Annotated in this window: 64 protein-coding genes and 1 tRNA gene (2 of these 65 cut by a window edge); 46 read left to right on the top strand and 19 right to left on the bottom strand. The window is 37.9% G+C overall.

Annotation, left to right across the window (positions count from 1 at the left end; translation table 11 throughout):
• Window positions 1-29, bottom strand: the beginning of a protein-coding gene (locus tag FW778_RS01815; protein WP_150412891.1) for a response regulator. The gene continues 328 nt to the left of window position 1, outside the view; only the first 29 of its 357 coding nucleotides appear in the window; its start codon is at window positions 27-29; its stop codon lies beyond the left edge, outside the window.
• 461 nt (window positions 30-490) lie between these two features.
• Between FW778_RS01815 and FW778_RS01810 the strand changes: the two genes are divergently transcribed.
• The 6 genes from FW778_RS01810 (at window position 491) to FW778_RS01785 (ending at window position 5551) form a co-directional block, all read left to right on the top strand.
• Window positions 491-868, top strand: coding sequence for a hypothetical protein (locus FW778_RS01810; RefSeq protein WP_150412890.1), 378 nt, complete (start codon window positions 491-493; stop codon window positions 866-868).
• 65 nt (window positions 869-933) lie between these two features.
• Window positions 934-1257 (top strand): VOC family protein, encoded by a 324-nt coding sequence (locus tag FW778_RS01805; RefSeq protein ID WP_150412889.1) that lies wholly within the window; start codon window positions 934-936, stop codon window positions 1255-1257.
• 79 nt (window positions 1258-1336) lie between these two features.
• On the top strand, window positions 1337-2389 hold the full coding sequence (locus FW778_RS01800; RefSeq protein WP_150412888.1) for a transposase: 1053 nt from the start codon (window positions 1337-1339) through the stop codon (window positions 2387-2389).
• The gene (locus FW778_RS23665; protein WP_202552025.1) at window positions 2386-2757 is read left to right on the top strand and encodes a transposase; all 372 of its coding nucleotides are present in this window, start codon (window positions 2386-2388) and stop codon (window positions 2755-2757) included. Before FW778_RS01800 ends, FW778_RS23665 begins: the two co-directional genes overlap by 4 nt.
• Before the next feature lie 710 nt (window positions 2758-3467).
• Window positions 3468-4655: a C1 family peptidase gene (locus FW778_RS01790; protein ID WP_150412887.1), complete on the top strand. Its 1188-nt coding sequence runs from the start codon at window positions 3468-3470 to the stop codon at window positions 4653-4655.
• Window positions 4656-5035: 380 nt separating this feature from the next.
• Window positions 5036-5551, top strand: a complete 516-nt coding sequence (locus tag FW778_RS01785; RefSeq protein ID WP_150412886.1) for a hemerythrin domain-containing protein — start codon at window positions 5036-5038, stop codon at window positions 5549-5551.
• A gap of 342 nt (window positions 5552-5893) precedes the next feature.
• On the opposite strand, the gene FW778_RS01780 is transcribed toward FW778_RS01785, so the two are convergent.
• Together FW778_RS01780 and FW778_RS01775 are read right to left on the bottom strand one after the other, a co-directional pair.
• Window positions 5894-6643: an HD domain-containing protein gene (locus FW778_RS01780; protein ID WP_150412885.1), complete on the bottom strand. Its 750-nt coding sequence runs from the start codon at window positions 6641-6643 to the stop codon at window positions 5894-5896.
• Between the two features lie 528 nt (window positions 6644-7171).
• The gene (locus tag FW778_RS01775) at window positions 7172-7492 is read right to left on the bottom strand and encodes a hypothetical protein (protein ID WP_150412884.1); all 321 of its coding nucleotides are present in this window, start codon (window positions 7490-7492) and stop codon (window positions 7172-7174) included.
• A 142-nt stretch (window positions 7493-7634) separates the two neighbouring features.
• On the opposite strand from FW778_RS01775, the gene FW778_RS01770 reads away from it, so the two are divergent.
• Entirely contained in the window at window positions 7635-8015 is a 381-nt protein-coding gene (locus tag FW778_RS01770; RefSeq protein ID WP_150412883.1) for a hypothetical protein, read from the top strand.
• Between the two features lie 53 nt (window positions 8016-8068).
• Here the strand turns inward: FW778_RS01770 and FW778_RS01765 are convergent, their stop codons facing one another.
• A complete protein-coding gene (locus FW778_RS01765) occupies window positions 8069-8572 on the bottom strand; it encodes a low affinity iron permease family protein (RefSeq protein ID WP_150412882.1) in 504 nt (167 codons plus the stop codon).
• Window positions 8573-9016: 444 nt separating this feature from the next.
• Here FW778_RS01765 and FW778_RS01760 point away from each other — a divergent pair, with 444 nt between their 5' ends.
• Complete coding sequence (locus FW778_RS01760; protein ID WP_150412881.1) at window positions 9017-9241, top strand: hypothetical protein; 225 nt, start codon at window positions 9017-9019, stop codon at window positions 9239-9241.
• A gap of 301 nt (window positions 9242-9542) precedes the next feature.
• The gene (locus FW778_RS01755) at window positions 9543-10145 is read left to right on the top strand and encodes a peroxiredoxin (protein WP_150412880.1); all 603 of its coding nucleotides are present in this window, start codon (window positions 9543-9545) and stop codon (window positions 10143-10145) included.
• 78 nt (window positions 10146-10223) lie between these two features.
• Here FW778_RS01755 and FW778_RS01750 read toward each other — a convergent pair whose 3' ends face one another.
• On the bottom strand, window positions 10224-10739 hold the full coding sequence (locus FW778_RS01750) for a hypothetical protein (protein WP_150412879.1): 516 nt from the start codon (window positions 10737-10739) through the stop codon (window positions 10224-10226).
• A 259-nt stretch (window positions 10740-10998) separates the two neighbouring features.
• On the opposite strand from FW778_RS01750, the gene rpsJ reads away from it, so the two are divergent.
• The 24 genes from rpsJ (at window position 10999) to FW778_RS01630 (ending at window position 24907) form a co-directional block, all read left to right on the top strand.
• The gene (gene rpsJ, locus FW778_RS01745) at window positions 10999-11304 is read left to right on the top strand and encodes a 30S ribosomal protein S10 (protein ID WP_123122649.1); all 306 of its coding nucleotides are present in this window, start codon (window positions 10999-11001) and stop codon (window positions 11302-11304) included.
• 126 nt (window positions 11305-11430) lie between these two features.
• Window positions 11431-12048 carry a 50S ribosomal protein L3 gene (gene rplC, locus FW778_RS01740; protein WP_150412877.1) on the top strand — a complete coding sequence of 206 codons (618 nt, stop codon included), beginning with the start codon at window positions 11431-11433 and terminating at the stop codon, window positions 12046-12048.
• A 1-nt stretch (window position 12049) separates the two neighbouring features.
• Entirely contained in the window at window positions 12050-12709 is a 660-nt protein-coding gene (rplD, locus tag FW778_RS01735) for a 50S ribosomal protein L4 (protein ID WP_150412874.1), read from the top strand.
• A 37-nt stretch (window positions 12710-12746) separates the two neighbouring features.
• Window positions 12747-13046 (top strand): 50S ribosomal protein L23, encoded by a 300-nt coding sequence (gene rplW / locus FW778_RS01730; RefSeq protein WP_150412873.1) that lies wholly within the window; start codon window positions 12747-12749, stop codon window positions 13044-13046.
• 49 nt (window positions 13047-13095) lie between these two features.
• Complete coding sequence (rplB, locus tag FW778_RS01725) at window positions 13096-13938, top strand: 50S ribosomal protein L2 (protein ID WP_150412870.1); 843 nt, start codon at window positions 13096-13098, stop codon at window positions 13936-13938.
• 59 nt (window positions 13939-13997) lie between these two features.
• Complete coding sequence (gene rpsS, locus FW778_RS01720) at window positions 13998-14270, top strand: 30S ribosomal protein S19 (protein ID WP_150412868.1); 273 nt, start codon at window positions 13998-14000, stop codon at window positions 14268-14270.
• 36 nt (window positions 14271-14306) lie between these two features.
• Window positions 14307-14870: a 50S ribosomal protein L22 gene (gene rplV, locus FW778_RS01715; RefSeq protein ID WP_150412865.1), complete on the top strand. Its 564-nt coding sequence runs from the start codon at window positions 14307-14309 to the stop codon at window positions 14868-14870.
• Between the two features lie 9 nt (window positions 14871-14879).
• On the top strand, window positions 14880-15707 hold the full coding sequence (rpsC, locus tag FW778_RS01710; RefSeq protein WP_150412863.1) for a 30S ribosomal protein S3: 828 nt from the start codon (window positions 14880-14882) through the stop codon (window positions 15705-15707).
• A gap of 70 nt (window positions 15708-15777) precedes the next feature.
• Window positions 15778-16197 (top strand): 50S ribosomal protein L16, encoded by a 420-nt coding sequence (rplP, locus tag FW778_RS01705; RefSeq protein WP_150412861.1) that lies wholly within the window; start codon window positions 15778-15780, stop codon window positions 16195-16197.
• Window positions 16198-16236: 39 nt separating this feature from the next.
• The gene (gene rpmC / locus FW778_RS01700) at window positions 16237-16452 is read left to right on the top strand and encodes a 50S ribosomal protein L29 (RefSeq protein ID WP_150412859.1); all 216 of its coding nucleotides are present in this window, start codon (window positions 16237-16239) and stop codon (window positions 16450-16452) included.
• Between the two features lie 11 nt (window positions 16453-16463).
• The gene (gene rpsQ / locus FW778_RS01695; protein ID WP_150412857.1) at window positions 16464-16721 is read left to right on the top strand and encodes a 30S ribosomal protein S17; all 258 of its coding nucleotides are present in this window, start codon (window positions 16464-16466) and stop codon (window positions 16719-16721) included.
• Window positions 16722-16811: 90 nt separating this feature from the next.
• Window positions 16812-17180 carry a 50S ribosomal protein L14 gene (gene rplN, locus FW778_RS01690; protein WP_150412854.1) on the top strand — a complete coding sequence of 123 codons (369 nt, stop codon included), beginning with the start codon at window positions 16812-16814 and terminating at the stop codon, window positions 17178-17180.
• A gap of 81 nt (window positions 17181-17261) precedes the next feature.
• Complete coding sequence (rplX, locus tag FW778_RS01685; RefSeq protein WP_150412850.1) at window positions 17262-17603, top strand: 50S ribosomal protein L24; 342 nt, start codon at window positions 17262-17264, stop codon at window positions 17601-17603.
• Entirely contained in the window at window positions 17603-18169 is a 567-nt protein-coding gene (rplE, locus tag FW778_RS01680; protein WP_150412847.1) for a 50S ribosomal protein L5, read from the top strand. Before rplX ends, rplE begins: the two co-directional genes overlap by 1 nt.
• Window positions 18170-18209: 40 nt before the next feature.
• Window positions 18210-18479 (top strand): 30S ribosomal protein S14, encoded by a 270-nt coding sequence (rpsN, locus tag FW778_RS01675; RefSeq protein WP_150412845.1) that lies wholly within the window; start codon window positions 18210-18212, stop codon window positions 18477-18479.
• Window positions 18480-18543: 64 nt separating this feature from the next.
• Window positions 18544-18942 carry a 30S ribosomal protein S8 gene (gene rpsH / locus FW778_RS01670; protein WP_150412842.1) on the top strand — a complete coding sequence of 133 codons (399 nt, stop codon included), beginning with the start codon at window positions 18544-18546 and terminating at the stop codon, window positions 18940-18942.
• Window positions 18943-19017: 75 nt separating this feature from the next.
• A complete protein-coding gene (rplF, locus tag FW778_RS01665; protein WP_150412839.1) occupies window positions 19018-19572 on the top strand; it encodes a 50S ribosomal protein L6 in 555 nt (184 codons plus the stop codon).
• A 50-nt stretch (window positions 19573-19622) separates the two neighbouring features.
• Window positions 19623-19976, top strand: a complete 354-nt coding sequence (gene rplR / locus FW778_RS01660) for a 50S ribosomal protein L18 (RefSeq protein WP_150412836.1) — start codon at window positions 19623-19625, stop codon at window positions 19974-19976.
• 24 nt (window positions 19977-20000) lie between these two features.
• Entirely contained in the window at window positions 20001-20516 is a 516-nt protein-coding gene (gene rpsE, locus FW778_RS01655; RefSeq protein ID WP_202552024.1) for a 30S ribosomal protein S5, read from the top strand.
• A 33-nt stretch (window positions 20517-20549) separates the two neighbouring features.
• Window positions 20550-20732 (top strand): 50S ribosomal protein L30, encoded by a 183-nt coding sequence (rpmD, locus tag FW778_RS01650; protein ID WP_150412831.1) that lies wholly within the window; start codon window positions 20550-20552, stop codon window positions 20730-20732.
• Window positions 20733-20811: 79 nt separating this feature from the next.
• Complete coding sequence (gene rplO, locus FW778_RS01645) at window positions 20812-21261, top strand: 50S ribosomal protein L15 (RefSeq protein ID WP_150412829.1); 450 nt, start codon at window positions 20812-20814, stop codon at window positions 21259-21261.
• Window positions 21262-21317: 56 nt separating this feature from the next.
• On the top strand, window positions 21318-22664 hold the full coding sequence (gene secY, locus FW778_RS01640) for a preprotein translocase subunit SecY (RefSeq protein ID WP_150412828.1): 1347 nt from the start codon (window positions 21318-21320) through the stop codon (window positions 22662-22664).
• A 61-nt stretch (window positions 22665-22725) separates the two neighbouring features.
• Window positions 22726-23529 (top strand): type I methionyl aminopeptidase, encoded by an 804-nt coding sequence (gene map, locus FW778_RS01635; RefSeq protein WP_150412827.1) that lies wholly within the window; start codon window positions 22726-22728, stop codon window positions 23527-23529.
• Window positions 23530-23632: 103 nt separating this feature from the next.
• Complete coding sequence (locus tag FW778_RS01630; protein WP_150412826.1) at window positions 23633-24907, top strand: BaiN/RdsA family NAD(P)/FAD-dependent oxidoreductase; 1275 nt, start codon at window positions 23633-23635, stop codon at window positions 24905-24907.
• Between the two features lie 302 nt (window positions 24908-25209).
• Here the strand turns inward: FW778_RS01630 and rpsA are convergent, their stop codons facing one another.
• Complete coding sequence (gene rpsA / locus FW778_RS01625) at window positions 25210-27315, bottom strand: 30S ribosomal protein S1 (RefSeq protein ID WP_235906001.1); 2106 nt, start codon at window positions 27313-27315, stop codon at window positions 25210-25212.
• A 313-nt stretch (window positions 27316-27628) separates the two neighbouring features.
• Between rpsA and FW778_RS01620 the strand changes: the two genes are divergently transcribed.
• Window positions 27629-28399: a lysophospholipid acyltransferase family protein gene (locus tag FW778_RS01620; protein WP_150412825.1), complete on the top strand. Its 771-nt coding sequence runs from the start codon at window positions 27629-27631 to the stop codon at window positions 28397-28399.
• Between the two features lie 13 nt (window positions 28400-28412).
• On the opposite strand, the gene FW778_RS01615 is transcribed toward FW778_RS01620, so the two are convergent.
• A complete protein-coding gene (locus tag FW778_RS01615) occupies window positions 28413-28928 on the bottom strand; it encodes an acyl-CoA thioesterase (protein ID WP_150412824.1) in 516 nt (171 codons plus the stop codon).
• 112 nt (window positions 28929-29040) lie between these two features.
• On the opposite strand from FW778_RS01615, the gene FW778_RS01610 reads away from it, so the two are divergent.
• Window positions 29041-29841, top strand: coding sequence for a DUF5995 family protein (locus FW778_RS01610; RefSeq protein ID WP_150412823.1), 801 nt, complete (start codon window positions 29041-29043; stop codon window positions 29839-29841).
• 80 nt (window positions 29842-29921) lie between these two features.
• The gene (locus FW778_RS01605; RefSeq protein ID WP_150412822.1) at window positions 29922-31133 is read left to right on the top strand and encodes a proline dehydrogenase family protein; all 1212 of its coding nucleotides are present in this window, start codon (window positions 29922-29924) and stop codon (window positions 31131-31133) included.
• A gap of 3 nt (window positions 31134-31136) precedes the next feature.
• On the opposite strand, the gene pdeM is transcribed toward FW778_RS01605, so the two are convergent.
• From pdeM to FW778_RS01575, 6 genes are all read right to left on the bottom strand, one after another.
• The gene (gene pdeM, locus FW778_RS01600) at window positions 31137-31799 is read right to left on the bottom strand and encodes a ligase-associated DNA damage response endonuclease PdeM (protein WP_150412821.1); all 663 of its coding nucleotides are present in this window, start codon (window positions 31797-31799) and stop codon (window positions 31137-31139) included.
• Between the two features lie 113 nt (window positions 31800-31912).
• A complete protein-coding gene (locus FW778_RS01595; protein WP_150412820.1) occupies window positions 31913-34411 on the bottom strand; it encodes a ligase-associated DNA damage response DEXH box helicase in 2499 nt (832 codons plus the stop codon).
• 6 nt (window positions 34412-34417) lie between these two features.
• Window positions 34418-35794: a c-type cytochrome gene (locus FW778_RS01590; protein WP_150412819.1), complete on the bottom strand. Its 1377-nt coding sequence runs from the start codon at window positions 35792-35794 to the stop codon at window positions 34418-34420.
• A gap of 82 nt (window positions 35795-35876) precedes the next feature.
• Window positions 35877-37544 carry an ATP-dependent DNA ligase gene (locus FW778_RS01585; RefSeq protein WP_150412818.1) on the bottom strand — a complete coding sequence of 556 codons (1668 nt, stop codon included), beginning with the start codon at window positions 37542-37544 and terminating at the stop codon, window positions 35877-35879.
• 13 nt (window positions 37545-37557) lie between these two features.
• A complete protein-coding gene (locus FW778_RS01580) occupies window positions 37558-38589 on the bottom strand; it encodes a ligase-associated DNA damage response exonuclease (protein WP_150412817.1) in 1032 nt (343 codons plus the stop codon).
• Between the two features lie 164 nt (window positions 38590-38753).
• Complete coding sequence (locus FW778_RS01575; protein WP_150412816.1) at window positions 38754-39155, bottom strand: c-type cytochrome; 402 nt, start codon at window positions 39153-39155, stop codon at window positions 38754-38756.
• Window positions 39156-39390: 235 nt separating this feature from the next.
• Here FW778_RS01575 and FW778_RS01570 point away from each other — a divergent pair, with 235 nt between their 5' ends.
• Window positions 39391-41373: a sensor histidine kinase gene (locus FW778_RS01570; RefSeq protein ID WP_150412815.1), complete on the top strand. Its 1983-nt coding sequence runs from the start codon at window positions 39391-39393 to the stop codon at window positions 41371-41373.
• A 55-nt stretch (window positions 41374-41428) separates the two neighbouring features.
• Here FW778_RS01570 and FW778_RS01565 read toward each other — a convergent pair whose 3' ends face one another.
• Window positions 41429-44560 (bottom strand): WD40/YVTN/BNR-like repeat-containing protein, encoded by a 3132-nt coding sequence (locus FW778_RS01565; RefSeq protein ID WP_202552023.1) that lies wholly within the window; start codon window positions 44558-44560, stop codon window positions 41429-41431.
• Window positions 44561-44959: 399 nt separating this feature from the next.
• Here FW778_RS01565 and FW778_RS01560 point away from each other — a divergent pair, with 399 nt between their 5' ends.
• From FW778_RS01560 to FW778_RS01540, 5 genes are all read left to right on the top strand, one after another.
• Window positions 44960-48190, top strand: a complete 3231-nt coding sequence (locus FW778_RS01560) for a SusC/RagA family TonB-linked outer membrane protein (protein WP_150412814.1) — start codon at window positions 44960-44962, stop codon at window positions 48188-48190.
• A gap of 12 nt (window positions 48191-48202) precedes the next feature.
• Window positions 48203-49693, top strand: a complete 1491-nt coding sequence (locus FW778_RS01555) for a SusD/RagB family nutrient-binding outer membrane lipoprotein (RefSeq protein WP_150412813.1) — start codon at window positions 48203-48205, stop codon at window positions 49691-49693.
• A gap of 23 nt (window positions 49694-49716) precedes the next feature.
• Complete coding sequence (locus FW778_RS01550; RefSeq protein WP_150412812.1) at window positions 49717-50370, top strand: DUF5011 domain-containing protein; 654 nt, start codon at window positions 49717-49719, stop codon at window positions 50368-50370.
• Between the two features lie 28 nt (window positions 50371-50398).
• The gene (locus tag FW778_RS01545) at window positions 50399-50881 is read left to right on the top strand and encodes a lipid-binding protein (RefSeq protein WP_150412811.1); all 483 of its coding nucleotides are present in this window, start codon (window positions 50399-50401) and stop codon (window positions 50879-50881) included.
• Window positions 50882-51059: 178 nt separating this feature from the next.
• The gene (locus tag FW778_RS01540; protein ID WP_150412810.1) at window positions 51060-51977 is read left to right on the top strand and encodes a tetratricopeptide repeat protein; all 918 of its coding nucleotides are present in this window, start codon (window positions 51060-51062) and stop codon (window positions 51975-51977) included.
• 1 nt (window position 51978) lies between these two features.
• Here FW778_RS01540 and FW778_RS01535 read toward each other — a convergent pair whose 3' ends face one another.
• On the bottom strand, window positions 51979-52842 hold the full coding sequence (locus tag FW778_RS01535; RefSeq protein WP_150412809.1) for an alpha/beta hydrolase: 864 nt from the start codon (window positions 52840-52842) through the stop codon (window positions 51979-51981).
• A gap of 59 nt (window positions 52843-52901) precedes the next feature.
• Here FW778_RS01535 and FW778_RS01530 point away from each other — a divergent pair.
• From FW778_RS01530 to FW778_RS01520, 3 genes are all read left to right on the top strand, one after another.
• Window positions 52902-52973: transfer RNA gene (locus FW778_RS01530), tRNA-Met, on the top strand.
• Between the two features lie 55 nt (window positions 52974-53028).
• Entirely contained in the window at window positions 53029-53895 is an 867-nt protein-coding gene (gene era, locus FW778_RS01525; RefSeq protein WP_150412808.1) for a GTPase Era, read from the top strand.
• A 129-nt stretch (window positions 53896-54024) separates the two neighbouring features.
• A complete protein-coding gene (locus FW778_RS01520; RefSeq protein WP_150412807.1) occupies window positions 54025-55017 on the top strand; it encodes a chorismate synthase in 993 nt (330 codons plus the stop codon).
• A 67-nt stretch (window positions 55018-55084) separates the two neighbouring features.
• Here FW778_RS01520 and FW778_RS01515 read toward each other — a convergent pair whose 3' ends face one another.
• Window positions 55085-55441 carry a YraN family protein gene (locus FW778_RS01515; protein WP_150412806.1) on the bottom strand — a complete coding sequence of 119 codons (357 nt, stop codon included), beginning with the start codon at window positions 55439-55441 and terminating at the stop codon, window positions 55085-55087.
• A gap of 146 nt (window positions 55442-55587) precedes the next feature.
• On the opposite strand from FW778_RS01515, the gene FW778_RS01510 reads away from it, so the two are divergent.
• On the top strand, window positions 55588-56160 hold the full coding sequence (locus FW778_RS01510; RefSeq protein WP_150412805.1) for a DUF6580 family putative transport protein: 573 nt from the start codon (window positions 55588-55590) through the stop codon (window positions 56158-56160).
• Between the two features lie 16 nt (window positions 56161-56176).
• Here the strand turns inward: FW778_RS01510 and rnhA are convergent, their stop codons facing one another.
• The 3 genes from rnhA to FW778_RS01495 all read right to left on the bottom strand — a co-directional run.
• Window positions 56177-56659, bottom strand: coding sequence for a ribonuclease HI (gene rnhA, locus FW778_RS01505; RefSeq protein WP_150412804.1), 483 nt, complete (start codon window positions 56657-56659; stop codon window positions 56177-56179).
• Window positions 56660-56739: 80 nt separating this feature from the next.
• A complete protein-coding gene (locus FW778_RS01500; RefSeq protein ID WP_150412803.1) occupies window positions 56740-57474 on the bottom strand; it encodes a choice-of-anchor J domain-containing protein in 735 nt (244 codons plus the stop codon).
• Window positions 57475-57591: 117 nt separating this feature from the next.
• Window positions 57592-57671: the end of an acyl-CoA carboxylase subunit beta gene (locus FW778_RS01495; protein ID WP_150412802.1), read on the bottom strand. The gene runs 1591 nt beyond the window's last position; 80 of the gene's 1671 nt are visible here — the last part of the coding sequence; its start codon lies off the right edge, out of view; it ends in the stop codon at window positions 57592-57594.

The following is a 57671-nucleotide window of genomic DNA, read 5'->3' as shown; positions in this document are numbered from 1 at the left end:
TCGTCATCCACCAGCAGGATATTTTTCATACTTATAAGCGCCAACAATTGCGCCAGAACATTTTGAAGCACTTGGTCACAAACGGGAATTTTACAACACGTGCATGAGAGGCAAGATGTATTGGCTTCATGTAAACTGCCTGCTTAAACGGTACAGAGGCATCCTCTCTGCCTTAAGATGATTAGCCTGGTTTCAATTGACCCAGTGCGGCTCGGCACGGGCACTTTGCATCTCTTCAGGGACAGGTAAACAGCTCTTCGTTAATATTGCATTTATCGTCAGAGCCGTTTACAGGCATACTTTCATGGCATGAAATAGTTAACAAAACAGATGAGCCGGTGCCATGTAAGTAATGTACCTTTAAGCACAGGAAACCAATTTGGTTGAATACGGGCGCTTTATTAACATACTCCTTCCCATCATACCCTCAAGCCGTATCTTAATAGTTTGAAATAAGACCAGCGGAATCTTAATTAAAAAAATTACAGATATGAAAAACAATAATGACAATAGTACTATCTATATTTTCAGGGAAAGTGGTACGGGAAATTTAATTTTAGAAACGAAAGATATGTCGGTTTTGTCAGGGATTGTTCCCACACAAACTATTGCGAGAACTGAAAAAGTAATTATTGAAGGTGTCAACTATATAGTGGTAGGATTTGAGATTTATATCGTGACATTTTCGTCAATGCCAGACAGGCCTGCTCCAATGCTAAATGTGAAACACAATAAATGCGGCATTCACACTACTATTTATCTGAAAAAGAGTTTTCATCCACTCAGGAATTTTTTTATAAATAAAGTAACCGGATTATTTTTATTATTCTTTTACTTACTCAACGGTACTCTTCATTTCACGCAGTGAACCCTTTCTTGTAATATAACCCTCAATACTTAACGATAGTGTACAAAGCAAAATACATAAGTCCGATGATCCCTTCTTTTAATATAGAAAAGACGGTTTCATTCTTTATTGACTTGCTTGACTTCAGGATTGCGAGGGATGACAAAACTTATGTCATTTTATATAAGGACAATCTAACGGTACATATTTTAAGGGCAGGCCCGGATATTGGAGAGATGGAATTTTATCTTGAAGTGGATGATATTGAAACGGTATGGAACCATATGAAAGACAAACTTGCCGGAATAAAAGCCAATCAACCCTTCGATCGCGAATACGGAATGCGGGAAGTTCATGTGATAATCCCGGAAACAAAAGCACTGCTGTTTATCGGGCAGGAAATAAGGTGACGCACTGTTGGCAATAACAGGCTGACCGAGAATTGTGATTTTGAAGCAACAAAGATCAGGTGATTGTTGTCTTATAAACATGCAAAAATTTAAACCTCAAAACAATACTCAATATTTTTTATTGCCACCTTCCGTTGAAGATTTTATTAAGGAGGATCATTTGGCAAGACTGATAGATGAAGTAGTTGATAACATTGATACCTCTGCTATTGAAAATAGTTATAGTTATTTAGGACAGAAAAGTTATCATCCTAAACTTTTACTGAAGCTATTATTTTATGGATATGCTATTGGCATTCGGTCTGGGAGAAAGATTGCCGCAGCCTGCGAAAGCGATGTAGCGTTTATGTTTTTGGCTTGCATGTATAAACCCGACTTCAGAACTATTAACGATTTTAGGAAGAATAATACAGATATAGTTCAACACCTTTTTATAGAGGTTTTGAAGTTATGCCAGGCGATGAATATGGTAAATATTGGAACACTTGTTATAGACTCAACAAAGGTAAGAGCCAATGCCAGTAGCAGGCTCTCAAAAACAAAAGAACAATACGAGCAATGGTTACAAAATATCGAACAAAAGGCTAAAGAAGTAATGGAACAGGCAGAAGCTACGGATAAGGAAGAAGATAAAAAGTATGGTGATAGCAGAGGTGATGAACTGCCTAAAGAAATAAACACAAAAGAAAAACTTAAGAATAAAATAAAGGAAGCATTAAATCAGGTAAGGGAGGATAGTGATAGAATTAATCTTACGGATAACGATGCCAAAGTAATACGTGGCGCAGGCAATTTAAGAACTAATTATAATTGCCAGACTTCTACTACTACTAACGGTATAATCGTAAGCGCTTATGTAACTAATGCAGCAAGTGATAAAGAACATTTGCTACCTGTTATACAGCAAGCAGAAAGTAATACTCAACAGAAAACAAATACCATACTTGCAGATAGTGGTTATGCCTCCTATGATAATTATGAACAACTAAATGAATTAGATAAAACTATCCTTGTACCTGATCAGGAGAAAGAAATGGAACCCATTAAAGCTGCCTTAAATCCTTTCCATCATAATCACTTTGTTTATGATGAAAAAATAACCAGTTCATTTGCCCCGAAGGAAAAACATTGACTTATTATTCTGAAATAGTACATAAAGCCAACAAACAAAAAAGTAAAGTATATCGGGGAACGCAATGCAGTAAATGCCCGAGCAAACTTTTATGCACTAAAGGAAATGCACGACAAATACATGTTGAAAACAGAACCCATTTAAGAACACAGATCAGAAAACTGCTTGATAGTCCTGAAGGTAAAAAAATTTACAGGTTAAGACAACAGATTATAGAACCCATCTTCGGCAATATCAAACACAATTTAAAATACACCATGCTTCATTTACGAACATTGGAAAAGGTAAATGCTGAATGGCAACTGATATGTTTGACACATAACATAAAAAAAATATGGAAAGTAAAATATCCATTTAATATGAAATAAAAATTAATCCTACTGGGTTTTTAAACTTTAAACCAAAGTACTGAATTACTTATCTGAAAAAGACAATCCTATTATTGAAAAAGAAAAAATAATTCTCGGTCAGCCTGATAAGACCAAACAGGCTGGTAAACAAAAAGGCCCGCATGGGTAGAAGTTAATGCATTTGTTATTGTGAGGTACCCCTATGAATGTAATATGGCAATTTAGAAAGGGTGTGAAGCAGCGGGGATGAGTTTGTGTTCTTACACATTGGATGGTTTAGGACGATGATGGTAGGTTCAAACTGATGGAAGACCAGCAAAAGCAAAAAATAATAAAACCCACTGTGGCTTTCCGGCGCAGTGGGTTAATATAACCGTTACCGTTATTCGCAATGCATACATCATCTATGTTGAAAGTTATTAAAAGAGATTTGCTCATTTATTTTCGTGAGATGTAAGTATAAATTCCATGATTACCCAATGAAGAACTGCACACCATATCCTTCCACATGAATGCACGAAAGAATACCTAACCTTGCAAGCAGGGATGCTTCGGCTTATGAAGAAACAGGTAATTCAAAAAAAATAAACATGTTTTAACTGTATATCGGCTACTCAAAGAAATATATCCCTCTCCATTAACTATTTCTTAACGAATATGACACAAGCATGACATGGTTAAAATGTCTTATGGCGGAAAAAGAATAATTTGGATAAAACTTATTCAGCATGAAAACACTCCTTCAAAAACTCGCTCTACCCGTTCTTGTGGCATTGGCTATTGTCAGTTGCTCCAAAAGCAACATTAAAGAAAGTGCTACCCCTACGCAAACAGGCATTGTACCTCATGTGTATGGATTACTTCCTGCATCGGACGCCGCGGTGTCCATACTACCGGTTTTCTCCCCTTCGATATTCAATAAAGGTGTTATCCCGGATGGTTTAACTTATCCAGGCACGCTCCCTGCCAGCTACCTCATTACCACGCCGGCAGTCAGGGACCAGGGGCAGATAGGATCCTGTACCGGCTTTTGCGGTACGGAAGCCAACGAGGTTCTAAAATATTATGCGAAGGGCGGAGCTACGCCAGCCCAGCCATCCATAACGAGCACCTCCGGTGCAATGGCTGCAATTGTTTCCAACAAGTTTTCTGCTCCTTCTACTTATTTCGGTACAGATGGGTCGCTCGCGCCGCTTTTTTTATATTATGTAGAAAGAGTAAAAATTGAAAACTATTCCATTACTTCAGACCCCGGTGCGACTATGGTGAATATAGGACAAGCCTTGCAGGGACTAACAAATAATTCCGGAAGCGGCACTGCCATTACGCCTGAAGGGGAAAGCACCGAAGACCTTTACCCTTACCCAATCACCCTTAATTCACAGGGATACAATGTAGCAACGTCATCTTCCACGCAATTTACCACACCTCCCGGCTCAGCTGCCATCAGCAATGCAACCAATTTCGTTATTGGCTCGCAAAGTGGCTCTACCGGAACTTCCGGAACTACCAGTGCCGGATATTACTACATTCCCGGAACAGGAGATGTGGCAGAAGTGAATAATTGTAAATATGCTATTTTAAATAACAAGCCTGTGCTTATGGGTTTTACCGTATACGATAATCATAATTATACGGTCTTTGAAGGTCTTAACACATCCAGCTATATTTATAACCCGCTTACCAAGGGCACTTTAAGCAAAGGACTGCGGGCCCTCGGGGGCCATGCTGTTCCTCTCGTAGGCTATTTTGATGATGGCAGCGGCTCAGGAAGTACAACCGGTGGCGGATACTTTATTGTACAAAATTCTTGGGGCACACCCTGGGGCTATTACGGCCATTTTTTACTACCGTATTCCGTTTTAAAAAACAGCAAGGTTGTGGGTAATAATAATCTTTTTGTTTTGGTGCAATAGATGGTTAATTGTAATTAATGATCTTACAAGTTTTTCAAAACCTTCCGCACAGGGAGGTTTTTTTTATTGGGTATAACTTTGAAACCCTGCTGTCTGCCGGAAATTATTATTATGGCAAGCAACGTAGTCTCATTAAAACTGAATTTTTGTTATAGATTCAATGTTCGTAAGTCCTTAGTTACACTTGTCCGCCGTGGAGGAAACCTAGGAATAGCGCAACTAACTGTTATGAGCACACTAAGTGTAGCCGGGGAAAGAGAACTATTAAGTATTCATTCCGCACAAACCATTCAAATCAAAAAAATACAAATCAGTATAAGTGAGGTTATCGCTTTGCCGGAATATCAGTAAATTTGAAAACATTGCCCTTATAAGAATTTATGAACAAACCCTTGCATCATTTTTTCACAAAAGATCATCACCGGCTTGATGACTTATTGAGTAAGGCGACTGAGCAACCGGGCGAAATTGAAATGAAATATTATCATCAATTTCGAACCGGTTTATTGCGACATATTAAAATGGAGGAGAAAACCCTCTTCCCAGCTGCAAAAAAAGCGAATCATGCCCTGATGCAGGAACTCATTCCAAGGTATCGGCTGGAACACGGAGCGCTGACTGCCTTAATAGTGCCTCCACCTGCATTGTCTCTGATAAAAGTGATGAGGCATGTTTTGGAAAAACACGATTTGGCTGAAGAGAAACCGGGAGGATTGTACGATGTTTGTGAGGCATTGACGCATGGCCAAACGCAGGAACTTTTAGACCAACTGGCACAGACAGAAGAAGTACCCGTACATCCTCCGAATCCCGCGCCCATTGCCATAGAATCAGCTAGGCGGGCGCTGGCAAGAGCAGGTTATGATTTTGATGAGATTATCCGGCTACCTGACTAAAAATCAACTGAAATATCCGCAAGCAGGGATAAAGAAGGGTATTTTTTCCGGAACCTTCATGCCGCGATGAGAATGTTTAAATAAGAAAATACGCTTACTGCGCTTTCCCGTACAACGTTTAAATAATCTGCGAGTAATCTGATATAGTAAAAGCGGTTTGGGGAATTATTATTTCATCCAGTTGTTGGTGTTCCTGAAAACGCACCGGGCCATGCCCAGCCACACAGGAACATCGGCGGCCTCTTACAGTTTTGGTAACTGTTTTTAATTTTGGAAGTAGAAGACCAGCAAAGGCAAAAATGATATATTCACAAGGAATGTAGCGTTATGGTGAGCATGTTATTAGCCTGTGTGTATGATTATATCACCAGTTTTTTCTTTCACACGATAACGTACTAAATCAATATTTTTTTCTCTGCCCTTATTCAATAACGCGTGGCAATACGTAGTAAAATAATTGTGGCTTAGAAGAAACTTCAATGTTTTTTCTTCCCAATTATCGATAGGCATGTTTCTTAGTTCAAATTCCTTTTTTAATAATTCATCAGTTGTAATAAAGGCTTCAGTGCCCAAATTATAAGTATCTGCATCACAAACAATTTCTTCCAATAATGATTTAGGATTTTGCGGTAACCTTGTTGCGTAAATGCAGCCTTCAATTTTATTCATTACTTCTTTTGCGAGGCCTTTTGTTTGAAGAAATTTCTTCATTAATATAACACCTCTATGTTCATGTAAGTCTGCATCACCCATAAGTTGACCCGTATCGTGAAACCATGCTGCGGCCGATAAGATAAATAATTCAGTCTCACTCAAATGGTAATTAGCTGCTATTTCAGAAGTTCTTTTTACAACTGTTTTTGTATGTTCTACGTTGTGATACATTAAAATGTTAACCCGCGGTTCAATAAACAAGCTTATAACCTGGGTACTTATTTCCTCCAGCAACTGCAAATAATTATTCATTTTTGCACGGGTCTCCTTAATATCCCCTAGCGGTTTTAAGGAATATCTTTTTGGCTTAATCTTTTTTTCATCTAAATCTTTACGGGGAATACGAGTGCGAGTGGTAATGAAATCAAATATTATCATTTTAAATGCCTTTGGTCTGAAGATAGGGGTATAAAAGTTCGATATCCCACATACAAGGTATAAATAATTGTTACAGTTGAAATCTCATCATTAAGTAATCATTCATATTGCCGGGGAATGAGAAATATCCGAATAAAATTGAAACAAAAAAATCCGGCGCTATTTAGTCCTCTTCAATCAATCAATCATTTTATAGCAATTAAAATGTACCATTATGGCAATCGCAGGAAGAACCACAAAAGATGCAGCTCTTAACTTAACTAAAGGATGAAAGAACAGTAGCGAATTTCAGCATGTCTCCTGCAAAGCAGCGCAGGTTACTTCTCTCTAAATTATGAGAATGATAATGCATGCGGTTATAAGTGCTGAATGACAGGAGGAAATAGAAGAACCAATGAAAGATCCAATCGTTTGCACATTCAATATAAGGTGTATAATAAAAAAGCCCTGTGTTACCAGGACCTGAAAGATTGATCACCTTCTATAGATTACTTCATCAAATGTTTCTCTATGCGAAGTGTAATTAATTTAGTCTTTATCTTTTTTAGCTTCTTTTTCTTCGTGAACCTGGTGCTTTGCCGATGCTACGGGATGTTTTACGCCGTGATTTTCAAGATGTTCACCTTGTTTATGAATGCTCCTGCGATGGCGTCCAACTTCTCTATTCTTCTGCATTGCAGATTTAATTCTTAGATGTCCGAGATCCTTGCGGGTTTCTTTTTTATCTTCTTTTTTGTCTTTCACTGAATTTTTAAGTTCTTTCTTGTCCTGTTTGACATCTTTTGACTGAGCCATCGCCCCAGCGCAAAGTACCAAACCGGTTATTAAAAGAGATACAATTTTTTTCATCTTCATTTTATTTGAGATTGTAATTGAATTATTACCAATCAAAGGTGAACTTCTTTTCTGTTAAGTATTACACAACATCAAAAACGCGGGGTTCTTTAACATCTTTAATTGAAACAATATCTCAATGGTTGAATTCCTGAGTATGAAAAAGATTATTACACTATTATTCTTTGCAGGGTGTTTAAGCACTTCATTTGCCCAATCAGGCCATCGCCGGCAAACTAATCAACCTAACGGTAACGGATACCAGTCAAACCAAAATTCCGAAAACAATACGGATCAATATTCACAAAACTCCGGATATGGTAATGGAGGTTACAGCAATAACCAACGAAACAACCGGAATACTGAAAATAACTATGGATATAATAATGACAGAGACAGCCAGGACAGGGGAGATATGAGGAGAGATCAACATGGCTATTCACGCGACAATCAAAGAGGATGGGAAGATCGTTCATACAGGTCGTGGAACAGAGAGTCAAGACATCACAGGATGTATCGTGATGATGACAGGGATTAATAATTCACCTTCTTAAGTCAGCCCTGCAATTGCGGGGTTTTTTATTTCATAGCTTAATCCCTGGTATCATCGTTCTTTTGTTCTGTATCTTTTAGTTCCTGCTCCATCTCGTTCTTAATATCATGCAGGTGATGAACTTCATCTATGGAATGCGGCTGCTGCAACGTCTCTTCTTTTTTAGCGAAATCGCTGAGCTTTGTATAATACTTATGAATTACTTTTAGCTCTTCCTCGGTCATGTTTTCTGCATTAAGCAGCCGGTTACTTGCAATTTCATTTGCTGCCACGAGTTCATTGAGCTTCAGTTGTATGGCCAAAGAATGTTTGTTTTGTGTTTTCTGAATTAAGAATACCATCAGGAATGTTATGATAGTTGCGCCGGTACTTATAAAAGTTTGCCAGGTTTCTGAATAGTGAAACAAGGGCCCGGCAACAACCCATATAATTATTATTAAAAATGCCACCATAAATGCAGCGGTGGTGCCTGTTGCTTTCGTTACAGACGATGCGAATCTTTCAAAGCTATAGTTTGAGCGTAGCTCACTTTTCTTTTTCATATTATTGTTTGATTGTTAGTAATAAAATTTAAAAAAAATTGCATTAACCGGACTTTTATCAATTGATAATTCTATTGGATAAGGAGATTTTTCATTTCCGTAACTTGTTTATATTCCATTAATGTTTGTTATATCAATATTAAGCAAATAAGGTTCAAGCGTTATATATTTTAACTATAAATAAAATTACAGGCACGCTGTAAGCATTACAAAATATTTATTGTTTTTTATCTTTCGCGCCTCTTCGGCCAAGAAAGTGGTTGTGATGATCATGCTTGCGATCGTTGGTGTATGAGACGTAACCCAAACAGTAATAAGCGTGAGGCGGTTGACTTCAAATTTAGCTATAGTGTTGAATAACAGGAATCAGCTTAAAAATTAGCAAAAGTAACAAGAAGAAATCCCTGGCATGATTATTAATAACAATTCTTAAAACTTATAAGCATGAATAATTTTCTTAGAACAATAATAGCCGGCTATGGTGCCAAAAAGCTTGGAGGCGGATGTTTTGGAACTATCATTGTTTTTATAATTATTTACTACGCTTTGGGAACTTGTAATTCACACCCGGTTCAAACCGTCCCGCAACATCATTCAAGTTTACAAAAGGTGCATCGGACAGATTTAACATCCGGGCCAAAGATTAGTGTCGCAGCATTGAAACACTGAAGTGAAGAGTTAGGAATTTATATAGATTCGATTGTATCTATCTCCGTGGTTTTTATCTCACAAACCACAGAATGCGGGATTCCCCACAAGCGCTACTAACCCTGGGAGACAAACTAACGAAAGCGGAGGTGATCCTGCCTAAGCAAGTTCTTTGAAAGGCATTCGTCCGTGGTCAACCTAAACTGTGGATGAGTTTATATCCTTGTTATCCGCTTAAGGATTTCCTCTATCACACCTTTTATCCCCCAATTCTATGTATGTTTGTGAGAGATTTCTAGTTGTATAAAAAAAGCAATTCGCCATGTCAAAGAAAAATTATCTCCCGCTCCTTTTAATTTTTGGGCTGGTGCTCTTCATTAGTCCGCATAGCTTTGCACAATCAAAGGTATTGTCAAATGGTTCCAAAGCACCCCTGTTCACCAGCAAGGCTAGCCTGGCAGGCAATGAATTCGATTTTTCATTAAAAAAAGCCCTTGCGAAAGGACCTGTGGTATTATACTTTTATCCTGCAGCATACACAGGTGGCTGTGATTTGGAAGCTCATACTTTCGCCGAATTTAAGGATAAATTTACGGCAGCAGGAACCACCATTATTGGGGTATCAGCGGATGATATTCAGCGTTTGAATTCATTCTCATCTAATCCCGATTACTGTGCAGGTAAATTTCCTGTGGCTTCGGACCCCGGAGGTAACATTGCAGCAATGTATGGCCTGGAGTTGAAGCCTCCGCAACCGGGTGCTAAAGATGTAACGGGCCAGCAGGTTACGCACGGCTTCATCCCGCGGACAACATTCATTATTAATAAAGATGGAAAAATCGTAGCCGTGTTTTCATCAGCAACAGACCATATATCGCCTGATGAACATGTAAAAAAGTCATTGGCAATTGTATCGAAACTGTAGTTTGAAGCGGGGAGTTGGTTGGGCATCATCTAAAATAATTATTTATCGGCTCCAGCCTGCGCACGGAAAGCAATCCATTTATAATTTTGTGCCGGTGGTATCTTTTTTTGTAAGGTTGGCAGGCATTGTGTGTAAGCCGTCCGCCGGTGCAGTCGACATTTGTTGTTTCTGCTGAGAAGCATATCGCTTATAAGCTCTTAATTCGCTTGCATACTCATCCACTGGCCAGTTTTCATCAATATCCTGGATGGCTATTAAATCACTGTCTTTCTTTGGCACAGTAAGCGGTTGATTGTTTTTATATTGAGTGTTATATTGGGTTAGCCGGTTTTGCAGTGCTATAATATGGGCTTTAGCTTTACTTTTTATATCTGATTCTTTTACGCGCAGCACGCTTACATTTAAACCGCTTATCTTTTCCTGTGTAGTGGATTTATCAATAAGTCTTTCCTGTTTTTTTTCACGGTTACCACCTATAAGTGCCAACACTCCATGAGCTGCAAGATTCGCACCCGCCAGTTGACCGAATACGCTGCCGTTTTGAAGAACAACCAGTATTAGCACAACAAAAAAAAGCCTGCTTGTTGGTTTCATTAAAAAGTTTTTTAACCTTTGATTAATCAATATTCCATAAATCTAAGATCATTTTTTCTTTTGGAAAAATCATAAGCCAGGTAATACTACTTCCCCCCAAGGCCCCTCTTCTTGGCGGGCGTCCTCAACCCGCATTCCTGAGCTTGACTATCAAAGAATGGTTATTTTTTAAATCTTACAATTTATTCTTTGTTGTTTAATTCATTATCCATACTTTTGCACTCCCAAAATAAATTGGTCTGATAAAAGTTCTTTAAATATGTCTCAGAGAATCAGAATTAAACTTCAGTCTTACGATCATAATCTTGTTGATAAATCAGCAGAAAAAATTGTTAAGACCGTTCGCAGCACAGGAGCAGTAGTTACAGGTCCTATTCCTTTACCTACTCATAAAAAAATATTTACTGTTTTGCGTTCACCTCACGTTAATAAAAAGGCACGTGAGCAGTTTCAATTGTGTACGCACAAGCGTTTGCTGGATATTTATACCAGCAGTTCAAGAACAGTAGATGCGCTATCAAAGCTTGATTTGCCATCTGGTGTGGACGTAGAAATAAAAGCATAAAAGTTATCTTCCCCTTCTCCATGACGAGAAGAACGGGATGAGGCTTAAAAAGTTCTTATATAAAATTGTAACATCCATCTATACTAAGCTTGTCGAAGTAGAGCGCTGGATATAATTAAAATAGAAATGAAAAGTATTATTGGAAAGAAAGTTGGCATGACCAGCATTTTCGATACTAACGGCAGGCAGACTGCTGTGACCATTATTGAAGCTGGCCCATGTGTTGTAACTCAGAAGAAAACTGTAGATACTGACGGATATAATGCAGTCCAGATTGCTTTTGGAGATAAAAAAGAAAAGCATACCCTCCTCTCAGAAAAAAACCATTTTGCCAAGGCAAATACACCGGCAAAGAAATTCGTAAAAGAAATACGCGATAGCGAAACAGATAAAAATATTGGCGACACCATTAGTGTTGACATATTTAATGAAGGCGATAAAGTGATTGTTGAAGGCACCACTAAGGGAAAGGGGTTCCAGGGTGTTGTAAAACGTCATGGCTTTCATGGAGTGGGCGAGCAGTCTCACGGCCAGCATGACAGATCCAGGGCGCCCGGCTCTGTTGGCGGATCTTCTTATCCTTCAAGAGTATTTAAAGGTATGCGTATGGCTGGCCGTATGGGCAGCGATAAAGTACAGGTAAAAGGCCTGAAGGTGGTGAAGATCTTTCCTGAAAAAAATTATTTATTAATAAGTGGCTCGGTTCCCGGCCATAATGGTTCCATCCTTTTAATTAAGAAGTAATATGAAATTAGATATAATAAATATAGAAGGAAAAAAGACCGGCCGAAATATCGAGTTACCTGATGAAATATTTGGTGCAGATCCTAATAGTCATGTTATCTGGCTGGCTGTAAAGCAACATTTAGCCGCCCGCCGCCAGGGTACTCATAAAGTAAAAACGAGGGCCGAGGTAGAAGGTTCTTCAAAGAAACTTCATAAGCAAAAAGGTACCGGTGGAAGCCGTAAAGGAAATCTTCGTAACCCGTTATATAAAGGTGGTGGTACGGTTTTCGGACCAAAGCCTCATGGTTATGATATTAAACTGAACCGCAAGGTAAAAGACCTTGCTAAAATTGGTGCACTAAGTTCTAAAGCGAAAGAAAATAAAATTTTTATTGTTGAAGATATCACCATGGAAGCGCCTGCCACTAAAAAATTCGCTCAAATATTTAATACAATAGTTCCGGAAAGCAGGAAGGCTTTATTTATAATGCCGGAGCATAATGACAATGTGTATAAGAGTTTCAGGAATGCACCTTCCATCTGTGGAACATTACTGAGCGATGTCAATACTTATGATATCATGAATTCCGATACGGTAGTATTTACTGAAAGCGCGGCGAAGATATTTGTTGAAGAAAACGAAGACCAAAATAAAGAAGCAGCAGAAGCGACGAAATAGAAGAAAGTAATTTAAGAAACAAAAAAATTAAAAAGACATGAAACTGTCTGAAGTTTTAATAAAGCCGGTATTGTCAGAGAAAGTGAACCGTCTAACGGAAAAGCATAATCGCTATACCTTTATTGTTAACAGGAAGGCCAACAAACTGGAGATTAAGAAAGCGGTAGAAGAGTTTTACGGTATCCAGGTGGAAGATGTAAATACATTAACGATGCCTTCAAAAGTTAAACAACGCAATACCAAAGCGGGTTTACTTACAGGACGTAAACCTGCAAAGAAGAAAGCAGTAGTTACCGTGGCCGAAGGTGAAAGCATAGATTTATACGGAAATATATAAGGGAATAATTTTTAAAATCCCGTTACAACCGGGACTAAAATAAATTAAAATGGCTTTAAGAAAATACAAACCAACAACCGCAGGAACACGCTGGAGAATTGGTAATGCGTATGCAGAAGTTACTACAAACGTTCCTGAAAAGAGTTTGGTAGAAAAAGTGCATCACACTGCAGGCCGCAATGCACAGGGCCGCAGGAGCATGCGCTATTTGGGCGGCGGGCATAAAAAAATGTATCGCGTAATTGATTTTAAAAGAAATAAAAAAGATATTCCTGCAACGGTAAAGTCAATTGAATATGATCCTAACAGGAGTGCATTCATCGCTTTAATTTCTCATGTTGACGGCGAGAAAAGATACATACTTGCTCCGCAGGGATTGCAGATCGGCGCTTCTATAATAAGTGGCGACGCGGTTGCCCCTGAATTGGGTAATGCTTTAATGCTTAAGAATATTCCTTTAGGAACGGTGATTCACAATATTGAAATGCAACCGGGCCAGGGCGGCAAATTGGCAAGAAGTGCCGGTTCATCCGCACAACTTGCGAATAAGGAAGAAAAATACGCCGTATTGAAAATGCCTAGTGGGGAGCTAAGAAAAATTCTGATTAACTGCTATGCAACAGTAGGTGTGGTAAGCAATAGTGATCACAATCTTGAAAGCAAAGGCAAGGCGGGTAGAAACAGGTGGCTGGGAGTTAGACCCAGGACAAGAGGTGTGGCAATGAACCCGGTTGATCACCCGATGGGTGGTGGTGAAGGTAAAGCTTCCGGCGGACATCCACGAAGCAGGACCGGTAAATATGCAAAGGGACAAATCACCCGTGTGCGTGGAAAAGGTTCAGATAAAATGATCATACAAAGAAGGAACGGTAAGAAATTACCTAATAAATAAATAAACAATTACCGTTAAAATGGCCATACGGGTTATGGCAAATCAACAAAAAATAAATTATGGCTCGTTCAATTAAAAAAGGTCCTTATGTAGAAGCTAAGCTGGAGAATAAAGTGCTTGGCATTAATGAGGGGAAATCGAAGAAAGGTGTTATCAAAACATGGTCGCGTCGCTCTACAATTACTCCTGACTTTGTTGGTCACACATTCGCGGTGCATAACGGAAATAAATTTATTCCTGTATATGTAACGGAATTTATGGTAGGGCATAAGTTGGGTGAATTTGCCCCAACAAGAAACTTTAAAGGTCATTCAAGTAAAAAGATCGCATAATTTTCAGATATACGCTGAATAAAGAAAATAAATAAAATGGAAGCTGTAGCTAAATTAAATAATTACCCCACTTCTCCCCGCAAAATGCGTTTGCTGGCAGATTTGATACGTGGGCTTGAAGTTGAGAAAGCGTTAGGAATTTTGCAATTCAATCCTAAGCACCCGGCTGTGCCAATGTATAAATTATTAAAGAGCGCTATTAATAACTGGGAACAAAAGAACACTGATGAAAAAGTGGAAGACGCAGGCCTGATTGTAAAAACAATTATGGTAGATGGCGGAAGGGTTATTAAACGCATGCGCCCCGCTCCTCAAGGACGTGGGTATCGGGTTCGCAAACGCAGCAACCACGTTACTATTATTGTTGATAGTAAAAATCATAATGGAACTCCTTCTGTGAAAAAAAGTTTGGCTAAAGCTGAACCTGTAGTTGATGAAGTTGTGCCGGAAACAGAAGAAAAAGCGGTTGCACCAAGAAAAGCGGCTCCTAAAAAGGCGGCTACGAAAAAGGAAGCAACAGCTAAAACAGCAACTAAAAAAGAGAAGCCTGCTGAAGATAAAACTGAAAAGAAATCTCCGGCTAAAAAAACTAAAAAATAAAAACCGAATATGGGTCAAAAAACAAATCCGATTGGTGCCAGGTTAGGAATCATCCGTGGATGGGATAGCAACTGGTTTGCTCACCCTAAAGACTATGCGAAGAAGTTGATTGAAGATGATAAAATAAGAACTTATCTAAATGCCCGTATTAACAAAGGCGGTATAGCAAAGATTGTTATTGAGCGTACTCTTAATAAATTAATTGTAACTATTCATACCTCAAAGCCCGGGATTATTATTGGTAAAGGCGGTGGAGAAGTTGACCGCATCAAAGAGGAATTGAAAAAGCTTACCGGTAAAGATGATGTTCAGATAAACATACTTGAGATACGCCGTCCTGAGCTTGATGCAAATATTGTAGCGGATACGATCGCAAGACAAATTGAAAATCGTATCAATTATAAAAGAGCAATCAAGATGTCAATTGCTTCTGCCCTTAGAATGGGTGCAGAAGGGATTAAAGTAAGAGTAGGCGGAAGATTAGGTGGTGCCGAAATTGCACGTAGCGAAGAAATTAAACAAGGGCGTACTCCATTGCATACATTACGTATGGACATCGATTATGCTAATGTATTTGCACAAACCGTTTATGGTAAAATAGGAGTGAAAGTGTGGATTTGTAAAGGTGAGGTTCTTGCAAAAAGAGATCTTAACCCGAATATAATTGCAGGTGGCGGAAAAAGCGATAACGAAATGCAGAGTGATAGGAGAGGCGGATTCAGCGACAGACGCGGTGGTGGTGACAGGGGAGGTGATAGACGCGGTGGCGGTGGCGGAGATAGAAGAGGCGGAGGCGGTGGAGATAGACGAGGTGGCGGTGGCGGCGGACGCAGATAATTTTTTTGAAAGCTTTTTTGAAACAAAAGATTTCAACTATTCAACAACTTAATAATTCAACAATTAATTTATGTTACAGCCAAAAAGAACGAAGCACAGAAAGATGCAGAAAGGCCGTATGAAAGGTGATACCAAGCGTGGTGCTTCTATAGCATTTGGAACGTTTGGCTTAAAAGCTCTTGAAGAAGTTTGGTTAACTAACAGGCAAATTGAATCGGCAAGGCAGGCATTAACCCGCCACATGAAACGTGAAGGAAATGTTTGGATAAGAATATTCCCTGATAAGGCCATTACGAAAAAGCCGGCCGAAGTGAGGATGGGTAAGGGTAAAGGAAACCCTGAATATTTTGCCGCTGTTGTGCAGCCGGGCAGAATTATTTTTGAAGCCGATGGAGTATCTGAGCAGGTTGCAAAAGAAGCCTTCGAATTAGCGGCTCAAAAATTACCTATCGCAACAAAATTTGTTATAAGAAGAGATTACCAGGCATAATTAGTAGTAAACTGGTTTGCTAATTTTAAATAAAACAAAATGTCTAATAAGAACGATTTTAAAAACAGTTTAAAAGAGATGAGTGAAACGGACCTTAAGTCAAGGATCGAAGAAGATGAACTGCGTATAAAAAAATTAAAATTTGCTCATGCTGTTTCCCCGTTGGAAAACCCAATGAGTATTCGTGGTGTCAGGAAAGACCTGGCCCGTTTAAAAACTGAATTAAGAGCAAAACAATCTGGCTCTAAATCATAAAAAATACAATAATGCCCGATAGAAATTTAAGAAAAACAAGAACAGGTGTGGTTTCCAGCAATAAAATGGATAAAACCATTACTGTAAAGGTTGAAAGAAAAGTAAAGCATCCTTTATATGGTAAGTTCATTAAAAAGACTACCGGCTTTCACGCACACGACGAAAAAAATGAGTGCAGCATTGGGGATGTTGTAAAAATTATGGAAACAAGACCCATGAGCAAATTAAAGCGCTGGAGATTGGTAGAAGTTATTGAAAAAGTGAAATAATTAATCAGCAAAGGCTGGTTGAAAATGTTTTTGAAATAAAATGGTTTAATTGCTCAAAGCTATAGTGTTGAGAGCTCAAAGATTATTAAAATGATTCAGCAAGAAAGCAGGCTAAATGTAGCAGATAACAGCGGGGCAAAAGAAGTATTGTGCATACGTGTTCTTGGAAATTCGGGCCAGGATTACGCTCATGTGGGCGATAAAATAGTAGTGACAGTAAAAGATGCGTTACCTGCAGGTGGTATTAAAAAAGGAACGGTAAGCAAGGCGGTAATAGTTCGTACTAAAAATAAACTTCGCCGTAAAGATGGTTCTTATATCAGGTTCGATGATAATGCAGTGGTGCTTTTGAATGCAGCTGATGAACCAAGGGGAACAAGGATTTTTGGGCCGGTTGCCCGTGAACTAAGAGATAAGGGCTATATGAAGATAATTTCACTTGCCCCCGAAGTATTATAATTGTATCTTTGCACCCCCAAAAAAATGGGGTTTTTAATAAGAAATAAATAAGAAATAAACAAGACAAAACATTTGTCAAAAATGAAGACAAGATTTAAACCAAAGTTCAGTATAAAAAAGGGCGATTCAGTGGTAGTGATAACCGGTGATGATAAGGACCTTAAAAAGCCGCGCAAGGTGCTGCAGGTAATTACTGAGAAAAACCGTGTACTCGTAGAAGGAGTAAATTTTGTAACAAAACATACAAAGCCTTCTGCACAAAATACCAAGGGTGGCATCATGAAAGTGGAGGCGCCGGTAGCCATTTCAAATGTAATGCTTTGGGATGCTAAGTCTCATGGACATTCAAAAGTGAGCAGAACAAGAACTGAGGATGGAAAATTAGTAAGAACAGCAAAAAAATCAGGGGAGGTAATTAAATAATGAGCACCGAAAAATATACTCCGAGACTGGCAGAAAAGTATAAGAAAGAAGTTATACCTGCCTTAATGAAAAAGTTTGCATACAAATCGATCATGCAGGCACCAAGGCTTACAAAAGTTTGCATCAACCGTGGTGTTAACGGGGCCGTTGCGGATAAGAAATTAGTTGACGTTTCTATTGAAGAGTTAACAACTATTACCGGCCAGAAGGCGGTAGCAACCATGTCTAAAAAAGATATATCCAACTTTAAGTTGCGTAAGAATATGCCCATTGGTGCCAAGGTAACTTTGCGCGGGGTAAATATGTATGAGTTTGTTGATCGTTTAGTATCTGTTTCTCTTCCGAGGGTGCGTGATTTTAAAGGTATCAACGATAAGTCTTTCGACGGCCGTGGAAACTATACCCTGGGAGTAACTGAACAAATTATTTTCCCTGAAATTGATATTGACAAAGTAAACAAGATTACCGGGTTAGATATCACATTTGTAACAACAGCAAACACAAACGAAGAAGCATTTGAATTACTGAAAGAGTTGGGGATGCCTTTTAAAAATATTAAAAAATAACCCTTCGATAAACTCAGGGTGACAAACAAAATAAAAAGTTATGGCTAAAGAGTCAGTAAAAGCAAGACAGAAGAAACGTGAGAAGATGGTAGCGCAATATGCTGAAAAAAGAAAAGCTTTGAAAGTAGCGGGAGATTATCGGGGTCTTGATCTTCTTCCAAAAAATGCATCTCCTGTTCGTTTAAAAAACCGTTGCCAGCTTACAGGCCGGCCACGCGGATACTTAAGGCACTTTGGAGTTTCAAGAAATATTTTTCGTGATATGGCTTTGCAGGGAAAAATTCCCGGCGTAAAAAAGGCAAGCTGGTAAAAACTAATATCAAATGGTATCAATGGATATCGCATTGTAAATAAATAAAAAAGTAAAATACACAATGGTTACTGATCCTATAGCAGATTATTTAACAAGAATACGCAATGCCCAAATGGCAAATCACAGGCTTGTTGAAATTCCTGCAAGTAATTTAAAAAAGCGCATCACTGAAATCTTATACGATAAAGGATATATCCTTAAATATAAATTTGAAGATGATTCAAAGCAAGGTCTTATTAAAATAGCTTTGAAATACGATCCCTCAACTAAACTTCCTGCAATTCAAAGCCTGGAAAGAGTTAGTCGCCCGGGTTTACGTACTTATTCCAAGCCTGATGAATTTAAAAGGGTAAAGAATGGATTAGGAATCGCTATTGTTTCTACCTCCAAAGGTGTAATGACTGATAAAGAAGCAAAGGCTCAGAATGTAGGTGGAGAAGTATTGTGTAATATTTATTAATTTTTTTTGGTAAGATAATTAAGCCTTAGTCGTGGCTGAACTCTGCCAGAGTAATAACAAAATAAAAAACCGGCTATGTCAAGAATTGGAAAAAACCCTGTAGTTATCACAAAGGGGGTTAATGTTAGTGTAGGTTCTGATAATGTGATAACCGTTAAAGGACCTAAAGGTGAATTAAAACAAGCAATTGACCGTGATATCAAAGTTGAGGTTAAGGATGATAAAGTAGAATTTGTGCGTCCGACTGACCAGATCAGGCACAAAGCTTTACATGGTTTATATCGTTCACTTGTAAACAACATGGTACAAGGTGTAACTGAAGGTTATGTAAAAAAACTGGAATTGGTAGGGGTGGGTTACAAAGCTGCTAACCAGGGAAACCTGCTTGATCTTTCTTTAGGATATTCTCATAATATAGTTTTTGAAATCCCTAAAGAATTAAAAGTGGGTACATCCCAGGAAAAAGGAAAGAACCCGATTATTACCCTTGAAAGCATAGATAAGCAATTGCTTGGCCAGGTTGCTGCAAAAATCCGCAGCTTACGTAAACCTGAACCTTACAAAGGAAAAGGTGTGAAGTTTGAAGGTGAAGTGTTGCGTAGGAAAGCTGGTAAATCTGCTGGTAAATAAGAAAATAAATAACATATCTCCGGCAGTATCGGGGAGCAAATAGAATAACAATGAACTCAAAAGTTAGTGCAAGGCAAAAAATAAGATACCGCATTCGCAAAAAGATTAGCGGAAGTGCACAAAAGCCGCGGCTTAGTGTTTTTAGGAGTAACCGTGATATATATGTACAATTGATTGATGATGCTAATGGAGTTACCCTTGCTGCAGCGTCTTCTAAACAGGCTGACATTGCTGCTCAAAAAGTAAACAAAGTGGAGAAGAGCAAATTGGTAGGTTCGGCCATAGCAAAAAAATCAGAAGAACTGGGAATTAAAGATGTAGTATTTGACCGTAGTGGTTATATTTATCATGGACGCATTAAAGCAGTAGCGGAAGGTGCCAGAGAAGGCGGTCTTCAATTTTAAATTAAGCTCTAAAAATTATCAATATTGAAAGCAAATACGCAAAGAGTAAAAGGTGGTGATCTTGAACTAAAAGAAAAAGTAGTATCCATTAACCGCGTTGTTAAAACAACCAAAGGTGGACGGGCATTCAGCTTTTCAGCTTTAGTGGTAGTTGGAAACGAAAATGGTGTAGTGGGACAAGGCTTAGGTAAAGCAAAAGAGGTTCAGGAAGCAATTCTTAAAGGAATTGATGATGCAAAAAAGAATCTTATAAAAGTTCCTATAATGCATGGCACTATTCCCCACGAGCAATGGAGTAAAGAAGGTGCAGCAAAAGTTTTAATAAAACCAGCTGCTCATGGAACTGGCGTAATTGCCGGAGGCAGTATGCGTGCTGTGTTGGAAAGTGCAGGAATTACAGACGTGCTTGCTAAGTCGTTGGGTTCTGCTAATCCTCATAACGTGGTGAAGGCTACCGTTAAGGCGTTGGCCAGTTTGAGAGAACCAATAAGTGTGGCAAAAACAAGAAATATATCTTTAAAGAAGGTATTTAATGGTTAATAATTTTTATAACCATTTAATAAATTAATTATAATGAAAAAGATAAAAATAAAGCAGGTAAAAAGTGGGATCGATCGTTCGGAACGGCAAAAGCTTACGCTTAAAGCGCTTGGATTAAATAAGATGAATGCTTCAAAAGAAGTTGAGGCTACTCCACAGATTTTAGGCATGGTAAAAAAAGTAAATCACCTAGTTACTGTTGAAGAACTCTCCTAGTTTTTTTATAAAATAGTTCTACAAAAAATTATAAAGCGAGCTCCGGGTACACGGAGCGTTAAGTTCAAAATAAAGTACAATGCAATTAAATAATTTAAGGCCTGCAAAAGGCGCTACTCACAAAGAAAAAAGAATAGGCCGTGGTGAAGCTTCCGGTAAAGGCGGAACTTCTACAAAAGGTAACAAAGGCGGACAAAGCCGTGCCGGTTACAAAATTAAAATGGCTCACGAGGGTGGCCAGATGCCTATTCAGCGCAGACTTCCCAAGCGTGGATTTAAGAATATCAATCGTATTGAATACAAAGTTTTTAATCTTGGCCAAATTGATCAGCTAATTGAAAAGCATGGTCTCAAGGAATTCAATCTTGAAAATTTGTATATCAATAATCTTATCAGCCAAACTGATAGAGTAAAGATTCTTGGAAACGGTGTATTAAAAGCAAATATTCCTTTCAAAGTAAATGCTATCAGTGAAAAAGCAAAGGGTGCAATTGAATCTGCCGGGGGAACTGTTGAAATAGTAAAATAAATAATTGATATTTGCTGTCTGAAATGGATTGCAAATAATTAAATCTTGATAATTCTGTGAAGAAATTTATCGCTACAATAAAAAACATCTGGACAATCGAAGAATTGAGAAATAAAATTCTCTTTACTTTATTGCTTCTCCTAATTTATAGGGTTGGGTCTTATATAGTACTTCCTGGTCTTGACCCAAATCAATTAACTAATCTCGCTAATAGTTCCAAGGGCGGTATGCTTGGGCTTTTAGATGCTTTTGTAGGTGGTGCTTTTGCTAAGGCATCTATTTTTGCCTTGGGAATTATGCCTTACATCTCTGCATCCATTTTTATGCAGTTGATGACAATTTTAGTTCCCCAGATTTCAAAGATTCAAAAGGAAGGAGAAAGCGGCCAGAAGAAAATAAATCAATGGACCCGGTATCTTACCGTTATTGTAACTGCATTCCAGGCGGCGGCATATATAGGATTTTTGAAAAGTTCAAACCAGGGAGCTTTGCTGCCGGCTTTTCAACCTTACTTCTGGGTGTCAACGGTTGTGCTGCTTACAACGGGTACTTTGTTTGTTATGTGGCTTGGTGAAAAAATTACCGATAAAGGTTTGGGTAACGGTACTTCCATAATTATCATGGTTGGAATTTTGGCCAGGCTTCCACAAAATTTTATGCAGGAATTCACCGCAAAGCAAACGCGTGGTGGTGGTGGCTTACTAATTTTTCTTGTAGAGATAGCTGCATTTATAGCCGTTATTCTTGGATTGATCGTATTGGTTCAGGGCGTAAGGAAAGTGCCGGTGAATTATGCAAAGCAAATAGTAGGTAACAGGCAGTTTGGTGGAGCGAGACAATTTCTTCCATTGAAAGTGAATGCTGCAGGTGTTATGCCCATCATCTTTGCACAGGCAATTATGTTTTTACCAACCATCTTTCTAGGTTTTCAAACGACAGGTAAAAGCTGGGCGCTTTATTTTACTCAGCCTACTAACCTTGTATACATGATTGTGTATTCAATTATGGTTATAGGGTTTACCTTTTTATACACAGCATTAATTTTTAATCCAAGGCAGGTATCCGATGATCTTAAACGTAGTAATGGATTTATACCTGGCGTAAAGCCCGGGCAGCCTACCACAGATTACATAGGAACTATAATGGACAGGATTACTTTGCCGGGAGCAATATTACTGGCAGTGGTAGGTATATTGCCTGGCATAGCACAACTACTTGGGGTTACCCAGGGATTTGCTACATTTTATGGAGGCACCTCCCTGCTAATTATGGTTGCGGTTGTTTTAGATACGCTCCAACAAATTGAAACGCAGTTATTGATGCGGCAATATGATGGTTTGATGAGTTCGGGTCGCATCCAGGGAAGGCAGTCTGTTGCACCCGGGGTAACTGGAAATATGTAATAATTTTTTACTGATTTAATTTATATCCCTGGCCTTTAATGTCAGGGTTTTTTTTAATATTATGATTATCTACAAAACAAAGGAAGAGGTTGAACTGATCAGGCAAAGCTGCTTGCTTGTAAATAGCTCTATTGCTGAGATCGCAAAGCATATTAAGCCCGGCGTTTCTACTTTGTATCTAAATAACCTTGCGGAAGAATTTATTCGTGATCACGGAGCAATTCCATCCTTTAAAAATTATCATGGTTTTCCGTATGCCTGTTGTATGTCAGTCAACGATGCGGTAGTACACGGATTTCCTACCGGTAATGAACTTAAAGAAGATGACGTTATATCAGTTGATGTAGGAGCGTTTAAAAATGGATTTCATGGAGATAGCGCATATACGTTCGCGTTAGTAAACGTAAAGGATGAAACAAAGAAGCTCATGCGTATTACTAAAGAATCTTTATATAAAGGAATTGAAAAGGCAATTGCAGGAAATCGTGTGGGAGATATTTCATTTGCGATACAGGAATACACAGAGCGGAAGAACGGTTATGGAGTAGTGCGTGAATTGGTTGGTCATGGTCTTGGCAAAGACCTTCATGAAGATCCGCAGGTTCCCAACTATGGTAAGCGTGGCAGTGGTACTAAACTCCAGGAAGGCCTGGTAATTGCAATTGAACCAATGATCAATCTTGGTAAGCGATATGTTTATAATGACAAAGACGGATGGACCGTGCGTACAAAAGATGGAAAACCATCAGCACATTATGAACATACAGTTTGCGTAAAAAAAGATAAAGCCGATATACTCTCTTCTTTTGAAGCAATTGAAATTGCCGAAAAGGCCAATCCAAATTTGTGCTCTGATTATTATTAGAAGAGGATCGCCAACAACATATTTTAGCCCTTCATTTATTTACATATAATTTATTTTCTCTTTAAAGATTGCATTCTTTTACTTTGCTTTCAATAAATAAATAATGCAGAAGAAAAGACTCATTGTTATTGGTGGCGGCGCTGCTGGTTTTTTCTGTGCTGTAAATGCGGCATCTCAAAATAATAATCTTGAAGTAATCATTGTAGAAAAGACAAATAGACTTTTAAGCAAAGTAAAAGTAAGCGGCGGCGGAAGGTGTAATGTTACGCACGGCTGTTTTAGCATTGCAGAAATGATTAAGAAATATCCCCGCGGAGAAAAATTTTTAAAACAGGCCTTTCATCATTTTTTTACAACTGACACAATTGAGTGGTTTCAAAAGCGAAATGTGAAATTGAAGACCGAAGACGATGGAAGAATGTTTCCTGAAAGCAATTCCTCAGAAACAATTATTAATTGTTTATTGAATGAAGCTAATAAATACAACGTTCAAATTTTAATGAATCGTGAAGTTGTAAAAATTGAAAAAAATCCTTCTGGCGATCATATAAATTCATTCCAATTATTTTTTAAAGATGATTTTATTCTACGATCCAATTTTATTTGTATAGCGTGTGGCGGTTATCAAAAAGAAGATCAATATAAATGGATAGCACATCTTGGACATACCTTTGAAAAACCCTATCCATCTTTGTTTACATTTAATGTTTCAAAAAATCCGATTACTGAGCTTATGGGCATTTCTGTAGAAAATGCCCATGTTAAAATCAATGGAACCAAACTAGCGCAAACAGGCCCTGTATTAATTACACATTGGGGATTTAGCGGGCCGGCTATTTTAAAACTTTCTGCTTTTGCTGCCAAACAACTTGCTGCCTTGCAATATCATTTCTCCATTGCAATTAACTGGGTAAGTAGTTATAATGAAAATTCTCTCTTGGAGAAATTCAAATCTATAAGATTAGAAATGGCTTCAAAAAAAATAATAAATAAAAATCCTTTTAACCTTCCACAAAGATTGTGGGAATATCATTTAAATCTATGCGGAATAAAGCCGGAATTAAGATGGGCTGATCTTCCCTCAAAACAACAAAATTTATTGGTAAAGCAATTGTGCTCACAACAATTTACAGTGAATGGTAAAACCACTTTTAAAGAAGAATTTGTTACAGCAGGTGGTATTACTTTAAATGAGGTGAATGCAAATACTATGGCAAGTAAAATTGTTCCCGGGCTATTTTTTGCGGGTGAAATTTTAGATGTTGATGGTATAACCGGGGGTTTTAATTTTCAACATGCGTGGACGAGCGGCTTTTTAGCTGCAAAAGAAATAAGCAGGATAGTAAAAGAAGAGACTATGTTTCTAAATGATAATTAATATCAGCAGTATTATACTGCATAAGAAGATAATGCCAATCAATACATAAGTAATTAATTTTGATTTGTCTAGTGGCATGCAGATCTTATAGAATTAGTGAAAGACTTCTTTAAATAAGCGCACATAAATTGTACCAGTAATGTGCTTTTGTAAAACAGCCGGCACCTTTTGATAGCACTGCACTGCGTGTTTATTTTGATATTTAATATGTCATAATATATCATATATAAATTGCCTGAATATTATGGGCAAAAAAAATCCCGCTACGTGAGTAGCGGGATTGAACAAAAATGAAAAAATACTTACTTATTTTCTTCAGCTTCCTTTTCAGTATCGCCTGCTTCTTTTTCTACATCTTCAGTTTTCTTTTCAGCAGTAGCTTTCTTCTTTTTAGCTTCTTCTTTCTGAGCAGCAGCTTTTTGTTTTTCAGCAGCAGCTTCCCCTTCATCATCCATCTTCTTCTTCAAATCTGCTAAAACTCCGAGATCTCCCAGGGTAGTTTTTTCAACTTTACTTTGAATGCTCTTAACTGCTTTTTTAGTTGTTTCAACCTCAGCTCTTTTTTCCTTTATCTCAGCATTTTTTTCATCGGCTTTCGCTTGTTCCCAAATGCGGCTATGGCTAAGAATTATTTTTTTATCGTTGCGGTCAAATTCAATCACCATAAATTTGGCGATATCATCTATGCCGATAAATGTTTCATCTTCTTTTCTCAAATGGCGGGCTGGAGCAAATCCTTCGAGGCCATATGGAAGTTGAACCGTTGCTCCTTTATCATCTTTCCTCGTAACAGTTCCTTCGTGGATGCTGCCAACAGGGAAAGTTTCTTCAAGCGAATTCCATGGATCTTCTTCAATTTGTTTATGACCCAACTGGAGTTTGCGGTTCTCTTTATCAATACTCATTATAATAACATCGATTTCGTTACCAACTTTCGTGTATTCGTTGGGGTTATTAAAACGTTTTAACCAGCTAAGGTCACTGATGTGTATCATTCCTCCGATGCCGGGAGAAAGCTCAACAAATACCCCATAAGGCGTAATGTTCTTCACTAATCCTTTATGCTTGCTGCCTTCAGGATATTGCGTTTCAATTGTATTCCATGGGTCTTCAGTCATTTGCTTAATAGATAAGCTCATTTTGCGATCTTCCTTACTTAAGGTTACAACCTTCGCTTCATATTCATCACCAAGCTTAAAGAATTCTTTTGCATTAATAGGTGTGTTAGCCCATGTAATTTCACTTACGTGAACAAGGCCTTCAACACCGGGGAATATTTCAAGGAACGCTCCATAATCTTCAATATTTACCACTTTGCCTTTAACAATTTCGCCTTCTTTAATGGTATCTGGTAATGTATCCCATGGATGAGGAGTTAATTGTTTTAATCCAAGGCTGATGCGTTTTTTGTCATCATCAAAATCAAGTACTACAACGTTTAACTTTTGATCAAGTTTTAATACTTCACTTGGATGATTAATACGTCCCCAGCTGATATCGGTAATGTATAACAGACCATCTAAGCCGCCAAGATCAAGGAATGCGCCGAAATCTGTAATGTTTTTAATAACGCCTTCCAGCACCTGGCCTTTCTCAAGTTTGCCAATAATTTCAGCACGTTGTTGTTCAATATCACTTTCAATAAGCGCTTTGTGAGACACAACAGCATTCTTTATTGCTTCATTAATTTTTACCACTTTAAACTCCATTGTTTTACCTACAAACTGATCGTAATCAGTTACGGGTTTCACATCAATTTGTGAACCTGGTAAAAATGTTTCCATACCAAAAACATCAACAATAAGTCCGCCTTTAGTTTTACTGGTAACAAGCCCGGTAACAATTTCGCCTGTTTTATGCATCTCAACAATTCTTTCCCACGCCCTGGTAGTACGGGCCTGTTTGCGGCTTAAGTGAAGATTTCCGTCCCTGTCTTCTTTTTCTGCAACCATTACTTCCACTTCATCTCCCACTTTAAGATTCGGCATGTCGCGGAATTCATTCAATGAAATAAGGCCGTCACTTTTAAAACCAATATTAATAACAACGTCTGTTTTGGTCATTCCCACAACAGTACCATGAATCATTTCGTTATCATTGATCTGCTTGAAGGTTTTGTCGTAAACCTCATCGTATTTTTTTCTTTCTTCATTGTTATAAGAGGTTACATTTCTCTTATCAACGCTCCAGTCAAAATCATCATGTGGGGTGGAAAGTGCTTCTTTCTGAATTTCAACTTCTGTGGGCTGCTGTTCATTAGCGGCTTGAGCAGACTCAACATCAGGGAAATCCGGGAAAGCAACCCCTTCAATTCCTCCTTGAGGCATTTCTTCAATTGCCTGTTTAATTTCCGCATCAGTTCCGGCATTTACAACTGGACTTGGATCATTTTTTATTTGTTCTTCCATATTATTTTATACAGGTGATTTTTTTGTTGCTGCATCCCGGTTTCAGGATCCTGTTCATCAGCATTTGGTTAAAAATTCGTTACTTGTATTTTGTTACCCAAGATTTTTTTATTTTGGGACTGCAAAGTTAATAAAATACAATGATTTGGCGGCACTTTACTTAAATTATAATCAAATTTTTCATCCCGGTATTCTTTAAAAAATCAGGTTGAAAACATGGCACTTTTCATTTGATCTGAAATGAATTTAGCGGTATTATCATTTGGTGGTGTTTTTTCCTAAATTGTGTTTTATTTTTCATAAAAAAATATCGATGAAAAGATGGCTTGATAGTTTGAAACAAACCCGCTTGGTTAAATCGGTGGTATATTTCTTCGTTGGGATCATTACTTATCCGGGGTTTGCCATTATAAATAGTATCAACATATCCGGCACAGAACATTTCAAAAATCTCCCCAAAAAAAATGTGTTGTTTGTAAGCAACCATCAAACCTATTTTGCGGATGTAATTATGTTCCTTCATATTTTTTGTGCAGTTAAATGGAGAAAGGAAAACAGGCTGGGTATTCCTTTTTATTTATTAAATCCATTTACCCGTGTATATTATGTTGCGGCCGCAGAAACAATGAAAAGCAGCTTTATAAGCCGGATTTTTAAGTGGGCCGGCGCCATAACGGTAAAGCGTACATGGAGAGCAGAAGGTAAAGAAGTAAGACGTGGGCTTGACCCCGGTGATACCCGAAAAATTGGAAGGGCCCTTGAAAATAACTGGGTAATAACTTTTCCCCAGGGAACTACAACACCTTTTGCTCCCGGCAGAAAAGGAACAGCGTTTATTATTAAAAATTATAAGCCAATTGTAGTACCGGTTGTAATAAATGGATTTTGGCGTGCTTTCAATAAAAAAGGATTAAAATTGAAAAAAAGGGGTGTCCTTCTTAATGTTCGTTTTAAAGAGCCTCTGCAATTTACCAATGAAGATACTATAGACACTATTCTTGAAAAAGTGATGGATGCTATTGAACAGAGCAAAAAATTTATGATGAAAAGCAAGCATCATTTAATAACGGTATTGGATAAGTAAAATTTCTATCTGACTAACTTTGCGTAAATAGCGCTTTGAGCTCTACTGCATCCACCGGTTTCATTTTCCCTCCAAGAATTAATCTTAATTGCCTGCGCCGTAATGCACTTTCAAAAAGTGAAATCTCATCTTCAGTTTCAGGTTCCAAATGCGGTACAATCCTGGGCTTGCTGTTGGGATCGAGGGCTACAAAAGTATAATACGCCTCATTGCTTTTATAACGGTATTGCTGGATGATATCTTCTCCCCATACGTTTAAATGAACTTCCATACTGGTGTTAAATGCTCTTGTTACTTTTGCTTCGATGTGCACTACATTACCAAGCCTGATTGGGTTGGTGAAAGAAATATTATCAACGGAAGCCGTTACTACAGGAGCGTTGCAATGTTTTGTTCCGGAAATGGCAGCGGCTATATCCATCCAATACATCAGTCTTCCACCCATAAGATTTCCAAATGTATTCGTGTCATTTGGTAATACAATCTCTGTCATTACTACTAAACTTTCAGAAGCCTTTTTTGAATTCATCTTAATTTTTTTTTGTAAAGATAAGATTGGATGTTGAAGATGATAGTCTTGAATGTTTTCAACTATAAATCTTCTTTTGTTTTATATTTAGGAAATACAAAAAGCGATCTGCATGAATGCTTCGCCCGAAATAATTACAAAAAATGATTTGCTGCAATTGCAATTGCCCACAACGATTGATGAAGTAATTAATCAACTTGAGAAAATCATTACCTATTGCGAAATCAATAATAACTGCGCTGGTTACTTTGCCGTGCTATATCATAAGGTTACCTGTAAAGTAAAAGACTGTATTACTAATAAAGATTTTGAGGATGGCATAAGAATGGAACGATTGGACGTTACATTTGCCAACCGTTACCTGGCCGCATTTTATGCATGGATTGCAGGTAAGCCCACAACTCAGTCCTGGAAGATAGCCTTTGATTCAGTTGCTCAGAATAAACCGTTGGTGCTTCAGCATTTGTTGTTAGGAATGAATGCACATATTAACCTGGATTTAGGTATTGCTACGGCGCTTGTTATGGATGGCTTTTCTATAGACGATATTCATAAAGATTTTGACACCATCAATTCTATTTTGGCTTCAATGATAGATAATATAGAAGCATGTCTTACTAAAATAAATCCCCTGATGCTGTTGCTTAATTTAAATATTTATAAATATGATGAAATGCTTGTTCAATTTAGTATAAACACTGCAAGAGATGGCGCATGGATGTTTGCAAAAGAATTAAGTTTGAAGAAAGCTAATGATTATGAAAATTGCATCAGCACAAGAGATGAAAGCATTCAGCAATTAGGAAGCAGCATTGCTAATCCTCATGGTTTTCTACTAAAATTTATTGTAAAACTTATAAGGCTATTCGAAAAGAAGAATATAGCCGCTGTAATAAAGTTGCTGGGGAATTAGCTCCAAAATAACAGCGCCTTTTTTTGCCAACTTATTTATTTGGTTATTAGTTTTTGATTTTGGAATTTCGGCCTTCAATTATGGCAAACATATCTTTCGACAATACCAAAATAGCTTTTGAGTATAAAACCGATAAAGAATTGAAAAAAGCAAAATTCCTTTTTGCTTCCATGGGAAAAGCCTGGTTAGTAAATATTGGTTTAAAACTTACGCCATGGGCGCTTAAAGTGGGTTTGCCAGTTAAGGGTTTGATAAGGCAGACAATTTTTAGCCAGTTTGTTGGCGGAGAATCTTTGCAGGAAACATCTGTCGTTGCTAATAAATTAGGAAAATTTAATGTGCAGGTAATCCTCGATTATGGAGTTGAAGGAAAAGAAGGTGAAGAAAATTTTGACAAGGCAAGAGATATATTCATTCAATCAATTCAATATGCTTCCACTCAAAGCAATATTCCGTTTATGAGTGTGAAACTCACTGGTTACGCCCGCTTTGGTTTACTTCAAAAATTACATGAAGCTTCAAATTATAATGATATTATCCGGGGCATAGTTCCGTTGGATTCATTAAATGAAAATGAAAAAGAAGAGTGGAATAGAATTGTGAACAGGCTAGATATAATTTGCTCAACTGCAAAAAATAAAAACATTGGGGTGCTGGTTGATGCGGAAGAAACATGGATACAGGATCCCGTGGATGCATTAACCATACAAATGATGCAGAAATATAACATTGAAAAAACCGTTGTTTATAATACTGCCCAGCTTTACAGAAAAGATCGTTTGCAATTTGTAAAAGATAGCTGCCACTTTGCGAAAGAAAATAATTTTAAGTTGGGAATGAAATTGGTGCGTGGTGCTTACATGGATAAAGAACGTGAGCGTGCTGCCTTATTAAATTATCCTTCCCCAATAAATGAAACGAAACAGGCGACAGACGCTGACTATAATGCCGCAATTGAATTTTGTGTTAATCCTTCGAATGGTGTTTACATAATAGTTGGTTCGCATAACGAATACAGTAATTTATATGCCACTCAATTAATGGAAAAATTTGGCCTGCCTTTACATTATGATCGTGTTCATTTTTCGCAGTTGTATGGCATGAGTGATAATATTTCATTTAACCTCGCAAAAGCCGGTTGTTATGTGAGCAAATATTTGCCATTCGGGCCCATAAAAGATGTAATTCCATATCTCATGAGAAGAGCGCAGGAGAATGCTTCTGTAAGCGGGCAAACCGGGCGCGAGCTCTTATTAATAAAGCAAGAATTATTGCGCCGGTCATCAGAATAAATATCACTGCATTTTTATAACCTTATTTTCAACCAACGCAAATACATTGTCTTTTTTGCCAGGTTTTATTTTATATAAACCGGTAAAATAACTAAACGCCGGGAGCACCGCATACGTATCACTAAAATAAAAACAGGGAAGCATGAATGATTGCTTGCCAACTCCATTAACTTTAATGCCCGGATGTATATGCCCCGAAAAAGTAAAAGTTATTTCATCATCATTTTCACATTCTTCATTTATATCGTGTGTAAAGCAAAAGTTCTTAACCGATAATTTCTTTTTTGAAACTTTTATACCAGCTTCTTCATAAAATTTATCAGGGAGCACATCATGGTTACCTTTTATTAAATGAAAATCTATTGCATGCAAATCATTTCTCCATTTTAAAAAAAGATCAATTTCTTTATTAGCCTTACTGTGAAACATATCTCCCGCAATGAGTAAAACGGAAGGTTTAAAAAATTGAATCTGTGTAAATAATCTTTGCAGGTCTTCTTTAAAAATATTTTGAGGCACTCCAATTCCTTCTTTTCTAAAATGTCCTGTCTTTCCAAAATGAAGATCGGAAAGTATTAATGCTTTTTCGTCTTCCCAATAAACGCAGCGGGCAGGCGAAAGCCAAAGTGTTTCTTTATGAAGAATAAATTTTTGTGGAGAAAACAATTTTTAAAGCAAAGATAATTTTTTATTACACGAATTTTGAGATACGAATTACATGAATTAATACAATTCAATTCAATATTATAATTCGTTCATTTAATCTGTTATTATTAAAATCATTTCTCCAATTGCATTTGCATTCTCTTTACCCTGTCTTCTAATTTTTCCGATGTAAGATTCTCACGCATGCTATCAACTTTAATTGGAAAGCAAAAAGGAGTTAGCCTGTTAGGAAAGGTAATAATGATCTTACTTTTTTGAATTCTTTCAAGCATCTTTCTTAAACGTTCTTCTTCCATTTGTTGCTCCATTACTTCGTTATAAGATTGCCGGAGTAATAGATTTCCTGGCTCATACTCTGCGAACACATTAAATAAAAGAGAAGCTGATGATTGAAGATGTCTTGCTTTTTTCTGCTCACCAGGGAAACCTGTAAAAATTAATCCCCCTATCACAGCAATATCCCTGAATTTCCTTTTAGCCATTTCAACACTGTTTAAGCTGCGCTGAATATCTGCAAAAAGATTTTGGGGAGAAAATAATCCGTACGAATTGGTATCATCTAACGGTATAGGCTGATCGCTTAATAGTTCAAAGCCATAATCATTCATTGCCAGTGAAAAAGTGATCGGAGTAATGCGGCTAATCCTGTATGCTAAAACGGCAGCCATGGCTTCGTGCACGAGTCTTCCTTCAAAAGGGAAAACAAAAAGATGAAAACCATCCTGGGTTTCAATATGTTCAATTAATAACTCATTTTGTTTTGGAATATGAGAAAGATATTCCTGCAGTTCAAATAAAGGTTGCAGCTCTGTTATTTCTCTGTCAATTCCTTTTTTATTTTTTTTATGCAGAAGCAAGCCGGCCTCATCAAATTTCTTTCTCAGCATAAACCCAAGGTTTGCTGATAATGGCATCCTTCCTCCCTGCCAGCTTGGGATAATAGATTTTTTTGCATTTGATTTCCTAACCAAAGCAGTCATTTCTTTTATCATCACAAATTCAAGCGTTCTGCCTGCTAATGTAAATATATCTCCTGGCTGCAGCCTTGCAATAAACCATTCTTCTATAACACCGACGAATCCTCCACTGATAAATTTTACTTTCATCATAGGGTCACTAACGATAGTGCCAATGTGCATCCGGTGACGCATGGCAATGCGCCTGTTGTTTATTTTATACAAGCCATCAATTATTTCTATTTTTTTGTAATCATCATATTGCTGCAATGCCACTCCACCGGCCGTTGTGAATTGCAGGATTTTTTGCCATTCTTCGTCATTTATATCACGATAACAATACGTTGTTTTAATCTCTTCAAAAATATCTTTCGGATAAAATCCATCAGAAATAGCGAGTGTGCTCAAGTATTGAATTAACACATCAAAACATAAAAGCCGTGGCTCCCGGCTTTCTATCAATTTAATTTCTGTAGCTTCTTTTAATGCAGCAGCTTCCATCAGTTCCAGGGAGTGCGTTGGGAGAAAATAAATCTTACTTATTTCACCGGGTCTGTGCCCACTTCTTCCTGCCCGTTGCAAAAACCTTGCAACACCTTTTGGCGAACCAACTTGTATAACGGTCTCGACTGGGCGAAAATCTACTCCGAGGTCAAGGCTTGCCGTGCATACCACTGTTTTCAATTTTCCTGTATGCAAATTTTCTTCGACCCAGCTTCTTAAATCCTGTTCAATACTTCCATGATGCAATGCAATTACTCCGGCAAGTTCAGGACAAGCAGTAAGCAACGCCTGGTACCACATTTCACTCATGCCACGTGTGTTTATGAAAATGAGCGTCGTTCTGCTGTTCATTATTATAGGAATTACTTTATCAACCAGTTTAATTCCTAAATGACCGGCCCATGGAAACTTTTCAATCTCATCAGGAAACACTGATTCGATTTGTATATTCTTATCAATCTGTGCGGTTACGGTTTCTCCAAATTTATCAGGTGATTGTTGATATAAATTTGCAATTGGAGAAAGTAATACTTCTTTTGCCTGTTGCAGATTTCCTATTGTTGCTGATATTCCCCAAAGGCAAAATTTTGGATTCAGACCAGCCAATCTTGAAATTGCCAGCTCAACCTGCACACCTCTTTTTGATCCAAGTAATTCATGCCATTCATCAACTGCTACTATTTTAAGAGATTTAAAAACATCCGTATAATTTTTGTGCGCCAATAAAAGATGAAGGCTTTCAGGAGTTATAATAAGCACTTCAGGCACCTGCCTTTTTTGTTTTTGCCTGTCGCTGATGCTGGTATCTCCATTTCTAATACCAACTTTCCAGTTCATTCCTAATTCATCAATAACTTCTTCCATAGCCCTTCCGATATCAGTAGCCAATGCACGCAGCGGTGTTACCCATAAAAGTTGCAAGTTATTTTTTGATTTTGTTTTATAATTTTTTGGATGTTCATTTATAAAATCAATAACAGATCCGAGAAAAACTGAAAAGGTTTTACCGCAACCGGTTGGCGCATTTACAAGACCCGATTTTTTGTCGATGATATGTTGCCATGTTTCCTGTTGAAATTGAAAAGGCGACAGGCTTTTTTCCTTTAGCCACGCATGGACAACATCATAACCTTTTGTAGCTTTTAATTTCACTATGGTTTATAAAGTTTTCAGGTATTCTATAAGTGCTGTTCTTTCGTCATCGGAAAGTTGATCTCCAAAAGTATGGCCTGTATTTCTGTAGCCTTTCAGCGTGGTATTGTAAGTGTTTTTGCCGGAGGCGGAAGTTTCTGTTTTAAATTTCCATCCGGGGGCATCAACATCATATTGGGGATCATCAAAATTCCGGTCCCAATACTTTGGCCTTAGCTTACTGTTTAATAAGGTTTCAAGATTTGGCACCGAGCCATTATGAAGATAGGGAGCCGTGGCCCAGATTCCGTCAAGGGGTGGTGCAATATAGCCTCTGAAAGGTACCAGTTTCGCCGGGTGATCGCCTGAAGTAAACCAGCTTTGGTTAAACCAGTTTACAAATTGCGGGCTGCTGTAATTAGAGGAGTATAATAAAGAATCTGTTTGAATCACTTCTTCAGGAATAAGGAGGTTAGGGTAGGAACAATCTTTGCCATAAGTACCATGGCAATCCATGCAATATTGTTCAAAAATGAGCTGACCTTTATCTGCGAGTTTTGCATTAATTGGCTTAGGATAAGCGGGAGGTTGAAGGGAATAGATATATGCCAGAACATCATTAATGTGGCTATCAACTTCTGCGGCTTCACTTGTATCCGTAACCGTTAGTAAGTTTGATGCCATTAGAAATCTTCCGAAATCACCTCTTCCAAATCCGTTGTAAAACATTGCATGCTTCTTTTTGAGCAGCCACCATGCCGGAACATCTGTGGGTATGATTTCTTCGGGTATGGATAATAGTAAGCTGTCGGACCATTTAAAAGATTTAGGATCTCTGTGAGCTGCGAGAAGAGCGGCAAGCCTGTCTGCTATATTTACTCCTTTAGTCTCCGTAACAAGATATGGTGAAACCGCTTCAACCGAACGAATGAAGTTTTCTGCAGCTTCGTATTTCTTTTCTTTTCCAGGTCCTGCTTTAAGAAACCTTTCTAATAATTTGGCGGTAGAAGTGCGATTGCTGGTATAATCAGATAAAGAATTTCCCATGCCAATAACAATTTTACCATTGAATTCCTGTGCATGGCATTGAAGACAATTGGGCGATACGATTTTTTCTCCATTTGGCGCAATTACTGCATTGAAAGAATAGGGAATGTTTTTATTGATGCCTTCTCTTCCCAGGTCGTTACCACTTTTACCAAAGCCCATTTTAAAAAGCCCGATTGGAATTCCGCTTTTTAAGTAATCGCCTTCTGTAAGGTAAATATAGCCGGCTTCTGCATCGCCAGTTCGTTGTTGTGACGCTTCTATATATACCGGATCTGTCGGTTTTTTATTTTTGATAAAAAAGCTGCAAAATGCACATGCAGCAGATAAAATAAATATTATAAATACGGATTTCATTACAATCAAAGTTATTTTATAATCAAGAATTATTTTATGGTTTAACAACGCCTAACAGTTTTCCATGAAAGAAATTTTTAACTTATTTTCCATAAGTATTTAGCATTTGTTTGAGGTCGTCAAGGGTATTTATTTCATCTACACTTTTATCTTTCCGCCAGCGGCTCATTCTTGGGAAACGTAAAGCCACTCCACTTTTATGACGATTGCTTGCTGCAATTCCCTCAAAAGCAATTTCAAAAACAAGTTCTGGTTTTACGGTGCGTACGGGTCCGAATTTTTCGAGAGAGTTTCTTTTTACAAAATTATCAATCTGTGCAAACTCTTTATCGGTTAAGCCTGAATATGCTTTAGTAAATGTCACCAGGTTATCGCCATCTTTAACAGCGAAAGTATAATCTGTATATAAGTTACTTCTTCTTCCACTTCCTTTTTGTGCATACACCATCACGCAGTCAATCGTTAAAGGATCAATCTTCCATTTCCACCAATCGCCACGTTTTCTCCCAACTTTATAATTAGAATCTTTTCTTTTCAACATAATACCTTCACTGTTCATTTCTCTTGCCCCTTTTCTTATTTCTTTAAGCTCATCCCATGTATTGAAATTTATAATCTGCGAAATTTGAATTGCATTATTTTTTAAAGGCTGAACTATCTCTTCCAGTTTGTTCCTCCTTACTGTTAATGATTTTTCGCGAAAGTCTTGTTGATGGAATTCAAGGAGATCGTAAGCAAAAAACGCAATGGGCGCTTCTTGCAATTGTTTCTTGCCGATATTTTTTCTTCCAATTCGTGTTTGTAAAACAGAGAAGGGTAGCGGCTTTCCATTAACAGCTGGAATTATTTCTCCGTCAATAACTACGCCATCAGGCAATAAATCTTTCAGGATAAAATATTCAGGAAATTTGTCTGTCATTAATTCCTCGCCGCGGCTCCATACAAATAATTCATTGTTACGCTTTATTAATTGTCCACGAATACCATCCCATTTCCATTCAGCCTGCCAACCTTTTGGATCACCTAAATTTTGTGGTTCTTCTTCTAATGCATACGCCAGGTAAAAAGGGTAGGGCTTCGAAAAATCAGTTATAGACGCAGATTCGCTTAGCAAATCATTAAATGATGTTGTTGAAGGATCCCAGTTTCCACTGATGCGATGAGCAATTACTGAAGATGATAAGTCAACTATTTTGGCCAATGCATTTACAATTGTTTTTTGTGAAACACCGATTCGAAAACTTCCTGTTATTAATTTATTAAAAACAAATCTTTCGTCGCGGTTCATTTGATTCCAGCTATCCACGATAAATTTCTTTCTTATTGCTTCGTCTTGTTTTTCGATTGAAATAAATGTTTCAAGGTAATAAGAAAGACTTTTATTTATTTGATCCTGTTCTTTTGTTTCCGGCAGGAGTAAGGCAAGTGTTTCGGCAAGGTCGCCAACTGAATGATAACATTCATCGAATAGCCATGACGGATAGTTAGTAATTTCGGCGCACCATTCACGCATTAGCCTGGAATTTACGGCTCGCCTGGGCCTGCGCCCACTGAATATGGCAATTACCCACACCTTATCTGCATCGGGCGCTGTTGCAAAATAATCTACAAGACTTTGTAGCTTATCATTTGTTTTGGTTGATGAACTTAATTCTGTAACAAGTTGCGCAAATAATGCAAGACCCGAAATGCTATCATGCTTTTCGGTTAATAACACCGGATGGTTAATATGTACTTTCTCTTCTTTCATTTAAATATGGTATTTAAATACCACTTTCTTGTTTAACATTTTCCTGGACCGCTTCTTCATCTTCGTTGCCATATTGTGTTTTTACTTCTGCAGCAATAGCGATATTTTGTTCATTACAGTAACGGCTAAACGCAGATTGAAAACCGTGAGTTACAAAAATCCTTTCAGCGCCGGTTTCTTTTACGGTTTGTATTAAGCCATTCCAATCCGCGTGATCGCTTAATACAAATCCTGCATCAACATTTCTTCGTCGTGCATTTCCTCTTACCTGCATCCATCCGCTGCAAACGCCGACAGAATATGGATTAAATTTTTTCATCCATGGCGTTCCATCTGCGCCCGGCGGCGCCACTACGACCGTGCCCTTTAAAAGTTCGGCAGGAGTTTCGGGTGTTATTCTTTCCACAGGTGTTAAATTCCATCCATCGTCTATTAACATTGATTGTAAGTTAAATACTGCGCCATGTGCAAAAATTGTTTGAGTGGTTTCTTTAATCGCCTGTAATACGCGCTGGGCTTTGCCCAGGCTGTAGGCCAATAACACGCTCGTTTTTCCATTCTCTTTATTCTTACTAATCCAGTTTATAATATTGCTATAAATTTCCTCTTGCGGCTTCCATTTAAAAATTGGTAAACCAAAGGTTGATTCTGTAATGAATGTGGTACATTTAAGTGGTTCAAATTGCCCGCTGATTCCATCATCTTCTACCTTATAATCGCCGCTAACTACCCAGACTTCATGATTATACTCGAGTCTTACCTGTGACGAACCTATAATGTGACCTGCGGGATGTAAGGAAACTTTTACACCATTTAAGTTAATTATTTCATTCCATTCCAACGTTTGATAATTATTATCGCCTAACCGTAATTGAAGTATTGTTTTTGTATACGGATGACATAAATAATTCCTATGTCCCAAATATGCATGATCTGCATGTCCATGTGTTATGATGGCTTTATCTACAGGCTTCCAGGGATCAATATAAAAATTTCCCTGTACGCAATAAAGGCCTTTATCAGTAAAAGAAATCAGATTACTCATTTAAATAAAAGTTACAAATAACCTGCCTGAATTATTTGCGGTAGGTACATTAACAGGTTCAGAACAAAAATGTTTAAATCAGGATGATGTAATCAAGACAATAAATGTGGTTAATAAAAAAAGCCCTGGGCAGGGCTTTACTAAAACGGAGAAATTGAATAAGGTTATTGTTTCAGTAACAAAATATATTTTACCATTTGTTCTGCGTCCGCTTCACTTAAATCAGGATGAGGCGTCATTGCCACTTGTCCCCAAACTCCTTTGCCGCCTGCAATTACTTTATGGGCAAGATAGGTAACGGCTGTATCATTTCCAGCATATTTGTTTGCAACATCTTTATAAGCCGGTCCAATTAATTTCTCTTCAACTTTATGGCAGGTAAGGCAATTCGATTTGGCAACAAGCGCTAATCCTTTTTGATAATCGGGGTTAGAAGAAATGTCATTTGCCGCGGCTTGCGTTGTTGATGAACTGTCAGTAGTTGTGCTTGAGGTAGATTCATTACTGTTACCGCCGCATGCTGCTAATAAAATTAATAAGGGTAATAGTGCCAGGAATTTTTTCATTGCTTAATATTTTTTTAAAATTTTTGGTTAAAATAAAACGATGATTAAAGATAGATTAATCGCAATTTATAACCGAAATTAATTTTCATTTTTTATAAAACCGATAGCTTTTTAATATTATATATTTTTCAAATTATATTAAGTATTGATCGACGACATTACAGAAAAAATGTTAACAAATAAGCCGATTTAAATTCTACTTATGTAACTTTAACCTCAATCCAAGGATCGGTGTATGAATTCCTTTTTCAGAAAATTACCTCTTTCTATAAAATTGATGTTGATCGGTCTCATACCGCTATTATTTCTTATCTACTTATCTGCGCAGCTATACAGCGAAAAAAAACAAACCGTAAAATTAATAGGCGATTATATTTTGCACGTGCATGAAGAGGGTAACATTTCGAACCTCATTTATGAGCTGGAAAAGGAGCGGAAAGTTAGTTATGAATATGCGTTAAGAAAAGACAACTATAGCAAAGTAATATTTCAACGGCCACATACAGACAAGGCTATGCAGTTGCTGGAAAAAAGTAAAGACCTGGCTATCGTTAATTTTCCCCGATACACTTTCCTCGATAGTCTCTCCTCTGTGCGCAACTCGTTAGACAATTCGCCTTTTTATCGGGCCGATGCTATCATGCAGTTTTATACAAATGCAATTTATCGGTTGAATACACTGAACCCGGTTTCGTCTATGAGCAGTACTTATCTAGAACCGGTGTATAAAGATTTGCTTTCGCAGAAAACGCTTTTTGAGATGATTACTTTCCTTAGCATCATTCGTACAAATATTTATAATGTGCTATATACCGGGAAATATAAAGTTGAAACACTTTTGGGAACTCTTGGTGTTTTTAATATTTTTAAAAGTTATGAAAAAGAATTTTTGCTGAAAGGTTCCCCGTCTTCTATTAATTTATACAATACAGAAAAAGATACCTCATCTCTAAAACCCGTTTTGGCATACATTGATAAACTCTTTGCCACATTTAACTTTGATAGTACGTACGATGCCAAAGATTGGTGGGAGGTTTCATCGCAGGGCGTTCATATTTTAAGGAAACAGCAGTTAAACTTATGGCAGAATGTTGAAACCGGGATAGATAAAATCTATCAGCAACAAATAAAATCAAAAAATAAGACTCTTGCGTTTTTAATTGCTGCTATTATTTTCGTTATAACTTTTGTTATCTATACGATCACGGTAATTAGTGAAATGTTAAGTGAGCTTAAAATAGCTGCTCAAAAAATTTCGGTTGGGGGCACCGGGCTTAAGTTTCAGAACATGCCTAAAGATGTAATGGGAAGCCTTACAGATTCAATTCTGGAGATCGATAAAAATAATATTGAACTTGCATACGCTGCCAATGCCATTGGCGCAGGCAATTTCAATGTGCCGGTAAATCCAAGAAGCAATGAAGATTTGCTGGGTAACTCCATTCAAAAAATGAAAGAAGATTTACATAAGCTTACAATGGAAAAGGATAAGATACAACAAGAGACATTAGAACTTATGGACAGGAAAGACGATTTTTTGAGTATAGCAAGCCATGAATTAAAAACGCCTGTAACTTCTTTAAAAGCCTACACTCAACTTTTGCAAATGGAGGCAAAAGCCAACACAAATGAAAGAAATGAATTGATGCTTTCTAAAATGGATTTGCAGGTGGATAAGTTGACCGCTTTAATATCCGACTTATTAGATACCTCAAAAATGCAAAACGGAAAATTGATTTACAACAAACAATTCTTTCCTTTAAATCATCTTGTGGAAGAAATTGTGGAGGAGATTCGAATACATGCCAGTAAACATAAAATTATTATAGAAAATAATACGCCTGTTCAATTATATGGAGATAAGGAAAGAATAGGCCAGGTTTTAAGTAACATTCTGTCCAATGCAGTAAAGTATTGCAAGGATTGCGAAAAAATAATTGTTAATTTAAAGCAGGTTGGGAAAGGGGCAATTTGCTCTGTCCAGGATTTTGGTGATGGAATAAATGAAACGCAAAAAGACAAAATCTTTGAACGGTTCTATCGTGTAACGGGAAACGATTTACATACTTATCCTGGTTTAGGAATAGGGCTTTTTATATCAAAGGAAATTATAGAAAGACACGATGGGAAAATTTGGTTTGAAAGTGAAGTAGGGAAGGGAACAACATTTTATTTCAGTATTCCCGTTGCTGAAACGCAAATTAACAACCCTGAATAAATTGCCATATATACAATCAAACTATTTACCATAATCTTCTTAGTTTAAATTAAACCTATTCCAAAACAATAGGTGAAACACCTGCTTTTTTTAATTTGTTATTTATTCCAGGTATATCAATCTTCTTTATTTTCATCCACGCCTCCACCAGTTGCTTAAGATTGCGTTCATTAGTAGTAACAGCTTCCGTAGTAATAATATTTGGAGAAACATCAGCCTCTTGTAAATGATTAAATAACGAAGCAAATGAACCATAAACCTGGTTAAAGTTTTTCAATGAATTATTTGGCTTTACATTTTCAACTTTCGATATTTTTTCTTCCAGGGAATCCAGCGATGCATGAAGATCGCCCTGCGCATTATCAACTAAATTTTTTATTTGATTCTGTATAATAACGGTTTCTCCCGATATTTTAGTTATCAGCAACCTTCCTTCATAACACAACATTGAAAGATCATGTTGTTTCTGTAAATCTTTTAAAGGTGTTTTTACTCTTGGATCCATTTTAATAATGAGCGGTTGAGAAAATACCTGGCCATTTACTTTTAATTTAATTGTATAAGTGCCCGGCATAACCCATGGCGAAGTGGGTGCGCGAGCTGTGTTTTTATAAATTGCGGCAATAGGGTAAGATGGAGGAAGATTGAGAGGAGTATAATGCAAATCCCATATAAACCTGTGTGAGCCTGCTTCTGCTGATAAAATTTGTTGCGGGCGAATCCAGTAAAGCGGGATATCTACTTCGGGGATTTTATATAAAGTATCGTTACTGCTGTAGTGCCTCACTATATTTCCTTTTTCATCAGAAATTTCGAGTGTTACCACACCGTTAGTTTTGCCCTTAAGATAATAATCAATGATAGCGCCATCAGGAGGATTTTGTCCTGCGGGTTCATCGGGAGGCAACGGAGTATCTGTATTGTTATTCCATCTTACCCTTATTGCTGTAGATGGTTTAAATAAAAAATTGCGGGTAGTCAACTCTGTATTTACCTGGCGAAGTGATGTGATGTCGTCTAATATCCAGAAACCTCTTCCATGAGTTGCAACTACAAGATCATTGTCTTTAATGATCAAATCCCTTACAGAAGTTGCGGGCATATTTAAACGGAGTGATTCCCAGTTTTCTCCATCATTAAAAGAAACATACACTTGTGTTTCCGAGGCGGCAAACATTAAACCTTTCTTTTCAGTATCTTCTCTAACTGCGTTTATGGGGTCGTTAGGTAATCCTGTCGTTATTTTTTTCCAGCTTGCACCTCCATCATTTGTTTTATAAATATAAGGACGCAAATCATCACAACGCAGCCGGTTAACGGCTGCATAAGCGGTATTCACATTAAAATGTCCTGCATCTATTAACGAAATTTTACTCCACGAGCTTACTTCCGGCGGTGTTACATTTTTCCAGCTTGTGCCTCCGTCTTTTGTAACATGAATTAACCCGTCGTCTGTTCCGGCCCATATAGTGTTGATGTTAAGCGGGGACGGCGCGACTGTATATATTACTCCACGCCGATGCATTTTTTTTACGGCGTCATCGTTATAAATTCCGACACTTGCCGGAATATCCCAGGTAGTTCTTGATAAATCCGGGCTTATAGCCTGCCAGCTATTTCCGCCGTTTTTGGTTGTATACAAAAAGTTACCTGCAAAAAATAAAGTTTTATGATCGACGGGCGAAAAAACAACCGGCTCGGTTCTTACAAAACGCTGCGCTTCGTTTCGGGTAGCCGGCGGCGTTATATCCTGAACTTGACCTGTTAGTTTATCGTATTTTGATAGCTTGCCACCGTAAACAATATTTGGGTTAAGCGGGTCAGGTGCAACATATCCATATTCCTGGGCACCTACCGGATGCCAATCTCTGAACGTTATTGCACCGTCATTACCTCTCGAAGCAATTCCAACGGAGCCACTTTCCTGCTGCCCGCTATATACATTGTATGGAAAAGCATTATCTGCACTTACATGATACAATTGTGCCGTAGGTTGATTGTACCACGAACTCCAGGTATTGCCACCGTTCACTGAAATAATAGCGCCCTGGTCGCCGGTAACCAGCATAATCTTTGTATCGTTTGGATTAATCCAGATGTTTTGATAATCATCACCACCCGGGGCGCCGCGGATACCCTTCCATTTTTTCCCGCCGTCAACAGATTTCCAAACAACAATGCTGGTGCTATATAATGTTTCAGGATCTTTTGGATCCACCATTATTTCAGGAACGTCGCCCCCGCCGATTCTTGCTTCGGGCCTGCCATCATCAGTAATTTCATGCCAGGTTTCTCCGCTATCATCTGAGCGGTACAATCCCATGCCTGAGCCGGTCCCATATTCATTTTCTTCTGTAGTTGCAAGAACCACGTATACAATATTAGGCGAAGAAGGCGCAATAGCTATGTGTGCCTGGACCATATTGGTCGGTATATTTTTTGATAATTTTTTCCAGGTGTTACCGCCATCGGTTGATTTATAAATTCCTCCTTTTGTGCCAGCCCATTCGCCATTTTCCCAAGGCCCTTCACGGGATTCCCATAATGTTGCGAAAATTTCGTTTGGATTGGCGGGGTCTATTGCTACATCATCGCCCCCGGTATTTTCGTCTACATAAAGAATTTTTTCAAATGTTTTACCGCCATTAACTGAACGATAAATTCCCCTTTCTTCATTTGGGCCATATGGATGGCCTAACACAGCAACAAAAATTCTATCAGGATTTTTTGGGTCAATTGTAATTTTTGGAATCTGTTGAGCATCCTTTAAACCAAGGTGCATCCAGGTTTTGCCGGCATCAATTGATTTGTAAACTCCATTACCCGTTGAAAGATCAGGTCGGTGTAAACCTTCACCACTCCCTACATAAATAATATCCGGGTTGGAAGGAGCCACCGCAATTGTACCGATCGAGCCGGTAGGCTGATCGTCAAAAACCGGGAACCATGTTCTGCCATAATCGGTAGTTTTCCATACACCTCCGTTATTTACACCGATATAAAAAATATTAGGCTGATCCGGAACACCTGCAGCGCCAACTGTTCTGCCACCGCGATATGGGCCTATGCTTCTCCATCGCAAACTATTGAATAAGGAAGTATCGTACAGTTGTGCAATTGAAGAGGAAGAAATAAAAAATGCAATTACAATTAATAGAAAGAAGGCAGGGTAAATATTTTTTTTCATGTTATTGAGGTAAACCTGGTTTTAAACTGAATGAAGCTTCTAAGATAAGTAGAAATGAATAAGGAGAAGTAAAGTGACAGACGCTATTACAGACTTTCAGATATTTTGAAATAAATATTTTTTTTCGGTCGATTTGAAAAAAACTCCGAAGAAGGGTTTGCATATTCATTAAGAGATTCTAACTCCGCAAGCTTTCTACTTAGTTTTTTTCATGATTGAATACGGATTTTTCACTTTTAGATTTTAATAAACATCTTCAATATTTTTTTTCAGAAATAATTATCCATGCCTCGTTCATATAAATTCATGTTTCGGTAACTAAGCTTTTAAGTTTTGACACATATTAACAAATATTGTTGCCTTATCGTCACTTCATTTATCAAAACTCAAAAAATATCAATGAAAAGATTTCTGACATTATTTACGATGCTAATACTTAGCGGAGTACTGGCACTTGCGCAAACCCATATGGTTACCGGCAGGGTAACCGATGATAAAGGGGATCCTGTAAGTGGGGCATCTGTTATTATAAAAGGTACTTCCAAAGGCATACCTGCAAATGCAGACGGTGTTTTTTCTATCAGTGCAAAACCCAATGACGTTCTGGTAATTACCGCAGCCAATTTCGGTAAAAGCGAGGTGCGGGTAGGTAATCAAAACAGTTTAGCTATAAGTTTAAAGCCTGCCAGCAATGTAATGGAAGAGGTTGTTGTTACAGCATTGGGTCAAACAAGTAAGAAGGCCAAACTCGGTTATGCTACCACCACTTTTACGAGTGAAGCCATCAACCGCACAGCCAATGTAAATGCCTTTGACGGGCTTGCAGGTAAAATACCTGGCGCCGAAATATCTAACACAGGTGGCCCGGGCTCATCTACCAAAATAGTGATGCGGGGTTACGGTGTACTCACGGAGGGTGGAAATCAACCGCTGTACGTTGTAGATGGTGTTCCCTTACTGGATGCAAGGTTAAATTCGGGATCTAATGTTTTGTCGGGGGCAAACAATGTGGGTACGGTTGGTTTAACAGGGCAAAACGATTTTGGTAATGGAGCCAATGATATTAATCCCAATGATATTGAAAGCATCACCGTACTTAAAGGCACTGCTGCCTCGTCCTTATATGGCTCGGCAGCAAGAAACGGAGCTATTATGATTACCACCAAGAGAGGGAAGGCAGGCAAGATAAGTATTGATTATGCAGGATCAGCCAACTTTAGCAAGGTGGGGAAATTACCAACCTTACAAAATAAATTTGGCCAGGGATGGAATGCAACCTTTATACCGGGCGAGAATGGAAGCTGGGGACCCCGCCTTGATGGTATTGTGCGGCCCTGGGGTTCTGTTGTAGATAATTCACAATTAATAAAACCATTTTCATTTATTAATGATAATATCCGGAAGTTCTATACTACGGGGCTTGAATTAAATAATACTATAGCTGTTTCAGGTGGAAATGACAGATCTACCTTCTACTTTTCTTATGGTAATGTTGAAAGTGATGGAGTAATTCCCACAAAATCTGATTACCTGGCCCGCAATAATTTATCACTCAGGACTAATAACAAGTTCAAGAACTTTTCAATTAATACCTCTTTCAATTATGTGAACAGGAAAGTAAACCAGCCGGCAACAGGGCAGGGCAGCACTGCGGGGTCAACGATCTTCCAGGATATTTTGCAAATACCTGTAGACATACCGATCCATGATTTCAGAGATTATACTAATAAATTCTTTGACGTGAATAGCTATTTCACTCCCTATGCTGAAAATCCATATTATGGTTTGCATAATAACAGCAACAGCCAGTCATCAGACAGGTTCTTTGCAAATATTGATATGAATTATCAGTTTACATCTGCGTTCGCAGCCCAGCTTCGGGTAGGCGGCGACGTAGAAAATGCAAGAGGATTTGCTTACAACGCAAAAAATGCCCCTGACCCGGGAAGCTGGGATGCCGGAGGCAATACAGAGGGGGCGCCCAGGACAGCCGATGTTGGTTCGGTAATTGAAAGCAATAATTATGTAGGAAGTATCAACGGTGATTTTATTTTAAAATATAATAAAGACATCAGCAATAATTTTAACCTGGATATTATCGGGGGTGTTAATTACAATCAGGCAGATACTAAAACTGGTTTTGCAGGTATAACCAATTTACTGATACCAGGTTTTTATAATCTTTCTAACTCAACGAAACAACCAACTACTGCCGGGGCCAGGAGTCGCACAAGATTAATTGGGGTTTACAGCCAGGCAACATTAGGATATAAAAGCCAGCTCTATTTAACCCTAAATGCCCGTAACGACTGGTCTTCGACGTTACCAATAAACAGTAATCATTTCTTTTACCCCGGTGGAGACTTAGCATGGATAGCATCTAACAGTTTTAATTTAAAGAGCTCGCCTATTTCTTATTTGAAATTCAGAGCAGGCTATGGCAAGACAGGTACAACTGCACCTGTTTATTCAGTATACCCTGTTTTGGTCGCTGGATCAGTGCCTTTACCATTTGGAAATATAGCATTTCCATTTAACGGAGTGAGCTCATTCAGGATACAGAATACTATTGCGAACGCAAATCTTAAAGGGGTAATTACAACTGAAACTGAATTAGGAATGGACATCAGATTTTTAAATAACAGGATTGGACTGGATGTATCATTGTATGATAAATCAGCAGATGGACAGATATTAAATGTACCCATCTCACCCGGATCAGGTTATAATTTTTTAACTGAGAATATAGGGTTAATAGATAACAAAGGGATAGAACTTTCTTTAGACGTAAAGCCAGTTTCAACCAAAAATGTTACATGGTCTTTTAATTATAATTATACAAAGAATGTAAATAAAGTAGAACATCTAACAAATGGTCTTACTAAAGTTACCATTTTCGGAATTATTGGTGGTGCAGAGTTAGATGCCGTTCCCGGCAAAACAGCTACCGGTATTTATGCCTTTGGGCCTCAAATGACTCCCGACGGAAAAGTAATTGTTAGTCCCACATCCGGCAAGCCACTTCCCACTACCAATAGAATCTATTATGGAAATGCTGAAAACGATTTTTCAATGGGATTTTCAAATACTTTAAAGTTTAAAGAATGGCAGATTAATTTCTCACTGGATTACCGCGATGGTGGTAAGTTCTACAGTAAAACTGCAGAGCAGCTTCTATTTACAGGTGGTGCAGTCCCTACAACCTACAACGATCGCAGGCCATTTATTTATCCTAATTCTGTAATTCAAAATGGAGTAGACGGGAATGGTAAGCCGGTATATGTTGAAAATACTTTACCAATAACTGAAAATAGTCTGCAGGACTTTTTCCCCGAAGGAAATAACCCTGCGCTCGCATATAGCCACGATATTATCGACAGGTCGTTCCTTAAGTTAAGGGATGTGTCACTGTCTTATGTTTTGAATGAAAAGATCGCTTCGAAAATAAAAATGCATAATTTATCATTGACGATTTATGCAAGAAACTTACTGCTTTGGACTCCCGCTTCCAATTTGTATATCGACCCAGAAGCTTCCAATTTTGGTAATGACCTCACCAGCCAATTGGGCGAATTTGAAACTGCTCCAATTTCCAAGCAATTCGGAGTTGCTTTAAAAGCAAATTTTTAAAACTAAATAATTATGAAAATGAATTTATTTAAGAATAAAAAAATAATAGCCGCATTTATTTCAGTTGTGTTGATAGTTGGGGCCGGATGTAAAAAAGCGCTCGACATCAATCATGATCCTAATAATCCGGGGCTGGAAGTTGGTACCCCAAAAATAGTTTTTCCTGTAGCAGTAATGGGAGTAGCTGGCGTAGAGGGCGGAGACCTTGCATTAATTGGGGGATTATGGGGAGAATACATAACGCAGGGCGCTACATCAAACCAATATAAAAATATTGACCAGTTTGATATGAAGACTACAGATTACAATGCGCAATACACTACTCTATTTACATACGGATTAAAGAATCTTCAATTTGTTATTGACAAAGCAAACGAAACTCAGGATTGGAATTTTTACCTGATGGGAAATGTAATGAAAGCCTATTCAACCGCTTTATTGGTAGATCTTTATGATAAGATCCCTTATACAGATGCATTAAAAGGGCTGGGAAATCTTACTCCGCATTTTGATGATGGCTATACCATCTACAAATCGCTTATAGCAGGTATTGATTCTGCCTTAAATAAAGATTTCAGCGCCAGTACGGCAATTGATTTAAGAGCGACAAATGAAGGAAATATTGATCTTTTATTTGGAGGCGATATTGAAAAATGGAAAGAATTTGCTAATACAGTTGAATTAAAATTATACCTGCGGATGATCAATGCAAAACCAGCTGAAGCACAAGCCGGTATTGAAGCTCTGTATGCGAGGAATGCTCAATTTCTTCAGGAAGATGCGAAGGTTACAGGATTTACTGATAATCCAAGCCTCTCCAATCCTTTATATGAACAAAATGTTCGTCAACTGAATTTTCCTAATAACCTGGTAGCGAGTAAAACTTTTGTAAGTTACCTGCAGGCACATAACGACCCAAGGATTAATTATTCTTTTGGACCTAATCCCACTGCTCTTGACCAGGGGGATTTTACAAATCCTTCTTCGGCTGCTTTTAGTGCTACAGTATTTAAGGAAAGCCCAACAGATCCCGTAGTTTTTATCTCTGCGGCTGAATCTTATTTTATGCAGGCTGAAGCAAGAGAGCGTTATTTTAGTGGCAACGGTGCCAAAACCCCATATGATAACGGTGTTCTCGCAGCATTTCACGATGTAGGCGCAGATGGCAGTTCATTTATAGCCCCGGGCGGTCAATACGAATATCCGTCAGGTACAACAGCTCAAAAAATAGAAACGATAATTGTTCAAAAATGGGCATCTTTTGCTTACGGGGTACATTTTATAGAAGGCTGGTTTGAAAGAAATAGAACAGGATTTCCAAAAAGTAGCCCCGTTTACTCAACAGATGCCTCTTACGTACCTGGTGAATTTGTTATTCCAAAGAATTCAGTAATAGGTAGCCAATATCCGAAACGCCTTGTATTTCCGGATGCTGAAATATCAACCAATCCAAATACGCCTGCACAGGTTCCAATTACAACTCCGGTTTGGTGGGGCTTATAATTTTAAAACTAAAAATTAGAAAAATGAAAAAAAGATATTTGTTTCTATTGATAAGTTTTCTTTCAATAATTGCTTCCTGTAGTAAAGACAAAATAATAAACACTCATGATAGAGTAGGTATTTCAAAAGTTACCTATTACCCTATTTTAACCTTAACCGGTAATGCAATAGTCGCTATTCCAAATGGAACCGCCTATACTGACCCCGGGGTGAAAGCCCAGGCAGCAGGCGTAGACGTACCTGTTACCACATCCGGAACAGTGGATGTAAAGACGGACGGAGTTTATACGTTGACCTATTCGGCAGTTAATAGTGATGGTTATAGTGCCAGCGCAACCCGGAAAGTTGTGGTTTATACAACCGCCGCGGATGCTGCTGCAAATGATCTATCCGGGAATTATGCGAGAACAACTAACGGTTCCGTAGCTACATGGACTAAAATTGCGCCGGGTGTTTATACCGTCTTTAATCCCGGTGGCGCGCCTGGAACTAATTTAACTGTTGTGGCAATCAATCCATCAGGTTTTAATATATCTATTCCTGAGCAGCTTGCCAGTGATGGATCACCTACAAGTTCCACTAATGAAAGTTATACTAATTCTAATCCTGCAAAATATTCATGGAAAATTGTAAACCCAGGTTATGGAACAGGGTTAAGGACTTTTATAAAGCAATAAAAATTCAATAAAAATTCAATTGAAAAAAATGAAAAGAATAATTTTAATATTAATAATCGTGGCAGGAATATCTTTATTGAACTCGTGCCAGAAGGTAAAGGATGCGGGCGCAACTTCTGCTGTAAAAGTTGCTAATGAATGGTGGGTAACTTTAGACCTTGGGAGTACGAAAGATGTATTTGGTCTCGGGCATTTTAGAATTGCAACTTATAATACATCAGCAAATGATAATAATATCTGGATTGATGATTATAAAAATGGCTGGCAGGTTAAATTTAAATCCCAGGTTGATTATAAAACATTAACCTTTTCTGCCAATGCTGCTCAAAATGAATATTATAACATTACTGTAAATCAAACTGACGGTAAAATACTGCCCAAGGCAGGACATTCCAAATCCGGCAACGTTGCCGATAGTATCCATATGAAAGTTGAATTTTCAGACGATCCCGGAAACATTTATGAAATGAATGGTGTGGAAAGAACGAGGTTCCCGCAAGACGATTATTAAGGAGTTTCTATTTCAGAGTTAAGGATATACAATGAATAAGGTTGCAGTAATTGTAGCCTTATTTTATTTTCACTAAAACGATTTTGATGATTGATTTTATGCCGGATAAATGAACAGATATTTTACGATCGGGTAAAATTTTAGATTGCACTTTGATTTAATTACTAAAAACGATTTTATGAGAAGTTTTTATTTTTTTTCAATTTTGCTTTTCTTTTCTTGTGCTGTTAAGGCGCAACCAAGCCAACCTTTAATTGCGAAAGCAGATACATTTTATGCAAAGCAGGATTGGCGGGCAGCAGCAAAGGCTTATGAAAATGCTTTTGCCAATGGAGAAACACAAACCGCTCTCACTTGTAACAAACTTGGTTTTTCTTATTTTAATCTTGGCCAATATGGCCTTGCAATTAAAAATCTTGAGCTATCGTTAACCAAAAATCCCTTGCCTTCAGGGTTATCAATTATTCATTCGCGGCTTGCAAGAGCTTACGCGGCAAATAGTGAAAAGGATAAAGCATTGGAGCAATTGGACAGTGCTATCGCTCACGGCTACTCGAATGTTCCTGAAATAGAAACTTCAAAAGAATACGATAAGATCCGTAACGATACAACGTTTAAGAATTTAGTTTCACAAGCTACCGATAAACTTTATCCGTGCCTGCATAATGCTCATGCCCGTGAATTTGATTTTTGGATAGGAGACTGGGATGTGTATCCAACCGGGGGCAATCAAATCGTTGGTTCAAGTAAAATTGAAATGGAGGCCAGTGGTTGTTTTATCCTTGAAAATTGGACTGCTATTGGTTATCCTAATACAGGCAAAAGCATGAATTTCGTTGATCCCGTTACTAATAAATGGAAACAGGTTTGGGTAGGTTCCGGTGGTGCGGTAACAGAATATGTAAACGGAGTTTATAAAGACAGTGTTATGCAATTTGAATCTTCTTCGGCAACACCTAAGGGAACAATGAAAATAAGATTCAGGTTTTTTAACCAGGGAACAGACCAGGTGCGCCAGTTCCAGGAATACTCAATGGATGATGGAAAAACGTGGAACGTTTCCTACGACCTTACTTATATTAGAAAGAAAAAATAAATCAATTCCCACCGGCCCAGATTAAAAATTGCGGAAGCACATGGCTCCACGAATTATAATCGTGTGTGCCGTCTTTTACTTCGGTATAATTGATATCCCCTGGCGGACAAACATTTTTCTTTTTAATTAAATCAATCAAATCTTTGGTATCATCAACTACATCAATAATTCCGTCTTTATCACGGTCTGCTGTTTCTTCTTTTCCTCCTGCATAAAACCAATATTTTAAATGAGGTCTTTTCCGGGATGATCTTATTTTATTGATGATAAGCCTGTCTTTGTCATCTGAATAAGTTGAGTCCGATGCATCTTTATCACGGTACCAGAAAGAACCTGAGAATACGCCCACCTTATCAATTTTATCAGCATGGTCCCATGCAACGTCAAATGCTGAAAGTCCGCCTAAAGAGCAACCGGCAATAGTTATAGAATTAAACTTTCTAACCCCTGATCTTTTTTTAATAAAAGGGATCAATTCGTCATCAACAAACGCTGCATATTTTTCCGCGGCGGTTCCATTGTTATTATAATCAGCATATCCGGCAACTCCATATTCCTGCATGCGGTCAAATGGAGTAACAGCCACAACCAATAAAGGTTGCAGCAATTTCTTTTTATACAGGCTGTCAATTATTTCTTTTATGCGGAGCTGTGCAATATCCTGTCCATCGTTTAATAAAAGAAGATTGAATGAATTTTTTTCTTTAGGAACCGGGGTGTTGATAATAGTTAGGTCAATGTGCTTTTGCAGATGGCGTGAATAAATTGAATCTTTTGCTTCTTTTATTTTATGATGGCAGGATGCAAATGCCGCAATAAAAAAAAGGGATGTTAAAAATTTATGTAAATATGATGTGTTTTGCATTTGCTAATGTATTAAAATTTGGTTTAAAAATTATAAACCTTACATTTGCAATCAAAAATCGCGAAGTAGAGCAGCGGTAGCTCGTCGGGCTCATAACCCGAAGGTCGGAGGTTCGAACCCTCCCTTCGCAACAAAGCCCCTTTAACGGGGCTTTTTTATTTTCAATGAATTAATTTTGCGCCAATTATGAAATCAGGGTTTGTAAATATTTTTGGTAAGCCTAATGCGGGTAAGAGTACTTTGCTCAATGCATTGATGGGAGAGAAGCTGGCTATCGTTTCACCAAAAGTGCAAACGACAAGGCATCGCATTAAAGGCATATTAACGGATGATAACTATCAAATTATTTTTTCCGATACCCCCGGTATAATCGAACCCAAATATAAGCTGCACGAAAAGATGATGAAGGCTGTGAAAGATAGCCTGGAAGATGCAGATGTAGCCTTACTCATTGTTGATATAAAGGATGATCTTGCAGAAACTGATGAAATATTTTCTTCCCTCTCTTTAAAAGTGCCATCAATTGTAGTTCTCAATAAAATTGATGTTGCCGACAAAAAGAAGATTGAAGAAGCAAAGACTTTTTTTTCAGAAAAAAAATATTGTAAAAAGGTTATTGTTATTTCAGCGTTGAAGAAAACGGGAATTAAAGAATTATTAGACGAAATAATTTCTTTGTTACCCGAAGGAGAACCGTTTTACCAGGATGATAACCTGAGTGATCTCCCCATGAAATTTTTTGTTGGTGAAATTATAAGAGAAAAAATTTTTTATTTATACCAGGATGAAATTCCTTATCATGCCACAGTGCTGGTGCAGGAGTTTAAAGAAAAGACAACGCTTACAAAAATTTCTGCCGATATAATTTTGCAAAGAGAAACTCAAAAAGGCATTGTGCTGGGCGAGGGAGGAAAAATGATTAAAGAGTTGGGAACGCAGGCCAGGAAAGACATTGAGGCATTTATTGGCAATAAAGTTTTTTTGGAGTTGTTTGTAAAGGTGCGGCCAAAGTGGCGAGATAATGAAATACAATTAAAGGAATACGGATACTAGCGATGTATGATGTGTGATGTACGAGGTAATACATAGTTTTGAAATTATTTGAAGTGATTTAACATCGTACATCCGACATCGTACTTCGTACATGCAATTATTTAACTTCGTAACATATTAAGCACAAGCATGAATTCATTTGGAAGACTGTTCAGGGTAAGTATTTTTGGAGAATCGCATGGCGATTTTGTTGGCGTTAATATTGATGGTTGTCCTGCGGGAATAGGTATGGCTGCAGCTGATTTTGCAGAAGATATTGAACGACGTAAGCCCGGAGCAAAAGGAACAACACCGCGTAAAGAAGATGATATTCCCCAATTTATAAGTGGAGTTTTTAATGAAAAAGCTACAGGTGCTCCGTTAACTATTTTATTTAAAAACAGCAATACAAGAAGTGGTGATTATGAAAAACAAAGAGCGGTGCCAAGGCCGGGCCATGCAGACTTTGTTGCTCATAAAAAATTTAATGGCTTTGAAGATTATCGTGGTGGCGGCCATTTCAGCGGAAGGCTTACTGTTGCAATAGTTGCTGCAGGCGTTGTTGCAAAAAAAATAATTGAATCCATTTCTACGGGAAATAAAATTGGAATTCATTCAACTATTCTTGAAATAGGCGGAGAAACGGATATTGAAAAAGGCCTGCAAAAAGCAATTGATGAAAAAGATTCTGTTGGAGGGATAGTGGAATGCCGGGTAAATAATTTACCCATTGGATTAGGTGAGCCTTTTTTTGATTCTGCGGAATCTATAATAAGTCACGCAGTGTTTTCTATTCCTGCAGTAAAAGGAATTGAATTTGGAGCTGGTTTTGCAGCAGCAAAAATGTTTGGAAGCCAGCATAACGATGCGCTCATAAACGCAGATGGAACTACCAAAACTAATAATGCAGGTGGAATTTTGGGTGGAATAACCAATGGCAACGATTTGGTATTTCGCATTGTAGTAAAACCAACCTCTTCTACGCCTAAAGAGCAGCAAACATTAAACTCAGAAACTGGAAACGTTGAACCTTTTTCAGTAAAAGGAAGACACGATCTTTGTATTGCATTAAGAGTGCCAGTGATTCTCGAAGCAGTAACAGCTATGGTTATAGCAGATTTGATGCTTATTACAAAAAAGTAATAAGTGATGAGTTATCAGTAAAGAGTTTTGACTTGCAACTAATAACCCATAACTGGTAACTGTTAGGTCACACATGCACATCTTCAATAAAAAAAAATTCAGCAGGTTCATTACTTAATAAGTTTATGGAAAGAATATCAAACTGAATTCTTTTCCATTCAGGATACAAATACAAAAATTCTTCAGAAGCATTGATGAGATTGGTAACTTTCTTTTTTGTTACATCTTCTTCGGGATAACCAAATTTTTTCGTTCTCCTTGTTTTAACCTCAATAAAATGCAACACATTTTTATAAAATGCAATCACATCTACTTCCCAATGGCTATGCCGCCAGTTCTGATGGAGAATTACAAATCCCTTTTGTAATAAATATTCCAGTGCCATTTGTTCTCCAAGCTTTCCGGTGGTATTGTGATGTGCCATATTACAATTTAGTAAACAAAATACTGCAATAACTTTTGGAAAGTTTTAAACTTTTCAAAAGTTTGATCAATTACTATGAACATATTGTTGACAAAGCTCTTTTATAAAAAAATTATTATTACTTACTTTTGCATCAAATAACAGTTATGAAAGTATCAAGGCAGGTTGTAATTAGTTTTCTTCTTTTAATAGTAATTGCATCTTTATACCGTATCATGCCAGGAAGGCCTTATGGTTTTGCACCACAATGGGCTATGGCAATTTTTGGAGGAGCTATTATAAAAGATAAAAAACTTGCTTTTATTCTTCCGCTTCTGTCTATGTTTATTTCAGATGGTCTGTATGAAGTTTTATATAGAAATGGAGTTGGTAACATACAGGGTTTTTATGAAGGCCAGTTTACTAATTATATTTTATTCGGCCTGATGACTTTCTTCGGGTTCTTAATTAAGAATTTCAATGTTCGCAGAATTGCTTTGGCTTCTGTAGCTGCGCCAACCGCTTATTTCTTTGTATCCAATTTTATGGTGTGGATGAGCAATTCCCCATTGGCAGGTTTGGGAAGGCCAAAAACTTTTGATGGTCTTTTATTAACGCTCAACGATGGCTTGCCTTTTTACGCATGGAGCATTGCAGCTACTTTAATATTTTCTGCAATTTTATTTGGTAGTTATTTTCTTGTAACCAGGCCTTCGATGCAAACGGAAGAAATCTTTTAAAAAAATAATTTCAGGATTAAAGTAGTTTATTATTTTTTGCTTCTTCATATCCTTCATCAATTAAAAGGTGCTTTCCATCTGCAGCTTCTGTGGCAAGTATATCGCAGCGGTTATTAAAAATATTTTCCGCATGGCCTTTCACCCATTTAAAATGGATACGATGATTTGTTGAAAGCTCCTGGTATTTTTCCCACAGGTCACGGTTTTTTATATTTCCTTTGAAATTTGTTTTGATCCATTTCTTTAGCCAGCCTTCCATAACAGCCTTTACCACATAATTACTGTCAGAATAAATTACCAATTCAAGGTTATTCTTTTTCAATGCTTCCAAAGCAGCAATAACAGCCATAAGTTCCATGCGGTTATTGGTGGTAAGCCTGTAGCCTTTTGATAATTCTTTTTTATGCTTTCCCCACAGCAACACAACGCCATAGCCGCCCGGGCCGGGGTTTCCGCGAGATGCGCCATCCGTATATATTTTTACAGCCTGTTCGTTCATTGTAAGCTATATTTTTTAAGGTACATTTAATTTTCGTCAGCGGGAACATATAACGGTAAAGCACAAACGTTTAATTATTATTAATATCCTGTACTTTTATAAGCAACGGAATCGATACCAATTCCCGAAGCATTACCATTGGATCCTCCGTTTGTAACAAAATATCTGAATGCGAATCGCGATTTTAACGGAGCGGTTAACCCGGTAACAGTTACATCGAAACGTGTCCATTGAGATGGGTATGCAAATAGAGCAGGATGCAGTACACTACTGTAAACAAGATCAGGGTTAATATCGAGAAGCAGTTTTGAAAAGCCCCCGGTGCTAAGCCCGTTTCCTGCGTCAACAGTATCCTTTATCGGATTCATCCTTAGCTCCAGGCTGTTGCCAAAGTCAGTAGTATCGCTTACTCCATCGAAAAGCTGCCAGGCGCGGGTATAAAAAATTATTCTATCGCCATTTTGCATGGTTATGGATGGCGAAATGAGCCAGTTACTGATAGTTCCCTGCTGCGCAGATGTGGACTGGTAATCGGCTCCGATAAAGCCTGCATTTTTTCCTTTATTTGAGTAGGCATTAAAAAGGGGCGGATTGCCTCCGCCGTTTTGCCACTCACCGGTTCCTTTTGGATCACTGGCATTGATAAATTGCCATCCCCTTGCGACAGCGGCGGTAACGGTATCAAATTCTTCAACAAAAGATTGATTGGGAACAGGCGGGGCCACTGTAAGGTGATGATCATCTTTACAGGAATAAATTATGAATGTTGCGAGGCTACTGATAAAAAGTAATTTGGCGCCAAATGGTTTTCTCATAAATTTTCTGTTTCCCTGGTAGGTTCCTGGTAATTAATACAAAGTGAAATTAATAATTTATGGCCAGCCTTCATAAATTTATCTTCTTCATACGCAAGCATAAAACTTCAGGGTTATTTACACCTGGAACACGCCGGTTTTAAAATCGGCAATGTTACCATTGTTATTTGCAGCCGCAAGATTTTCTGAAATAAAAG

The organism is Ginsengibacter hankyongi, from assembly GCF_008710285.1.
Taxonomy (GTDB): Bacteria; Bacteroidota; Bacteroidia; order Chitinophagales; family Chitinophagaceae; genus Ginsengibacter; species Ginsengibacter hankyongi.
The sequence above is the reverse complement of the archived record's forward strand: the minus strand, read 5'-3'. Positions and strand labels throughout refer to the sequence as shown.

Coding starts and splice junctions, on each gene's coding strand:
- FW778_RS01545 (WP_150412811.1), top strand. CDS start 50,399: ATGAAAAGAATAATTTTAATATTAATAATCGTGGCAGGAATATCTTTA.
- rplR (WP_150412836.1), top strand. CDS start 19,623: ATGAACTCAAAAGTTAGTGCAAGGCAAAAAATAAGATACCGCATTCGC.
- FW778_RS01535 (WP_150412809.1), bottom strand. CDS start 52,842: ATGCAAAACACATCATATTTACATAAATTTTTAACATCCCTTTTTTTT.
- FW778_RS01510 (WP_150412805.1), top strand. CDS start 55,588: ATGAAAGTATCAAGGCAGGTTGTAATTAGTTTTCTTCTTTTAATAGTA.
- rpmD (WP_150412831.1), top strand. CDS start 20,550: ATGAAAAAGATAAAAATAAAGCAGGTAAAAAGTGGGATCGATCGTTCG.
- FW778_RS01810 (WP_150412890.1), top strand. CDS start 491: ATGAAAAACAATAATGACAATAGTACTATCTATATTTTCAGGGAAAGT.
- map (WP_150412827.1), top strand. CDS start 22,726: ATGATTATCTACAAAACAAAGGAAGAGGTTGAACTGATCAGGCAAAGC.
- rplX (WP_150412850.1), top strand. CDS start 17,262: ATGAAGACAAGATTTAAACCAAAGTTCAGTATAAAAAAGGGCGATTCA.
- rpsJ (WP_123122649.1), top strand. CDS start 10,999: ATGTCTCAGAGAATCAGAATTAAACTTCAGTCTTACGATCATAATCTT.
- rplN (WP_150412854.1), top strand. CDS start 16,812: ATGATTCAGCAAGAAAGCAGGCTAAATGTAGCAGATAACAGCGGGGCA.
- FW778_RS01630 (WP_150412826.1), top strand. CDS start 23,633: ATGCAGAAGAAAAGACTCATTGTTATTGGTGGCGGCGCTGCTGGTTTT.
- FW778_RS01765 (WP_150412882.1), bottom strand. CDS start 8,572: ATGAAAAAGAAAAGTGAGCTACGCTCAAACTATAGCTTTGAAAGATTC.
- FW778_RS01760 (WP_150412881.1), top strand. CDS start 9,017: ATGAATAATTTTCTTAGAACAATAATAGCCGGCTATGGTGCCAAAAAG.
- FW778_RS01755 (WP_150412880.1), top strand. CDS start 9,543: ATGTCAAAGAAAAATTATCTCCCGCTCCTTTTAATTTTTGGGCTGGTG.
- FW778_RS01770 (WP_150412883.1), top strand. CDS start 7,635: ATGAAAAAGATTATTACACTATTATTCTTTGCAGGGTGTTTAAGCACT.
- FW778_RS01615 (WP_150412824.1), bottom strand. CDS start 28,928: ATGAATTCAAAAAAGGCTTCTGAAAGTTTAGTAGTAATGACAGAGATT.
- FW778_RS01605 (WP_150412822.1), top strand. CDS start 29,922: ATGGCAAACATATCTTTCGACAATACCAAAATAGCTTTTGAGTATAAA.
- FW778_RS01780 (WP_150412885.1), bottom strand. CDS start 6,643: ATGATAATATTTGATTTCATTACCACTCGCACTCGTATTCCCCGTAAA.
- FW778_RS01620 (WP_150412825.1), top strand. CDS start 27,629: ATGAAAAGATGGCTTGATAGTTTGAAACAAACCCGCTTGGTTAAATCG.
- rpsA (WP_235906001.1), bottom strand. CDS start 27,315: ATGGAAGAACAAATAAAAAATGATCCAAGTCCAGTTGTAAATGCCGGA.
- FW778_RS01520 (WP_150412807.1), top strand. CDS start 54,025: ATGAATTCATTTGGAAGACTGTTCAGGGTAAGTATTTTTGGAGAATCG.
- rplC (WP_150412877.1), top strand. CDS start 11,431: ATGAAAAGTATTATTGGAAAGAAAGTTGGCATGACCAGCATTTTCGAT.
- rplF (WP_150412839.1), top strand. CDS start 19,018: ATGTCAAGAATTGGAAAAAACCCTGTAGTTATCACAAAGGGGGTTAAT.
- FW778_RS01550 (WP_150412812.1), top strand. CDS start 49,717: ATGAAAAAAAGATATTTGTTTCTATTGATAAGTTTTCTTTCAATAATT.
- rpsN (WP_150412845.1), top strand. CDS start 18,210: ATGGCTAAAGAGTCAGTAAAAGCAAGACAGAAGAAACGTGAGAAGATG.
- FW778_RS01610 (WP_150412823.1), top strand. CDS start 29,041: ATGAATGCTTCGCCCGAAATAATTACAAAAAATGATTTGCTGCAATTG.
- rpmC (WP_150412859.1), top strand. CDS start 16,237: ATGTCTAATAAGAACGATTTTAAAAACAGTTTAAAAGAGATGAGTGAA.
- FW778_RS01565 (WP_202552023.1), bottom strand. CDS start 44,560: ATGAAAAAAAATATTTACCCTGCCTTCTTTCTATTAATTGTAATTGCA.
- FW778_RS01540 (WP_150412810.1), top strand. CDS start 51,060: ATGAGAAGTTTTTATTTTTTTTCAATTTTGCTTTTCTTTTCTTGTGCT.
- FW778_RS01555 (WP_150412813.1), top strand. CDS start 48,203: ATGAAAATGAATTTATTTAAGAATAAAAAAATAATAGCCGCATTTATT.
- FW778_RS01790 (WP_150412887.1), top strand. CDS start 3,468: ATGAAAACACTCCTTCAAAAACTCGCTCTACCCGTTCTTGTGGCATTG.
- FW778_RS01560 (WP_150412814.1), top strand. CDS start 44,960: ATGAAAAGATTTCTGACATTATTTACGATGCTAATACTTAGCGGAGTA.
- rplW (WP_150412873.1), top strand. CDS start 12,747: ATGAAACTGTCTGAAGTTTTAATAAAGCCGGTATTGTCAGAGAAAGTG.
- FW778_RS01585 (WP_150412818.1), bottom strand. CDS start 37,544: ATGAAAGAAGAGAAAGTACATATTAACCATCCGGTGTTATTAACCGAA.
- era (WP_150412808.1), top strand. CDS start 53,029: ATGAAATCAGGGTTTGTAAATATTTTTGGTAAGCCTAATGCGGGTAAG.
- rplE (WP_150412847.1), top strand. CDS start 17,603: ATGAGCACCGAAAAATATACTCCGAGACTGGCAGAAAAGTATAAGAAA.
- rplB (WP_150412870.1), top strand. CDS start 13,096: ATGGCTTTAAGAAAATACAAACCAACAACCGCAGGAACACGCTGGAGA.
- FW778_RS01590 (WP_150412819.1), bottom strand. CDS start 35,794: ATGAAATCCGTATTTATAATATTTATTTTATCTGCTGCATGTGCATTT.
- rpsS (WP_150412868.1), top strand. CDS start 13,998: ATGGCTCGTTCAATTAAAAAAGGTCCTTATGTAGAAGCTAAGCTGGAG.
- rpsH (WP_150412842.1), top strand. CDS start 18,544: ATGGTTACTGATCCTATAGCAGATTATTTAACAAGAATACGCAATGCC.
- rpsQ (WP_150412857.1), top strand. CDS start 16,464: ATGCCCGATAGAAATTTAAGAAAAACAAGAACAGGTGTGGTTTCCAGC.
- rplP (WP_150412861.1), top strand. CDS start 15,778: ATGTTACAGCCAAAAAGAACGAAGCACAGAAAGATGCAGAAAGGCCGT.
- FW778_RS01805 (WP_150412889.1), top strand. CDS start 934: ATGATCCCTTCTTTTAATATAGAAAAGACGGTTTCATTCTTTATTGAC.
- rplV (WP_150412865.1), top strand. CDS start 14,307: ATGGAAGCTGTAGCTAAATTAAATAATTACCCCACTTCTCCCCGCAAA.
- FW778_RS01515 (WP_150412806.1), bottom strand. CDS start 55,441: ATGGCACATCACAATACCACCGGAAAGCTTGGAGAACAAATGGCACTG.
- FW778_RS01750 (WP_150412879.1), bottom strand. CDS start 10,739: ATGAAACCAACAAGCAGGCTTTTTTTTGTTGTGCTAATACTGGTTGTT.
- FW778_RS01570 (WP_150412815.1), top strand. CDS start 39,391: ATGAATTCCTTTTTCAGAAAATTACCTCTTTCTATAAAATTGATGTTG.
- FW778_RS01500 (WP_150412803.1), bottom strand. CDS start 57,474: ATGAGAAAACCATTTGGCGCCAAATTACTTTTTATCAGTAGCCTCGCA.
- FW778_RS01575 (WP_150412816.1), bottom strand. CDS start 39,155: ATGAAAAAATTCCTGGCACTATTACCCTTATTAATTTTATTAGCAGCA.
- FW778_RS01775 (WP_150412884.1), bottom strand. CDS start 7,492: ATGAAAAAAATTGTATCTCTTTTAATAACCGGTTTGGTACTTTGCGCT.
- FW778_RS01580 (WP_150412817.1), bottom strand. CDS start 38,589: ATGAGTAATCTGATTTCTTTTACTGATAAAGGCCTTTATTGCGTACAG.
- rnhA (WP_150412804.1), bottom strand. CDS start 56,659: ATGAACGAACAGGCTGTAAAAATATATACGGATGGCGCATCTCGCGGA.
- rplO (WP_150412829.1), top strand. CDS start 20,812: ATGCAATTAAATAATTTAAGGCCTGCAAAAGGCGCTACTCACAAAGAA.
- rpsC (WP_150412863.1), top strand. CDS start 14,880: ATGGGTCAAAAAACAAATCCGATTGGTGCCAGGTTAGGAATCATCCGT.
- FW778_RS01800 (WP_150412888.1), top strand. CDS start 1,337: ATGCAAAAATTTAAACCTCAAAACAATACTCAATATTTTTTATTGCCA.
- FW778_RS01785 (WP_150412886.1), top strand. CDS start 5,036: ATGAACAAACCCTTGCATCATTTTTTCACAAAAGATCATCACCGGCTT.
- rplD (WP_150412874.1), top strand. CDS start 12,050: ATGAAATTAGATATAATAAATATAGAAGGAAAAAAGACCGGCCGAAAT.